Source organism: Clostridium cadaveris, assembly GCF_020911725.1.
GTDB lineage: Bacteria > Bacillota > Clostridia > Clostridiales > Clostridiaceae > Clostridium_X > Clostridium_X cadaveris.
This window is the reverse complement of sequence record NZ_CP076620.1, coordinates 3,390,344-3,448,014: the sequence shown is the minus strand read 5'-3', so window position 1 is coordinate 3,448,014 and position 57,671 is coordinate 3,390,344. Positions and strand designations below refer to the sequence as shown.

Here is a 57,671-nt window from a genome sequence, read left to right as displayed (position 1 = left end):
GAAAAACTTAACATGGATATAGAAGAAGAGATGAACTATAGAGAATATAAGATGATGCAGTATGATAAACTATGTGATATTCTTGAAGAAAATATCAACATGAATATGGTAGAGGAAATATTAGAACAAAATTAATATTTTTCATATAGAAAACATGATATATTAGAATTGGATATAAATAAAAATAAAAGAGGGGATATCTATGATAAAAAATAAAGGGGTATACATAGGTATAGCAGCTGTTTTAGGTGTAGTTTTAATAGGTGGAGGAATTTTCTTCATGACTAAAAAATCCGCTAATAAGCCTGAAGATGCTTTAAATGCGTATGTAGAACTATTAAATTCAAAAGATTATGAAGCCATGTATAACGCGATCAGCAATGATAGCAAAGAGAATATATCAAAAGAAGATTTTATAGCAAGAAATAAAAATATATACGAGGGTATAGAAGCACAAAACATAGAGATAGAAGTTAGCGAAACATCCAAGGATGGAGACGAAGCAAGCATAACCTATACTACAGATATGAACACTGCAGCAGGAGACATAAGCTTTCAAAACAATATTAAGACAGTAAAAGATAAGGAATCAAAAGAATATAAGTTACTATGGAATTCTCAGGCTATATTTCCAGAGCTTGGAGACAGTGATAAGGTTAGAATAACTACTAAGAGAGCTACAAGAGGAAGCATATTAGATAGAAACAAAAATGCCTTGGCTAAAGATGGGATTGCAGCGGACGTAGGAATAGTACCAGGTAAACTTGCAAATAAAGATGAAGCTATAAAAACAATAGCCGAGATATTAGAAATTTCGCCTGATATCATAAATAATAAACTTGGAGCATCTTATGTAAAAGACGATATGTTTGTACCTATAAAAGTAATATCAGCAAATGATGCTAGAGTAAAAAATCTTTTAACCATACCAGGAATAATGGTTAACGACAAACAGAGCAGAATATATCCATTAGGAGCAATAGCAGCGCATCTTACTGGATACGTCCAAAGTATAAATGCTGAAGAATTAGAAGCTCGTAAAGGGCAAAATTATAATCAAAATTCGGTTTTAGGCAAAGCAGGCCTTGAAAAATTATATGAAGAAAAGCTTAGAGGGATAGATGGTGCGGAAATATACATCACTGACAAGCTAGGAAAGAAAAAATCTACAATAGCATCAAGAGAGGTTAAAAATGGTAATGATGTTATAGTTACTATAGATAACTCTCTACAAACTCTTTTGTATAATCAATTAGAAAAAGACAAAGGTACATCTGTAGCAATGAATCCTAATACAGGAGAAGTTTTAGCTCTTGTAAGTGCTCCGGGATATGATCCTAATGATTTTGTTATGGGTATGTCTCAAGAAAAATGGGATTCATTAAATTCAGATACGAACAAACCTTTATACAATAGATTTCAAAGTAATGCTGTACCAGGTTCCGCATTTAAACCTATAACTGCAGCAATAGGATTAGATACTAAAACATTAGATGCAAATGCTACCAAGCCTATATCAGGTCTTAAATGGCAAAAGGACAGCAGCTGGGGAGACTATTTTGTAACAAGAGTTTCTGACTATGGAAGTGAGACTAACTTATTAAATGCCATGGTACATTCGGATAATATATATTTTGCTCAAGCTGCCTTAGACATAGGAAAAGATAAATTTGCAGAGGAATTAAAAAAGCTAGGATTTGATGAGAATTTACCTTTTGAATATGGAGTGTCAACTTCAAAATTTGCGTCAGATGGAGCTATAAAGACAGATGTTCAGCTTGCAGATAGTGGATATGGACAGGGAGAGATTCTTATAAATCCTCTTCACTTAGCATCTATTTATACTATGTTTTTAAATGGTGGTAATGTATTGAATCCATATCTTGAGTATAAGGATTCAATACAGGCAAAGATTTGGAAAGAGAATGCGGTTTCAAAGGATGCTGCTGATACAGTTTTAAATTCACTTATACAGGTTGTTGAAAATCCAAGTGGTACAGGCCATGAAGCATATATAGATGGATTAAAAATAGCAGGAAAAACAGGAACGGCAGAAATAAAAGCAAGCCAAAGCGATACAACAGGAACAGAGCTTGGATGGTTCGTAGCAATGACTACAAATAAGGGAAATAATAATCTCTTAGTAGCAGTAATGGCAGAGGACGTTAAAGATAGAGGTGGAAGTCATTATGTTATACCAATGGTCAAAAAAGCTTTACAGACAGTAAAATAATAAATTATAGGAGCGTAATGAGATTAAAACTTTTTTAAAAATTGATTTTAGTCTTGTTATAGCTTCTTATTTTTTATAATAAATAAATCATGAGGATAAATTTTATTAAAAATGGAAATCATAATGAAATTATATGTAATTTAAGATGAAAATTTTATGGAGGAATAAGAATGGCAAAGAAGACTAGTGCAAATAATGATATGTTAAAGGAAGCAAAGAAAAAATCATCAGCAAAGATATATGCAATGATATTACATTTAGCAAATGAGGAAAGGCAGGATCTAGCTGAATTAGTTATGAAGGTAGATTATTTATTGCAGTATACAAGTGCATGTATAAAAGCTAAGGATTATGATGAAGCACAAGATACTATGACAAAGGTTGAGAAGAGATTACAAACTTTAGAGGATGAAGGTGTAGATATTACTCATCTAAAGTATTTACATGACGGTATTAAGAATAAAATAAAATAAATGTCTAAATGTTTTTATGGAAAAATATTGAAAATAATTAAGTTGTGAGTTAGAATGAAGTCAAATGAAAGTCCATGAAGCGCTTTATTTAATATATATAGACCATTACTTCAATAGGTAAAAGGCTTAAAGTTTAAATTTAATCCTAGGAATGACTATTTTTGAGATAGTAGGTGAGAGGAAAATAAAACTTTATGATGTGGTATAAAAATAATTTTGGATAAAGCATACCCAAATTGGCGTGCTGTAAATAGACCAAAGTTCATATGGAGTTTTATTATAACTATTATGGTTTGTCAGGAAAATATACCTATAGAAAAATGTTGTTTTAAGCAGAGGTATATGAGAGATAGTTTTGATTTTAATGTGAAGCTCTAGGTATTGAGAAAGATCCATAAAATTTTATGGGAAGGTGTATTACCCCATGGTAATGAGAGCAGGCACAAATGAAGCTGGATTCAATGACACGTTAAGGCAGGACCACGGCCTTTAGAGTCTCGGCTGCCTCAGTATTATTATATATAAAGTCATATAATGTTCAGCTAAACTAAGGCTTAAATACTTTTGCAAAATCAACTGCAGCATCGTGAAGTTTGTGCAGTTGTGCAATAAAAGGATAGGGAAGTGAAAGCCTATAGAAAATATTTTATATAAAAAATAAGGGCCTCTAAATTCCTTTAGGGGCTGTTATTTATTTTTTGAAAATCCATAATTATCATTGCATGGCGAAGCAAATATATATCTTGCTCCAAAAGAAACATTAGAAAATATGAATAAATCCTTGAGATATATGCACCCTATTTTAGAAGACTAAATATGGAGGTGTATATTTTATTATGAAAAAAACTACTATAAGAATTTATGCTTTTATTCTTGCAATAACTATAATTGCTGGAATTTTAGCCAGTATAACTAATGTGAAGGTAGCGAAAGCATCGGAAGGTGAAAAAGTTGCATATTTGACCTTTGATGACGGTCCAAGCAAAAATACTGAAAAGGTACTTGATATATTGAAAAGTGAAGGTGTCCACGCTACATTTTTTGTTATTAAACCTATATATGAAGAAGATGTAAGGTTTATGAAGAGAGCTTATGAAGAAGGAAACGCTATAGGGAATCATACATATGAGCATGATTTTCAAAAAGTATATTCTTCAGAAAAGACATTTTGGGATAATTTCAATAAAGATCAAGAACTTATAGAATCAATAACAGGAAGTCCAAGTAAGCTTTTTAGATTTCCTGGTGGCTCAAAAAATAGTGTTGTCAGAAAAAGAAATGGTAAACAGTTTAATATAAAACTTGCTAATGAATTAGAAAAAAAAGGAATACATTATTTTAATTGGGATGTGGATTCTGGAGATGGTATGACAGACCATGCATCAGCTGCATCTATATACAATAATGTTATGAAACAAATAAAAGGAAAAGATAAAGCCATAATTTTAATGCATGATGCTAAAGGAAAGAAAACAACGGTGGAAGCTCTTCCAAGAATAATAAAGTCCTTAAAAGAACAAGGATATACTTTTGATACTTTAGAAAATTATAATAAGTAGATTGCTATTCAAAGTTATTGGGAATGATATAATAGAGTTATAGTTTAAAATAATATTATTAATTTATGATAAGGGGGTATATAATTGTTTTCTATGCCTAAGTTTAATGAACCGGACTTTAACAGATCTGACTTAAAGAATGCACCAAATGTAAAATTTGAAGAAGTAAAGATGAAAGGGATAGCTCCAGATAATTATCATGGGACTTCTATGTATCCAGAGTATTATAAAATAAATGGCTCTTGGGTGCTTATAAAAGAAAGTAGAATGGATTGTGTTCCTGTGATACTTGAAAATGGAGAGGTTGAAGCAAAGGAATTTAGACGATTAGAACCTAAGGATAAGGTAATTGTGGGACGTACAGAAGATGGAAGTGAGGGTATATACCTTTATGCCTCAGGATTTTATGATGAAGAAAGCACAAGTGATGTCTTTGGATTTAGAACAGGAAGATCCAGAGAAACTCCTTACGCAAAAGATTATAAAAAGCTATGTGATTTATTAAAATATGAAAAAGATAATGGCTATATAGTGTGGGTTTTAGGACCAGCAGCAGTATTTGATGATAAATCAAGAGAAGCTATGTCAGAGATAATAGATAGAGGATATGCTCATGCAATATTTGGAGGAAATGCAGTTGGTACTCATGATTTAGAAGGAGCATTGTTTCATACTGCATTAGGGCAGGATATAACCTCAATGGAAAACAAAAAGAATGGACATTATCATCACTTAGATACGATAAATTTAATTAATAGAGCAGGAGGAATAGAGGAGGCTATAAGAGAATATGGAATAGATAACGGTGTTATATATTCATGTGTTAAAAATAATATTCCATATGTGCTTACAGGTTCTATAAGAGATGACGGACCACTTCTTCCTGTAAAATCTAATATGGCAGAAGCGCAAGATGCAATGAGAAAGCATACTAGGAAGGCTACTACAGTTATATGCCTTGCGACTCAGCTTCATACTATAGCTACAGGCAACGTAACGCCTTCTTACACTGTAGTAAATGGAGAAGTAAGACCTGTATTTATATATGCAGTTGATATTTCAGAGTTTGTTTTAAATAAACTTAGAGATAGAGGAACTTTAGAGGTAACAACTATAGTTTCAAATATTCACGATTTTCTATTTAAGGTTAAAACATTATTAGACCAGTAATACAAAGGGGGATTAAAAAATGAGAAATTTTCATTACTCAATACCGACGGAAATATATTTCGGTAAAGGACAGATATCAAAACTTTCAGAGGCAGTAAAAAAATATGGCAGCAAAGTATTGATGGTTTATGGCGGTGGAAGTATAAAAAAAATGGGCTTATATGATAAAGTTATAGCACTTTTAAAAGAAGCCGATATAGAGGTATTTGAATTGGGAGGAGTAGATCCAAATCCAAGAGTTACTTCTGTAGGGGAAGGTGCTAAGCTTTGCAGAGAAAATAATATAGAAGTCATTTTAGCTGTAGGGGGAGGAAGCACAATAGACTGTGCAAAGGCTATAGGAGCAGCCTATTATTATGAGGGAGATCCATGGGATATAGTTGCTAATACTTCAAAGATAACAAAAGTTTTACCTGTAATATCAGTTCTTACATTATCAGCAACTGGTTCTGAGATGGACCCATTTGCAGTTATATCAAATATGGATACAAATGAGAAGCTTGGAATGGCTAACGAAGGAATGAGACCAAAGGCATCTATATTAGATCCAGAATACACATACTCTGTTCCAAAGAACCAGACAGCAGCAGGAACAGCAGATATAATGAGTCACATATTTGAGGAATATTTCAGTGCTGAGAGAAATGCTTATGTTCAAGATAGAATGGCAGAAGCACTTTTAAAAACTTGTATAAAGTATGGAAAGATAGCCGTGGAAGATCCTAATAACTATGATGCAAGAGCAAATCTTATGTGGGCATCAAGCTTGGCTATAAATGGAATATTAGACTGTGGAAAGAATAATGCATGGAGTGTTCATCCTATGGAGCATGAATTAAGTGCATTTTATGATATAACTCATGGGGTAGGCCTTGCAATACTTACTCCTCATTGGATGAGATATGTTTTGAATGATGATACTGTAGATAAGTTTGTAGAGTACGGAGTAAACGTATGGGATATAGATAAGAATCTAGATAGGTATGATATAGCAAATAAAGCTATAGATATGACAAAGAAGTATTTCACAGAGAGTTTAGGAATTCCAGAAACTCTTAAAGAAGTTGGAATAGGAGAAGAAAAGCTTGAACTTATGGCAAAGCAGGCTACTAGATTTGGAGCTATAGGAAGTTTTGAATTATTAGAAACTAAAGATGTTTTAAATATATATAAGTCAGCCCTATAAATTGAATTTAAGGAAGGGATAGAATTGAAAAAGGGAAAATGCATTCTCTTAATTTCTCTTCTCTTTCTACTACTTTTAGGATTGTGCATCAGCCAGAAGGATAAAATTTCTTTCTGGCTGATATCTTTAAAGGAGAAAAGGGAAATAGAGAAGCAAATTAATGCCATGACCTTAGATGAAAAAGTGGGGCAGCTTGTTATAAGTGGATTCCAAGGAGAAACTGTCAGTGAAGAATTGAAAGAACTTATCGAAAAATACCATATAGGTGGAATTATACTATTTAGATCAAATATAAAAGATTCAAATCAACTTGTAGAATTTACTAACTCTATAAAAGAGATAAACAGCATTAATGGAGGTGTACCTATATTTGTATCAGTAGACCAAGAGGGAGGAAGGGTATCACGGCTTCCAAAAGAAATTGATAAATTTCCAAGTGCAGCTAATATAGGAAAATTGGATGATGAAAAACTTAGTTATAAAATTGGAAATTTATTGGGAGAAACTATAAAAAGCTTTGGATTTAATTTGGATTTTGCTCCAGTACTAGATATAGCCAGTAACCCAGAAAATAAAGTGATAGGAGACAGAGCTTTTGGTGATAATCCGGATATAGTATGCAGGATGGGTTTACAATTTATGAATGGGTTAAAAGACAGTAATGTAATTTCAGTAGTAAAACATTTCCCGGGACATGGAGACACAAAAGCAGATTCTCATTATGAGCTTCCATATTTAAATCATGACAGAAAAAGGCTTGATACTATTGAGTTTGTACCATTTAAAAAAGCCGTTGAATACGGAGTAGATGGAATAATGGTAAGTCATATTGTTTTAAAAAATATAGATGATAAAAACCCAGCTACTATGTCTAAAACAGTGGCAACGGACATATTACGTAAAGAATTTAACTATAATGGAGTTATATTTACTGATGACATAAATATGGGAGCTATAGCGAAGAATTATCTTTTGAGAGATGCTGTAATTAAAAGTATAAATGCAGGTGTTGATGTTATAGTGAGTTCTAAAGGTTGTGAAGAGACAAGATTGATAATAGAAATTATAAAGGAGGCTCTTAAAGAAGGAAGTATCTCAGAAGAAAGAATTGATGAAAGCATAGAGAGAATCCTTAAACTGAAAAATAAATATGAGCTTCAGGACAAAACTCTTACAAAAATAAATCCCGATAATATTAATAAAATCATAAATGAAAAGATAAAATAAGAAAATCCATGAGGACTTCAAATCTTCATGGATTTTTCCATAATACTATTTAATTTTGTGATTTTAATATATTAAGAAAGCCATAAGATTAAAAGTACGATGAAAGAAAGGATGAGATATAGCACACCTTCTATTTTAGTTAAAATCAAGGTATGATGTTTGGGGTCGACATAGTTATAAGAATTAAATCTGTAGGAAAAGTCTATAAAGCTTTCAGTGTGAAATATAGCATAATAGGCGGGGATTCCAAGAGCTATGAGCACTAGAGAGCCAAATACTTTTCCCATTATCACAACACTATTCATAAAAGACTCCTCTCTATAATAGTATTTCCTTAATAATATTATACCATAAGATTTGAAGGAGTGTGCTGAAATAGAAACATCAAAGAACTATGAATAGAAGTTAAAAAAACAACTATATTCAGTTATAGAAAGTGCAGTTTTATTTAAAATAAAAAAGCTTTCATTACTTTTGCGCAATGAAAGCTTTTTTTTATCGGCTTCCACCAAACAACTTTGATTTATAATACTTGTCAGCCCCGTATATCGCAGCAAGAGGATTATGACATAATACTCTGTCTTTTACTGCAAAAACTGTTATTGGAGCATCAGAGTGCTTTATAAATAGTGAATCATGACCTACGCACAAACCTAATAATATATTTAAATCTGTGTGAGCTTCATTTAGAAGTATTGCTTGTCCTATTGGATTGCACATTGGTTCGTAAGTTCCTGGTCTAACTTGTTCAGAGTCAGATATGTTTATAAAGGATTTTGGTATGCTTCCATTCTTACAGACTATAGATTCAACTTCAAATCCGTGGTGACGAAGTATAGAGCAGAAAATTTGGGCTTCTTTTATAAGTCCTATGCAGAAAGCAACACCTATTTTTTTATATCCACATTTATGAGCAAAATCTATTATTTCTTCAACTCTTGTCTTTTGACAGTAACCTTCACTTTCTACTAATGCTGAATTATGTGCTATATTAAGGATCTCATCATCATTATAATGATCTTTTATTTTTTCCTGCTCTTCTTCTAATCTGCATGGGCAGTTTAAAGGAGCATTTTCAATATCTCCATTTTTACAGTTATTTTGTTTACAAGAATCACAAGTATACATAAATTTGTCCCCCTTACATTATAAAAAGTATTCTTAAATAAAATTGTATATCAAATACCAAAATAATACCATTGGTTTTCATATATGAAAAATGATAAATAATGTAACAGCAATAACTATAAATTAATATAATAATTATAGTTATAAATCCTTGGAGGAATTTATGAGGGATTATGAAAATAAAAATTTTTTAACAACCAATGAAGGGGCTCCAATAATGAACGATCAAAATTCATTGACTGTTGGAGATAGAGGATCTGTTTTGCTTCAAGATATACAGCTTATAGAAAAATTAGCTCAATTTGATAGAGAGAGGATTCCAGAGAGAGTTGTACATGCAAAAGGTGCAGGAGCTTATGGATATTTTCAAGTTTACAGGCCTATGAAACATTATACTATAGCTAAGTTTTTACAAAATCCAGATGAAAAAACTCCTGTGTTTGTAAGATTTTCTACAGTAATAGGCTCTAAAGGATCAGCAGATACTGCAAGAGACCCTAGAGGATTTGCAGTAAAGTTCTACACAAAAGATGGAAATTATGATTTAGCAGGTAATGATATACCAGTATTTTTTATAAGAGATGCTATAAAGTTTCCTGACTTAATTCACGCACTTAAACCAGCACCAGATACTAATATTATTGACCAGAATAGAGTATGGGATTTCTTCTCCAGTATGCCTGAAACAACTCATATGATAACGTGGGTATACTCAGATAGAGGAACAATAAAAAGCTATAGAAGAATTGAAGGCTTCGGGGTTAACACATACATTTGGTTAAATGATAAGGGCGAAAGAAGATTTGTAAAATATCATTGGAAACCAGCTTTAGGAATTGAAACTATAGATAGAAAAGAAGCAGAATTTTTAGCTGGAGCCGATCCTGATGTTGCAACAAAAGATTTATATGACACCTTGGAGAAAGGTGAGACGGTAGAATATGAACTTTTAGTACAGCTTATGGATACAAAAGAAAATTATAAACTTGATTTTGATCCATTAGATGCGACGAAAGTATGGCCAGAGGAGAAATTCCCATTGATGAAAGTTGGAAAACTTGTCCTAGATAAAGCACCTGAAAATTTTTTTGCTGAAGTGGAACAGGCAGCTTTTTGTCCAGCAAATGTTGTTCCAGGAATAGAATTGTCTGCAGATAAGCTACTTCAAGGAAGAATTTTTTCTTATACTGATACACAAAGATATAGAATAGGTACAAATTTTGTACAGCTTCCAATTAATAGACCTAAGTGTTCAGTGAACAATAATATGCAAGATGGATCTATGAGATACTTTGCAAAGTCAGGAACAGTAAACTATAATCCAAACACTTTAGATGATGGGAATCCAAAAGAAGCCAAAGGAATGATTATACCTTCAGAGTATGTGGCTGGAAAAGTTGAAAGAAAAGTCATACCAGACACTGATGATTTTAAACAAGCTGGAGATAGGTATAACGCTATGACAGAAATGGAAAAAAATCACCTTGTAGATAATATAGCAAGTGATTTATGGCAAGTTAATGAAGAAATTCAAATTAGAGCTATAGGTAATTTTACTAAAGCTTGTCCTGAATTTGGAAAAAGAGTTGCTAAGGCTCTTAAAATTGCGGATTATGAGTAAAATAAAAAGTGTGCTGTAAAATGTAAAGACATTTTACAGCACATTTTTTTATAAATTAATTGAAATGATTATAAAATATGCTTTGCATAAAGTGAGTACTTTAGCACAAAATAAAACTGACCACGAAAGCCATACAACCTTAAGAAACATAATAATATATAAATCAGGAGGAACCAATATGACAAATAAAGAGCTTTCCTATTTAGAAGATTGTTTAGGAGCAGAACAAGAGCTTCAAACAAAATGTTTAGATTATGCGAATAGAGTTCAAGATACTGAAATAAAACAACTTTTAAATGAACTTGCCTCATGTCATCAAAAACATTTTGGAACATTATTTGCAGAATTAAATCAATAGGAGGATTGAAAAATGAACAAGACAATGACAGATAAAGAATTATTAACCGATGTATTAACTTCTGAAAAATCATTAGTATCATTATACAATCATGCCATTCAAGAAGCAGCTACTGAATATGTTCACTCTAACTTTGAACAGGTCTGCAATGAGGCTATAAAAGACCAATATAAGGTGTTTAAGGCTATGGAACAAAAAGGATGGTATCAAGTAGAGCAAGCACAACAACAAGCTATAGAAAAAGCAAAAAATAAATTCACAAATAATATGAAAGCCTAAAAAAATAAAGGAGCCAAAAGGCTCCTTTTATAGTAATTCTAACTTTTTTAAATTAGTTCTATTTTCTTTATTGATTAAAAGCACATCTACAAGATGCTTATTTTTAAATAGTTCTTTAAATAAAGGATATCCAACTATTGTCATAACTAAGAACTCTCCTATGAAGATAGTTACTACATTAAATAAAATAGGCTGATTAGCAACTATGTAAAGTTCTATAGGAACAACTATAGCATTTATAAGAGGCCATAAAGAGGCCACAAATAAGTTTTTGCTTTTATATATCATATATGTTGAAACTAAAGTTGCAAGACTTCCAACTATTACATCAATAAATCCAAAGCTATATAGGTTAGATATAGCACAACCTAGGACAAGCCCTGGAATGTACAAAGGATCTATAAAAGCTAAGAAATTTAAAAGCTCAGATGGCCTTGCTTGGATTCCACCATAAGAAATTTCGGAAAATGCTATAGTTACTACGCAATATAGAGTAGATACCAAAGATATTTTTGCTAGTGCATTTACGGTTAGTTTTTTTGAAGATTTATTCATATTATATAATTCCTCCTAAATATATATTAAGTTAATTAGAATATTTAAAAGTCAAATTGTAAAAATTCTAATATTTTTTATTAAGCCTTATGCAAATTTAACAATCTAATGCGCCTTAAACTTATAAAATACATAAGCTTAAATAGGAGAATTATATGCGTCATGAATAAACAAAGTTATTATATACTTTGCAAAAAATAAAAGATCTGTCACAAAGACAGACCTTTTATAAGAATGAAAAATGCGCAAATAAAAGCTATACCGAAAATGATACAGCATCCTACTTAAAAGGTGCCTTAGTTTTGTTTTGGGACAGGCGGCTTACGAACTGTCCATATTAAATTATCCTTTATGATTATACAGAAGTTAATTTATTAAATCAAGAAAGAAAATAAAAAATATGAAATTTTAAATTAAAACAATAGATATATTTGACAAAACTAAATAAGAGAGTTATTATTTAATTAAGCAATTACTTAATTAGATGGAGAAGAAAACTTATGGAAAATATAGTTCAGGCGTTTAAGGCGCTCAGTGACGAAAATAGATTAAAAATTTTAATAATACTTTCCCGAAGAAGAATATGTGGGAAAGGAATAGCGAGACATCTAGGATTGTCCGAAGCAGCTGTATCTCAACATCTAAAAATTCTAAGAGAGGCAGATTTAATTTATGGTGAAAAGCAGGGATATTATGTTCACTATAAATTAAAGGAAGATAAGATTAAGGAATTGGAACAATTTATAAAATATATAAGAGATAGTGAGATATGTGGAAGCTGCAGTGTAGAAACTTATATTCCAAATGATTGCAATATTGCATGTAAGGCAAATAAAAATAAATGTTGTAAAAGAATTAAGGAGGACTAAGTATGAGAATTTGTATACCAGTTGAAAAATTTAAGGGATTAGAAAGTATTGCGTATGGACATTTTGGTTCAGCACCTTATTTCCTAATTTATGATTCAGAAACTAAAGAAATAAAGGGAATCGCAAATGGAGATTTAGGACATGAACATGGAAAGTGCCAACCTCTTAAGGCTATAGAAGGTGAAAGAGTTGATTTTGCACTAGTAGGTGGTATAGGAAAAGGTGCATTATTAAAGTTAGAAGCAGAAGGAATAAAGGTTTATAGAGCTGAACCTTTATCAGCAGAAGAAAATATAAGATTATTTAGTGAGAACAAATTACAAAGAATAGGAGTACAAAATAGTTGTACTCATGATCATTGTGAAAGTCACTAATTAAAAGCACGTGCTACAAAATGATTTATCAGTTTGTAGCACGTTTTTTATGTTTTATGAATAAATTTAAAGCCCTAAACAAAACATAATTATATAATTTTACTATGAAGGAGGACACACATATGAGAAAAAGAAGAGTGATATCACTTTTCGTTATTATGATGCTATGTTTTGGTATAACAGCATCAGCGAAACCAGAAGAAAACAGAGACAGCATGTTTATGGGAGAAGTAATAGAAGTGAAAAAAGATGGAGACAAAACTTCTCTTTTAGTAGAAGGATATTTAAAGGGCTGCGAAATCTATAAAGAAAAACTTTTGGTGAATGTAACTGGTGAAACTAGAATTAAATTATCTTGTGATGAAGCTGGAATGAAAGAACACAAAGAAGAATGTAAAAAAGAAGAAAATAATCAAAATACCAAAGAAGATAAAAAACAAGATGTAAAAGAAGAAAAAAAGCAAGACAATAAAAATAACAAAGATAATAAGGACAAAGGAAATTCAGCACAAGAGGTAAAAATAGAATTCTCTAAAGGTGATGCTGTTTTTATGGTATTAGATAAAGCTATGACAAAATCAATACCACCTCAAGTAAATGCAAAATTTATAAAAGTTACTAAGGTTAAATAGTATACATATAACTTTTTATGGATGTAAAAAATAGACGGCTACATAGGTGTAACCGTCTATTTTAATTAAACAAATAAATCTACTATTTTAAAGTTTACTGTATCTACTAAACCTCTATTAGTAAGTCTAAGTTCTGGAAGTACAGCTAATGCTATAAGAGCCATAGTCATAAATGGAGATACTAAATCACAACCAAGTTCCTTCCATGCTTCATCCAACTTTTCAACTAATTCGGCAACTTTTTCAGCACATTCTTCACTCATAAGACCTGCTATAGGCAATGGAAGTAATGCAAGAATTTTACCGTCTTTAACTACGACCATTCCGCCACCAACTTCTGCCAATGTATTGCCGGCCAATGCCATATCTGAATCATTTGTTCCAACTATAAGAAGATTATGGGCATCATGAGATACTGTAGAGGCAACGGCACCACTTTTTAGATGAAATCCACGAACGAATCCTTTGCCCATAGTTCCGCTACCACTATGTCTTTCTACAACTACTGCTTTGACAATGTCTTGAGACAAGTCACAACACACTTTACCTTCTTTTATAGGAAGAAGAAGTTTCTTGGCTATTATTCCAACTTTTGCCTCAATGACTTCCATAACTCTAGTGGCTATAATGCTCATTGATGCATCAGGAGAATCTATTTCAAAGTCATCATGGGTAAGGTCTTTTGGTAAATTCATAGTTGACTTAGCAAAGTCAGGATAAGATTTGTTAGGTATATCTATGATTAGATTTCCATTATCACTTAACAATTCACCATTTATAAGGACTTTGTCAACTTTAACCCTTGCTAGATCATCTAATATAACGATATCAGCAAGTTTTCCCGGAGATATAGAACCTAAATCCCTACTTACATTAAAACATTCTGCCACATTTATTGTAGCCATCTGAATAGCATTAATAGGGTTTACACCTTCTTCAATAGCTCTTTTTACGATATGATCCATGTGTCCATATTCTATGAGAGTATTTGCATGTCTATCGTCACTAACTAGGGTAACGAATCTAGTATCAATATTATGTTCTGTTACACATCTAATAGTTTCTTTAACATCATGCCATGCAGAACCTTCTCTAAGCTGAGCATACATTCCTAATCTGATTTTTGCTAAAGCATCTTCTTTTCTAACGGATTCATGACAGCAGCTAACACCAGAAGCTATATAAGCATTAAGTCCTTCAGCAGTTTCAGGCATAGAATAATGGCCTGTTACTGTTTTATTATTTTCTAGAGTTGATTGTATTTTTCTATGAACTTCATCGTCACCAGATAGCACTCCGGGGAAATTCATCATTTCTCCTAAACCAGATATATCATCTAATAGCATAGCGTCTTCCACGTCTTTAGCACTAAGAATTGCTCCAGTATCTTCAAATCCAGGACATGCTGGAACGCATGATGGCATAACAGTATTTACTCTAAGAGGAACATCTCGTCCATCTTCAATCATAAGCTTTATTCCATCCATACCAAGAACGTTTCCTATTTCATGCGGATCCATATATATTGAAGTTGTACCATGAGGAATTACAGTTTTAGCGTATTCTCTTACTGTCATCATGCTGCTTTCTACATGAATATGTCCGTCTATAAAACCTGGACATAAAAATTGTCCAGAAGCATCAATTATCTTTGTATCTTCACCAATACAATGATGAGCATCTCCAACAAGAGCGATTCTTCCCTCAGATATTGCAACATCAATATTTTCTTGAATCTCTGCAGTATTTACATTTATAAGTTTTCCGTTAATTATTACTAAATCTGCTGACTTGCGGCCTTGAGCTACAGCCACTAATTTTTTAGTCACTTCTCTTAATTGCTTTGTGAATTTCATCATTAATCTCCTCTCGGCATAAGTATATTTTTTCTATTATACTACTTAATTCAAAAAAAACAAAACAAATATGCTATAATATTTACAAATAAAATTTTAGATAAGAGGATAAAAGATATGTTTACACCTGTTAAGAACACAAAAGTATATGAATGTGTCGTAAGACAAATTAAATTAATGATAAATAAGGGAGCTTTAAAAAAGGGAGATAAGCTTCCAACAGAAAGAGAAATGGCTGAACAGCTTCAAGTAAGCAGGGCATCTGTTAGAGAGGCACTTAGAGCTTTAGAGGTAATAGGCCTTACTGAAAGCAGGCAGGGAGCTGGGAATTTTATAAAAGAATCTTTTGAAGGGGCACTTTTTGAACCTCTATCTATAATGTTTACTATAGAGAACAGTACAGGTGATGATATTTATGAAATAAGAGAGATATTAGAGCTTGAAACTGTAAAATTAGCGGCGGTTAGAATTAATGAAGAGGAATTAATGACAATGAAAGAGGCCGTTGAAGAGATGATGAATTGTGACGATGAAGATAGAAATATAGAATTGGATAAAAAATTTCACTATACAATAGCAAAGGCATCAAGAAATATGCTTATAATCAACTTTCTTCAAGTTATATCAGAACTTATAGACGAATTTATAAAAGATTCGAGAAGCAAAATTTTAGTAGAGAAAAATAACAGACATCGACTTATGAACATACATTACAGTATATATGAGGCTCTAAATGATAGGAATCCAGATAAAGCATATAAATGTATGAAAGAGCATTTTGTTATTATAAGAGAATATATGAAATGATTGTTAAGTAAAATACAGAAAACTATGGTAAGGAATAAAAAACCATAAATTCTGTATTTTTTTATTAATAAAAATATTTAAGGAATGTCTTTTATAACAATGATATACCGTTATAAAACATGAAAACGTATATATGATAAATTAATAACAATTATTCCATATTAAAGAAAAAGGGAGTAATATATAAATAAAGAATTGGTCTGACAACCTTATGAATATAAAAGTGGGAGTGATTTTATGGATATAGTAGTTTGTATTAAACAAGTACCAGGGACTTCAAAGGTAGAGGTTGATCCTGTTACAGGAGTTCTTAAGAGAGATGGAATAGACACTAAAATGAATCCTTACGATTTATATGCATTAGAAACTGCATTAAAATTGAAAGAAAAAACTAATGGAACAATAAAAGTTGTTTCCATGGGACCACCACAAGCTATGGAAGTTATAAAAGAAGCATTTTCTATGGGAGCTGATGAAGGAACTTTGATATCTGATAGAAAATTTGCGGGAGCAGATGTATTGGCAACTTCATACACCATATCTCAAGGAATAAAAAGTCTTGGAAAATTTGATTTAATAATCTGCGGTAAACAGACTACTGACGGAGACACTGCTCAAGTTGGAGCTGAAGTTGCAGAGTACTTAGATATTCCTCATGTTGCTAATGTAAAAAACATATTAAAAGTTAATGATAGTTTTCTAAATTGCGAGATGGATCTTCCAGAAGCCTTAGAAGTAGTAGATGTAAAGTTCCCATGTTTGATTACAGTGGACAAGGATATTTTTCAACCAAGGCTTCCTTCATATAAAAAGAAATTAGCTACAAAGAATAGAGAAATACGAGTTATATCATTAAAAGATTTTAGTGATAAAGATGAAAAAAAGTATGGTTTAAATGGTTCTCCTACTCAAGTTGAGAGAATATTTCCACCTGAATCTAAATCACATCATGAGATGATACAAGGAAATTCAGATGAAATTACTAAATCAATAGCGTCTAAATTAAAAGAATTGAAATTTATATAAAGAGAGGGTGAAGATAATGGGAAAACTTATTATAAATCAAGATAAAGTACAAGATATAAAAAAACTTATTGATATATGCCCTTTTGGTGCTATGGAAGAAAAAGATGGACATTTAGAAATAAACTCTAACTGCAAAATGTGCAGATTGTGCGTAAAAAATGGAGCGGGTGCAGTTGAATTTATAGAGGAAAAGGTTCAAGCAATAGATAAAAGTAAGTGGCAGGGAATTGCTGTATATGTAGACCATGTTGAAGGAAATATACATCCTGTAACTTTTGAACTTATAGGAAAGGCTAAGGAGTTAGCTAAAAAGATAAACCAAAAAGTATACTGCTTATTTATAGGCTATAACATAAAGGATAAGGCTGAAGAGCTTCTTCATTATGGAGTGGATGAAGTTATGGTATATGACAAAAAAGAGTTAGAAGATTTTAGAATAGAGCCTTATACATTTGTATTTTCTGATTTTATAAACAAAGTTAAACCTTCTTCTATCCTTGTAGGAGCAACTACGGTAGGAAGATCACTAGCTCCAAGAGTTGCGGCTAGATTTAGGACAGGACTTACAGCTGATTGTACTGTACTTGATGTAAAAGAAAATTCAGATTTAGTACAAATAAGGCCAGCTTTCGGGGGAAATATAATGGCACAAATAAATACGCCAAATTCTAGACCTCAGATGGCCACAGTTAGATATAAGGTTATGTCAGCTCCTTCAAGACAAACTGAAACTTCAGGTCATATAAATTTTTGTGATATAGATAGTGAAAATTTGACTTCAGGAATAGAAGTTAAAAATATCATACCTAAGGAAAAAGAACATAGCATCTCTGAAGCTGAAGTAATAGTAGCAGCTGGAAGAGGAGTAAAGAGTGAAAAAGATATGGCCATGATAAGAGAACTTGCACAGGTTCTTAATGCTGAATTAGGGGCAACTAGGCCGCTTATAGAATCTGGATGGATAGATGCTAAAAATCAAATTGGATTAAGCGGAAAAACTGTTAGACCAAAGCTTATTATAGCTTGTGGGATATCAGGTGCGGTTCAGTTTGCAGCAGGTATGAACAATTCAGATTATATATTTGCTATAAATAAAGATCCAAAGGCTTCTATTTTTAAGATAGCTCATTACGGAATAGTAGGAGATATATATGATATAATTCCTAAACTTATAAATGAAATCAAGAGTGAGAAGGAGGCATAGTCATGGAATACAAATCAGTAACTTTAAAAGATATAAATTGTATTAAAGATATAATAAATGATTCTGAAAGAGTCTTTTGTGGAGAATATATAAATGAGGATTATAGCCATGATGAATTAGGTGGAGCTAAGAAAATGCCTGATGTTGTTGTGAAAGTTCTTTCTACTGAAGAGGTTTCAAGAATTATGAAGTATGCCTACGAAAACAATATACCAGTTACACCTAGAGGTTCAGGAACAGGACTTGTAGGAGCAGCGGTTCCTATACATGGAGGAATTGTAATTGATTTGACCAACATGAATCAAATACTAGAATTAGACGAAGAAAATCTTACTTTAACTTTAGAGCCAGGAGTTCTTTTGATGGAAATATCAAAATATGTTGAAGAACATGACTTATTTTACCCACCAGACCCAGGAGAAAAAACTGCAACTATAGGTGGAAATATAAATACAAATGCAGGTGGTATGAGAGCAGTAAAATATGGCGTTACTAGGGATTATGTAAGAGGCATGGAAGTAGTTTTGCCAAATGGAGAAGTAGTAGAATTTGGAGGAAAAGTTGTTAAAAACAGTTCGGGTTATAGCTTAAAAGACTTGATAGTTGGTTCGGAAGGTACTTTGGGAATAATAACAAAAGCTATACTAAAACTGTTGCCACTACCAAAGAAAGCTATAAGCCTTTTAGTTCCTTTTAATGATTTAGGACAAGCAATAGATACAGTACCAAAGATAATAAAATCAAAAGCTATTCCTACTGCAATAGAGTTTATGGAGAGAGAAGCAATAACTTCAGCAGAGGAGTTCTTAGGCAAGAAGTTCCCAGATAATTCATCTAATGCATATTTACTTCTTACATTCGATGGAAACTCTTTAGAGGAAGTTGAAGCTGCTTACGAAAAGGTAGCTGATATATGCTTAGAAGAAGGCGCAATAGATGTATTTATTTCTAATACTGAAGAAAGACAAGAGTCTATATGGACAGCAAGAGGTGCTTTCTTAGAAGCAATAAAAGCATCGACAACAGAAATGGATGAAGTTGATGTAGTTGTTCCAAGAAATAAAGTTGCAGAGTTTGTTAAATTTACTAAAGATGTAGAAAAGAAACATAAAATAAGAATCAGAAGTTTTGGACATGCTGGAGATGGAAATCTTCATGTATATATATTAAGAGATGACTTAGACAAAGATCAATGGGAAAAGAAACTTAATGAAGCCATGGAAGATCTATATGATAAAGCAAGACAACTAATGGGTCAAGTATCAGGAGAGCATGGTATAGGATATGCTAAAAAACTATATTTAAATGAAGCTCTTTCAGCATCAAATTTAGAGATAATGAGAGGTGTGAAAAAAGCTTTTGACCCTAAAAATATATTAAATCCAGATAAGATAATTTAAAAACTTTTTTATGGATGATTATTTATTAAAAAAGTGGGCATATAATAAATAAGAGTTTAAAAGAGAGAGTCTAAATTTAATATAGGGATGTTTTTTAAATTTATGTTGTGCTTTTGATTGCTATATGTTATCATGAGATATACGCTTATGAGCAAAATCTCATAAACGAGATTTAATAGTGATTTAAACATTCCCTTAGGAGTCTAGAATCAATTTTAAATCTAAACCAAATTTTTATAGAAAAAAGGAGAATGTTTAAATGGCAGATAAGACTATAGTTTGTAAAGATTGTTCAAAGGAGTTTGTTTTCACTGAGGGAGAGCAAGCATTCTACAAGGAAAAAGGATTCGAAAACGAACCAGTAAGATGCCCAGAGTGCAGAAAAGCTAGAAAGCAACAAAGCAACAACAGAGGATTCAGAAGATAATATTTGAATTTAAAAGACCTATAAGAGAAATCTTATAGGTCTTGTTTTTTTAAGCAGATAAATTTAATTTCTTTATATAAGTATGGATTGCATGGGCTACACCATTCTCAGTGTTTTTTAAAGTAGTGAAAGAACAAAGATTTTTGATTTCATCTCGTGCATTTCCCATAGCTATGCTGTAATGAGCTACCTTAAGCATACTTAAGTCGTTAAAGCTATCGCCTATAGCCATTGTTTCATCTAAAGATATATTAAGGTGAGATGCAAGACATTTTAATGCATGTCCTTTTGAAGTTATGGATTGAGTAACCTCAAAGTTGTAATCCGTAGAAGCAAAAGTAGCGAATTCAGGTTTGCTGTTGCAGTAGTCCATAGCTTTTTGACGTTTATCTTGGTCAAAAGTTACAACTTGAAGATTTAAAGGCTTGTCCTCTATGGAAAAAATGTCTTCAGCTGATGAAAGCACAAGCTTATTTGCCTGAGATTGTAATGCACCGACGATATTAAGATGAATGTCATCTCTATAATTGTATTTATCTTTTGCATTATAGAAATCATCTTTTAAAATATCAAAAGCTGTATTTAGATACATATTGTTAAAGTCAGTTTCTATTTCATAAAAATAATCATTCTTTTCAAGCCAATTTACGGCATCTTTAAGAGCAACTGCATCTAATTCAAAGGTTTCTAGAAAATCTCCATCCTTTGAACATACTGATGCTCCATTATTAGAGATTATATGAGTTTTTATTCCAGCCTCATCTGTAAGTGCCTTTGCGTCAGCATAGTATCTTCCAGTGCATATGGATACTTCTATTCCAAGGCTTTGAGCAAACTTTATTGCTTCGGCATTTTCACGGGATATTTTATGATTTGAGTTCAGTAATGTTCCATCTAAATCTATTGCTATAAGTTTCATATATTTCCTCCTAAATTTTAAATTAATCTGTTACTATCAAATTCACGTTATTTTCATTCAAAATCTTCATGAAATCTTCACTAGGCATTTTGTCAGTTATCATTATGTCTATATCTTTTAAATCACAAATCTTTATAAATGATGTTTTGTTAAGCTTTGAATGGTCTATAAGAAGTATTACTTCATCAGAATTTTTGATTACTTCCCTTAATATAGCTGCAGCATCTTCATAGACTCCTGTTAATCCCTTTGAACTGAGAGATAATCCACCTATAAATGCTTTATTAAAATGATAATTGGAAAGCATTGATAGAGTGGATGGACCGTATAAGTATCTATGATAAGTATTAAGGGTACCTCCTAATATGGTTATGTTCATATTAGAATTCTTAGATAAAATATCTCCTAGATTTATAGAATTAGTCACTACGGTCAAATTATCTGAGCTTATAAGCTCGGCTAGATTTTGAACAGTAGTAGAGGTATCCATAAATATGGCTTCACCTTGTTTTATAAAAGATAGTGATTTTTTAGCTATTTTATATTTTTCTTCAGATTCTATATTAAGTCTTTCTCTATATGGCTTTATATCATAATGTTCAGAACTGGAAAGTATAGCCCCTCCATGAGTTCTGACTATACAGCCGCTTTTTTCTAAAAGAACTAAATCACGTCTTGCAGTATCTCGTGATACGTCATAAAATTTGCAAATTTGTTCTATGCTTATACGTTTATTTTCAGAAAGGAAAGTTAAAATAGAATCCATTCTCTCCTGTTGAAACACATTATTACCTCCTATCGAAATAAGTATTTCACTTAAATTATAAAAGAATTTACGAAAAAACTCAAGTTTTTGTAAGTAATTTTAATTAAATATAAGTAATTGACATAAAACATTTTATTTTATGAGAAGAAATGAGAAAAGTGATAAATGAAAATAATGAAATTTCTTTAAAAGATTATGGATATATCTGCATTTATTTCTATTCAAGTTAATAGAAATAATATAAGAGTAGAGTGGGAGGGAGATACCATATGGTATATGAAGAACAATTAATTACTTGTCCAACAAGTATAAAGTTAATAGGAGATCAGCTTGCATATAATGGAGGCATAACAATATTTTTAACAATGAAAGATAAATTTACTATGAGTATCATGGAGAGAAATGATGACAAGATAAAGCTCATATTTCCAAAATGCATTGTAGAGATGAATATAAAAGATAGCGAGAAAGAAGAGCTGGAAACAACAGAAGAATTCGAAAATTATGAGGCAAGATGTTTAACGAAGTTGATACTAAAAGAATTAAAGAAAAATAATTTAACTACGTCTAAAGGATTTGAAGCAAAATATAATTTTGATTTAGCTTCATATAAAAAAAATAGTACAAGCATAGCTTTTGAGCTTTTAACTCTAAAAGGGATTAATAATATAAATAGTTATGAATTAAGCAGTTATGATATGGAAAACATAAATGAAAATATACAAATATTAGATGGAAAAGGATATAGGGGAACCAGTGAAAGTTTCATGATGAATATGTGCAAAGAAAATCATGGGCATGTACTTTACTGCCAAAGCTTAAAACACGAGTGCATTCCTGTAAATTATGATGGATATTCTATTATCGCTTCTTATAACGATTGCCTTAGTAAAAGAAACTTTGAAGATGAAAAGATACGCCAATGCAATGATGCTCTTCAGAAGTTTCAAAAGGTAGTAAATATATCTTCCTTATGCAATCTATCCATAGCGGAGTTTGAAAAATTCAAAGGGGTATTAGATAAAGACACATTAAAAGTTGCTTCTTATGTAGTATATGAAAACTACAGGGTAAGGAATAGCATTCCAAAGTTAAAAGATGGAAATATGAAGGAAATTGGAATTTTAATGAAAAAAACTCATGAGGAATTAAAAAATCTTTATGGAATAGTCAACGAAGAGCATGATTTTATATTTAAAGAAGCTTTGAAAATAGATGGTTGTATAGGAAGCAAGATGAGTGAAAGTTCCTTGGGATTGTGTAATCTAAGTATTGTAAAAGATGAAGTTATAGATGATTTTAAAGAAAAAGTAGGAGACGAATATAAAATCAAATATAATGAAGGATTAAACTTTTATGTTCAGTCGCTTAAGAATAAATAATATATTAATTTCAAACAATAAAATTAATTAAATTAAAAGGGGCTATACATATGGTGAATTTTAAAGAAATACAAAAGAATTATATTTATAAAAATCTTTTTGACGGACATTGGGTAGAAAGTAATAGTGGTGACAATATAGAGATAAAGTCACCTATAGACGAGAATACATTAGGTTATGTTCAGGCTATGACTAAAGAAGAAGCAAACAAATCTATAGAAAATGCTTGTGAAGCACAGAGATATTGGAAACAGGTGCCTATAAACAAAAGGGCAGATATACTTCACAGAGCAGCAAGCATATTGGAGGAAAATGCAGAGGAAATAGCTGAAATTTTAACTATGGAAATAGCAAAAGATAAAAAGAGTTCATTAGCTGAGATAACACGCACAGCTGACTATATCAGATTTTCTGCTGATGCAGGGAAACAACTAGAAGGTGAAACTATTCCTGGTGATAGTTTTCCTGGAACTGAAAAAAACAAAATATCTGTAGTAACTAGAGAGCCATTAGGTGTAGTTCTCGCTATATCACCATTTAATTATCCAATTAATTTGTCAGCATCTAAAATTGCTCCTGCACTTATTGCAGGAAATTCTGTTGTATTAAAACCACCTACTCAGGGGTCTATATCAGCACTATATTTAGCGGAAGTATTTAATAAAGCTGGACTTCCTAGAGGAGTTTTGAACACAATAACAGGAAAGGGTAAAGATATAGGAGACTATGTTGTAACCCACCCTAAGATAGACTTTATAAATTTTACAGGAAGTACAGAGGTTGGACAGCATATTTCTAAGATAACAACAATGAAACCCCTATTGCTTGAGCTTGGAGGTAAAGACGCAGCTATAGTTTTAGAAGATGCAGATTTAGATGAATCAGCAAAGAATATAGTAAACGGAGCATATTCATATTCTGGACAGAGATGCACAGCTGTTAAAAGAATTCTAGTTATGGAAAAAGTAGCAGATGAACTTTCAACGAAGATTAAAAATCTAGTGGAAAAATTATCTGTTGGAGATCCAAGAGAAAATAGTGTCATAGGACCGCTTATAAATGATAAGGCTGCTGATTTTGTTATGAATTTAATAGAAGATGCAGAAGGAAAAGGAGCTAAACTTTTAGTAGGAGGAAAGAGAGAAGGAAGGCTTATTTATCCAACATTATTTGATTATGTGAATCTCGATATGAAAATTGCCTGGGAAGAACCATTTGGGCCAGTACTTCCTATAATACGAATAAAATCAATAGATGAAGCTATAAAGATAGCAAATGAATCAAAATACGGACTTCAAAGCTCTATATTTACAAAAAATATAGAAGCTGCATTTTACATAGCTGATAAGCTGGAAGTAGGTACGGTGCAGATAAACAACAAAACTGAAAGAGGCCCAGACCATTTTCCGTTTTCAGGAGTAAAGTCATCGGGTATGGGAACACAGGGAATAAAATACTCTATAGAAGCTATGTCACGGCTTAAAGCTATAGTTTTAAATTTAAAAAAAGAAATATAGACATAAATAAAGGTTTAAGAATAAAAAATTCTTAAACCTTTTTTACTAAAAAAATGTGAGCCGTCTCTATAGGTTGAGGGGAGATGACAACTCACAATAATAAATACCATTAGTTTATAAACCTATTATACTGTATAATAGATTGTAAGAAATTGCTTATAGATTTCAAATTTATTATATAAAGGTTACAAAAATTTCTAGTTAGTTACGGCTATTTAACCATTGAAGTTATGGTTTATGATTAAATATAATATAAATATAGATTAAAGGTTGAAGAGAGGATAGGTATGAAAAAATTAATCCTTATTATTATGATAGTAATGTTAATGTGGACAGCTACTGGGTGCAGCAGTTTATATGAAGTTCCTGTAAATCTCATGAAGACACCAAAGCTCAATGATAATTACATAAAAAATCAAAAATATCTTACAGATAGTGAACTTAGGGTTCTTATTCAAAGTTTTATGCCAGAAGGCTATAAGCTGTTGGAAGATAATAAGAGTATGGAAAAGCAAAGTATTTATGATGTGGATGTAGATGGAGATAAGAAAAATGAGTATGTAGTATTAGTTAGAAATTCAAATAAAACTAATGTAGGATTTTTCATAGTAAAAAATAAGTATGGAAAATGGGCAAAAGTATTTGAATGGATGGATGAAGGTATTGGAATTAAGACTGTAAAGGCGATAAGAGGACTAAATGACAAGGATGTAAGGCTTCTTGTAGGGAATATGATTAACTCAAAGGGTCCATCTGAATACTATCTTTTTAATTTTGAAGAAAATTGGGATGGCTACTATGTGGATTTAGGAACATGGAGTGATTTATCAATAGTACAGAGTACAGATGAAAGCATAAATTTTGTAGTTGAAAATAGAGATGAATCAAGAATTTTGGAGATGTATTCTGTAAGTTATGATGGGGATAAGTTTAAATATAATAGCAGTGCTGATACCTATCAAAATAAAATCAATGAATATAAGTCTATACTTGAGGAATATGATGGAAATGAAAGCGCATGGTATTATTATATATATGCTAAGTTTATGGCTGGGCGTTATGAAGAGGCACTTAAAAATATGAATGCATATCTAGAACGTGATAAGAGTAGGGATTCTGTCAAGGTAAATGAGATGAAATTCCAATTATTAAAGGCTATGATTTTATCAAAACTTGATAGAGCTGATGAAGCTAAAGAAATTATTGATAGATATGAAGAAAGCTTTAAAGCTACAGACGTTTTGATAGATAATAATGTAAGTGCCTATGAGTTTTACTATACAGCAGGAGTAGTAAACAAAGCATTAAAAAATACAAAAATGGCAAATTATAATTTTAATAGAGCTTTAGATAGACTTGAAAAAACTTATGATAAGAAGCTTGCAGGATATCAAGAGATTGTAAGTGAAGTTATGGAAAGCTTAATAAATGATGCAAAGAAGTAGTTTAGGAGGATGGGGATAATGGATAAGATACTAGTTGTTGAAGATGAAGAAAATATAAGAAGCTTTATAGAGATAAACCTTACAGTGAATAAGTTTTATGTAAAAGAAGCATCTTGTGGAGCAGAAGCCTTTAAGGCGCTTGAGAGTGAGACTTTTGACATAGTAGTTTTAGATATAATGCTTCCTGATATAAGCGGATTTAAGATTTGCGAGAGAATTAGAGAGGAATATCCTAAAATAGCTGTCATAATGCTTACAGCGAAAAACCAAGATATAGATAAGATAATGGGACTTGAAAGTGGAGCAGATGACTATATGGTAAAACCATTTAATCCAACGGAGTTAGTATGGAGAATTAAAGCGTTGCTTAGAAGAATAAAAGGTGTTGAGAAAGAAGATAGTTATATCTTAAAGATAGATGAATTATCTCTAGATAAAAGAGCAAAGAAATTCTTTAAAAAGGATAGAGAAATAAAGCTTACATTAAAAGAAATGAATATAATGGAATTGTTTATGACTAATGTTGGAAAGGCATTTTCGAGAGACGAACTCTTAGATAAAATTTGGGGAGAAAACTTTTACGGCGATGTAAAAACTGTAGATGTTCATATAAGAAGACTTAGGGAAAAGGTAGAAGATAATCCATCAAAGCCTGAATATATAGAAACTTTATGGGGATTTGGGTATAGGATGAGAGAACTATGATTAAAAGTATAAAAAATAGAATTCTAACTTACTACTTGATAGCTATATCTATAACTGTAGGGATTCTAGGTATATTTTCTTGGTACAGTTTAAGAGAATATTATTATAGAAGTATATCTCACAATATGAGTGAACAATTAGACGTAGCAAACACATTTTTCAATAAATACCTAAAAACAATGCCCTTAAGAAAAGCATCTGAAGAAGTAGCAGATACATTATTTGTAAATGCTAATATTCAGATACAGGTCATAGATGAGAATAAAAGCTTAGTATTGGATACTTTAGGAATAAGCGACATAGACTTCAGAAATGATTTGTATATAGACAGAGTACTTAAAAATAACGAAAATATAATTATAAATGGAAAGCTTTTAAGCTATAGTGATGATAACGTAATGATAATAATGAAGCCTATAACAAGCAAAGGGACAGATGGTGTGATTAGATTTATAACATCACTAGATGAGGTAGATAAAGCCCTAAGACGTATAGGGCGAATTATCATATTTATAGCTATTGGAGTAATTATAATAATATGCATGATAAGTGCTCAGATATCAAAGAGTATAATAGGTCCTCTTTTAAAATTAAACGATACTGCTAAAAGAATGGCTAAGGGAGAATATACAGTAAAAGCAGAAAAGGTTTATGATGATGAAATAGGGAATCTTTCTGATACTTTAAATGGAATGTGCGATGAAATTTTAAAGAGTGAAAAGTTAAAGAATGATTTTATATCTTCTATATCTCATGAGCTAAAAACACCTCTGACATCAATAAAGGGATGGGGAACAACTTTAAAGATAAAAGAGCTTCAGTCAGAACAGATGATGGAAAAGGGACTTAATATAATCATAAGCGAAAGTGATAGACTTACTGGGCTTGTAAATGAGCTTTTAGATTTCTCTAGATATGAAACTGGCAATATAAGTCTGAAGCTAGAGAAATTTAACATGGATACACTTCTGCAGGATATATGCATACAGATGAAACCTAGAACTGAGAGAACTGGTGTTGAATTGATTTATGAAAATGGAAACTTAGGAGAAATCACTGCCGATAAAAATAGATTAAAGCAGGTTTTTATAAATCTTGTAGATAATTCTATAAAGTTTTCTAAAAATGGAAGAGTAAAAATATACTCTAGAAAGATGGGAAGCTTTTTACAGATTTTTATAGAAGATAATGGCTGCGGTATAAAAGAAGCGGATTTAGCAAAAGTAAAACAAAAATTCTTCAAAAGTTCTATGGATACATCAGGGAACGGTATAGGATTAGCATTATGTGATGAAATTCTAAAACTTCATGGTGGAAGACTGAAGCTAGAAAGTGAATATGGCAAGGGAACCAAGGCTACAGTAGAGTTAAAAGCTTAAAGTTAAATTTGTTAAAGTATTTGGATAAAAAAACTTTAAGGTTGACACAGAAAGAAATATCAACTAAAATTATTTTTAGTAATTAAATATATGCTTTAAATTGGTACAGAGAGACCAGAAAGAGGTATGAGATGAGATTATATGCTTTTTGTTATACACAAAAACAACATATGGGGCAGCAAAATTTAGTTGGAATACTAAATTTAATTGTTATTAAATTTAATAGGAATATGTACAGGATAGTGAGAGAATTATCATAAAAGGTAATGCTCTTATTATCCTTTTTTTACGCAATAATATAGAAATAGAGGGGAGAAATAAGAAATGTTAGCGAGGCTTATATTAGAAAATGGAAAGATTTTTGAAGGAAAGGCTTTTGGATATATTAGTGATACGGTTGGAGAGGTAGTATTTAATACAGGAATGACAGGTTATCAAGAAGTGCTTACAGACCCATCTTATTATGGACAAATAGTTACTATGACTTATCCGCTTATCGGAAACTATGGAATAAACTTGGAGGACTTAGAATCTTCTACACCAAAGGTTAAGGGATTTATAGTTAGAGAGGTAAGTAATGAACCTAATAACTGGAGATGTGAACTTACATTAGATGCATATCTAAAAGACAATAAGATTATGGGAATTGAAGGAATAGATACAAGAGCATTAACAAAGCTTTTAAGAAATCACGGGACTATGAGAGGAATCATTACTACTAAAGAACTTGGATTAGAAGAAGCTCAAAATATGATAAAGAGTTTTTCAAACAAAGAGGCAGTAAAAAATGTAACTCCAAAAGAAAGCTATGTTATTGAGGGTAAAGGACACCATGTAGCAGTTATGGACTTTGGAATAAAGGCTAATATACTTAGATGCTTCAAAGAAAGAGGATGCAAACTTACAGTGTTTCCAGCACATGCAACAAGTGAAGAAATATTAAGTGTAAATCCAGACTTAGTATTCTTATCTAACGGTCCTGGGGATCCTGAAGACTTGGACGGAGCAATAGAAACTATAAAGAACCTTGTAGGAAAGAAGCCAATAGCAGGAATATGTCTAGGACATCAGCTTTTAGCACTAAGCCTTGGAGGCAAGACTGGAAGATTAAAGTTTGGACATAGAGGATCAAATCATCCAGTTAAAGATTTAGAAGAAAATAAGATTTTTATAACATCCCAAAATCACGGATATGTAGTTGCAGAAATGCCAGAGGGAATGAAAGTAACTCACATGAATGTAAATGATGAAACTGTGGAGGGAATGAGACATGAAACTATGCCTATATTTAGCATTCAGTTCCATCCAGAAGCATGTCCAGGACCAAAGGAAAATCAATACTTATTCGATAAATTTTTAGGTTTAATATAGTGGAGGAGAGAGTAGTATGCCATTAAATAAAGATATTAAAAAAGTTTTAGTTATAGGATCAGGACCAATAATCATAGGTCAGGCAGCAGAATTCGATTATTCAGGAACTCAGGCTTGTGAAGCGCTAAGAGAAGAAGGAATAGAAGTAGTGCTAGTTAATTCTAACCCGGCTACAATAATGACAGATAAAGAAATAGCAGATAAGGTCTATATAGAGCCACTTACAGTAGAATTTCTTGAAAAGATAATTGAAAAAGAAAGACCAGACAGCGTTCTTGCAGGAATGGGTGGACAGACAGCATTAAACTTAGCTGTAGAACTTTCTGAAAAGGGGATACTTGAAAAACATGGAGTAAAGGTAATAGGAACTTCCATAACATCTATAAAAAAGGGTGAAGACAGAGAGCTTTTCAAAGATCTTATGGATGAAATAAATGAGCCAATAATAGAGAGCGACATAGTTACAACTATGGAGCATGGAATAGAATACGCAAATCAAATAGGATATCCAGTTATAGTAAGACCAGCTTACACACTAGGGGGAACAGGCGGCGGAATAGCAGCAAATGAAACAGAGTTAAAGGTGATATTAGAGTCTGGACTTAAACTAAGCCCAGTTGGACAGGTACTTCTTGAAAAGAGTGTAAAAGGATGGAAAGAAGTAGAGTATGAAGTTATGAGAGATGGAGATGGAAACTGTATCACAATATGTAATATGGAAAACATCGACCCTGTTGGAGTACATACAGGAGACAGTATAGTTGTGGCACCAAGCCAAACCTTATCAGATAAAGAATATCAAATGCTAAGAACAGCATCAATAAATATAATAAATGCAGTAGGAATAGAGGGAGGATGTAATGTACAGTTTGCACTTCACCCAACAAGTTTTAAATATGCAGTAATTGAAATCAATCCAAGAGTAAGTAGATCATCAGCTCTTGCATCAAAAGCAACGGGGTATCCAATAGCAAAGCTTGCTGCAAAGATAGCTTTAGGATATACACTAGATGAGATAAAGAATGCAGTTACAGGAAAGACTTATGCATGCTTTGAGCCAACATTAGACTACGTAGTAGTAAAGATTCCAAAATGGCCTTTCGATAAATTTAAGAAGGCAGATAGAATACTAGGAACAAAGATGATGGCAACTGGAGAGATAATGGCTATAGGTTCAAACTTTGAGGCGGCTCTTCTAAAGGGAGTACGTTCTCTAGAAATTGGACAATACTCACTAGAGCATAAAGCGTCAAAAACCTACTCAATGGATCATCTTAAAAAGAGAGTTATAACTCCAGATGATGAGAGATTATTTGCACTAGCCGAAATACTAAGAAGAGGATATTCTATAGAAAAAGTGTGTGAAATCACAGGAATGGATAAATTCTTTGTGAATAAGATCAAATACATCGTAGATCAAGAAGAAAAACTAAAAAACAGCTCAATAGATGATTTAAATAAAGAGTGGTTATTTGAGCTTAAGAGAAAGGGATTCTCTGATAAGGCTATAGCTGATTTCTTAAAAGCTACACCAGAGGAAATATTAGAGCTTAGAAACATATGGAAGATAAAAGTAGGCTACAATATGGTTGACACTTGTGGCGGGGAGTTTGAGGCACTATCACCATACTACTACTCAGCTTATGGAGTAGAAGACGAAGTTATAGTAAGTGACAAAAAGAAAGTTATAGTTATAGGTTCTGGGCCTATAAGAATAGGTCAGGGTATAGAGTTTGACTATGCTTCAGTTCACTGCATAAAAGCTCTAGAGAAGATGGGAATCGAAACAATAATTATAAACAACAACCCTGAGACAGTAAGTACAGATTTTGATATATCGGATAAGTTATACTTCGAGCCGCTTACAGAAGAAGATACATTAAATATAATAGAAAAAGAAAAACCATTAGGAGTTATATTGCAGTTTGGTGGACAGACAGCTATAAAGCTTGCAAAATTCTTCGAAGAGAAGAAAGTTCCAGTTCTAGGAACACTTCCAAGCCATATAGATGAAGCAGAAGACAGAGAGAAGTTTGATGAGATATTAGAAAAACTTGATATAAAGAGACCAAAAGGAAAAGCTGTGTGGTCTATTGAAGAAGGAATGAAGGAAGCAGAAGCTTTAGGATATCCAGTTCTTGTGAGACCTTCTTATGTACTTGGTGGACAGGGAATGGAGATCACTTACGAGGAGAAGGAGCTTAAGGCTTATCTAGAAGGAGCCTTTGTAAGAGATAGCAAAAATCCAGTATTAATAGATAGATATCTCCTAGGAAGAGAAATAGAAGTAGATGCTATATGTGATGGAGAGGATATATTAATACCAGGAATAATGGAGCACTTAGATAGAGCTGGAATACATTCAGGAGATAGTGTAACTATATATCCAAGTCAAAATATAAATAATGATATAAAAGCAGCAGTTTTAGATTACTCAAGAAAGCTTGCACTAGAATTAAAAGTAATGGGTATGATAAATATTCAGTTTATCGAATTTAAAGGAGAACTTTACGTAATAGAAGTTAACCCAAGAGCAAGTAGAACAGTTCCATATATAAGCAAAGTGTCAGGAGTACCTATAGTTGATATAGCAACAAAAGTTATGCTTGGAGAAAAGATAAAAGATATCGGATATGGAGTAGATATATATAAGGAGCCTGAGGTTATATCAGTTAAAGTTCCAGTATTTTCAACTCATAAACTAGGAAAAGTTGAAGTAAGTTTAGGGCCAGAAATGAAATCAACAGGAGAGGTTTTAGGACTCGGACACACAGTTGAAGAAGCACTTTATAAAGGATTCGTAGCAGCGGGAACTTACATGATGGAATCATCAAAGAGGATATTGGCAACAATTAACAATAAGGACAAGAAGGAGTTCTTGCCAATCGCAGAGAATTTAAGTAAATTGGGATACACTTTTGTAGCAACATCTGGAACAGCTACTCTTTTAAGAGAAGCTGGAATAGAAGTGACAGAAGTTAGAAAAATAAATGAAGACAAACCAAATATACTAGACCTAATAGAGAATGGAGAAATTGACATAGTAGTTAATACTCCAACAAAGGGAAATGACTCATCTAGAGATGGCTTCAAAATAAGAAGAACAGCTATAGAACGTTCAATCCCAGTTATTACATCAATAGATACTTTAATCGCTATAACTAGAATAGAAGGAAAAGATATAAAGATAAAGGATCTAGATGCAATAAGCTTATAATTTAATGACATAAGAGAAAAGACAGACTTTAAAATTGGGTGACAAAGGAAAAATATATCATCTAGTATTAAGGTCGGTCTTTTTGTTTCTAAAAATATTATTGGGGGGATATTTAGATGAATTTTTATCAAGAAGACTTTCAGAATTTAAATGTATTAGAGAGGAATAGAATGGAACCTAGAGCCTACTTTTATGACTATAAAAGTTATGAAGATGCGCTTACTTTTAATAAGACAAAAAGCATAGGCTACAAGAACTTAAATGGTAAATGGAAATTTTCATTCAGCAAAAATCCGTATAGGGGACCAAAAGACTTTGAAAAAGAAGAATTTAATGATGAAACTTGGGATAGCATCAAAGTACCTGGCTATTGGCAGCTTCAAGGATATGGACATCCTCATTATACAGATGATATGTATATATTTCCAGTAAATCCACCTAAGGTTCCAACTACAGAGAATGAGACTGGATTTTATAGAAGAACTATGTATATAGATGGAGAATGGTTAAAGGACCAAGTGATTCTAAGATTTGAGGGAGTAGATAGCGCTTATCATTTATGGGTAAATGGAGAGGCTGTAGGATATAGTGAGGGCAGCAGACTGCCTTCGGAGTTTGACATAACAACGTATGTTAAAGAAGGAAAGAACGTAATAGCTCTTAAGGTTTACAGATGGTGTAGTGGAAGTTATTTAGAAGATCAAGATATGTGGTGGCTAAGTGGAATATTTAGAGATGTATCTATTTTAAGAAGACCAAAAACTCAAATAAGAGACTATTTTGCTAAGGGAATTCTAGATGAAACTTATGAAAATGGTATATTGGATTTAGAAATTGAAGTTCAGTTTGATGATGAGAGTGAAGATTCTTTGAATATAGAAATAAAACTTTTAGATGAGAATAACAAAGTAATTGAAGAAAGAAAAACACCTGTAGAGGAGAAGCTGTATCAAGCCTTGATTATACCTAAAGTAAAGAAATGGAGTGCAGAAACTCCAAATCTATATAAACTACTTATAGCACTAAAAAATGGTAATAAAATAATAGATGTGATTCCTCAAAGGATAGGATTTAGAAAAGTAGAGATGAAGGATGGACTTCTTCTTTTAAATGGGAAAGATATATTATTCAAGGGAGTAAACCTTCATGATCACCATGAAACTTTAGGTAGAATATATCCTAAGGAGCTTATGATAAAGGATATAAAACTTATGAAACAAAATAATATAAATGCTGTAAGGTGTTCGCATTATCCTAAAAGTCCTGAATTCTACGATTTGTGTGACCAGTATGGGCTTTATGTGATGGACGAAACAGATTTAGAAACTCATGGATTTCAATATATAGGCAATATAAGTACTATAAGTGATGATAAAGAGTGGAAAAAAGCTTATGTAGATAGAGCATGCAGAATGGTAGAGAGAGACAAAAATTATACTAGCATAGTAATGTGGTCCTTAGGAAATGAATCTGGATTTGGATGCAATTTTAGGGCTATGGCAGAGTACTGTCATGAAAAAGATGATTCAAGACCTGTCCATTATGAGGAAGACAGAAATGCAGAAGTAGCAGATATTATAAGTACCATGTATAGCTCAGTTGAAAAAATGATAGAACACGCTGAGAAGGATTTAGGAAAGCCTCATATACTATGTGAATATGCTCATGCTATGGGAAATGGCCCAGGGGGACTTAGAGAGTATCAAGATTTATTCTATAAATATAAAAGACTTCAAGGAGGATTTGTATGGGAATGGCTTGAGCATGGTATAAAACAAACTAATGAAAATGGAGAAAGCTACTATGCATACGGGGGAGACTTTGGAGATTATCCTAACAATTCTAATTTTGTAGTAGATGGACTAGTTCATGCAGATAGGAGACCGACCCCAGGACTTATAGAATATAAGAAGGTTATAGAACCATTAACCATATCTATGGAGGATCTAGCTAAGGGTATATTCGTATTAAAGAATTTATATGACTTTATAGATTTAAGACATCTAGAGGTATCCTATTCGATTTTATGCGATGAAAGGGTAATATATCATAATGTCAAGTCATTGCCTGTTATAAAGCCATATGATAAGGGAATAATGGTACTAGAATATGATAAGCCAGAAATACTAGAAGAAAACAGCACATATTATTTGAATACAGAGTTTATTCTAAAGAACAGCACTACATGGGCTGATAAAGGACACTGTGTAGCTAAGGAGCAATTTCAGCTTCCTTGGAAAAACGAAGTTGATATTGTACCTTCAAAAGGACATATGACAGTTATTGAGGAAGATAACTTTATCTATATAGAAGGAGAAGAGTTTAAGGTTGAATTTGATTTAATAAAAGGTGAATTGTGTAAATGGTCATATAATGAAGTAGATATTTTAGAACAAGGACCTAAATTTAATCTTTGGAGAGCTACCATTGATAATGATATGTATGCGGTTAAAAAGTGGAAAGCAGCTCATTTAAACCTATGTAGAGAATACGTAGAGAGTAGCGCATGGACTGAAGAGGAAAATTGTATTACAGTAAATATAAATACCTATTTCGCACCTCCAGCTTATTTTTATGGATATAAATTAAGCTATGAATATAAGGTTTATGGTGATGGCCATATAAAAATAAATTTAAAGGGTATTCCAAAAGGTGAATTTCCTGAAATGCTTCCAAGAATAGGAGTTAAGCTGAATGTAAATAAGGAGCTATCTAACGTTACTTGGCATGGAAGAGGACCTGGAGAATGCTATTGTGACAGCAAAGAAGCAAATTTCTATGGAGTGTACAAAGAGAATGTAGAAAATCTTTATACAGATTATGTATATCCTCAAAGTAACGGCAACAGAACTGATGTAAAGTGGGTTGCTTTAAATGAAGATTCGGGTATTGGGTTTATGGTTAAAGGAAATAAACTTGAGTTTTCAGCTTCATACTATGCAGAGGAAGATTTAGATAAGGCTATTCATACCTATGAATTAAAGAAGAGAGACTTTATTACTTTAAACCTAGATTATGAACAAAATGGATTAGGAAGCAATAGTTGTGGACAGGCTCAGCTTGCTCAATACAGGGTAGAAGCTAAAGAGTTCGTTTTTAGCATTGTTCTTAAAGCCTTTGATAACAATGTAGAGAGCGCTGTAGAGGCAAACAAAAACATATTAAATCCTTAAATTAAATGCTCACTCCGTAAGAAGTTGAACTATTTTGGGGATTAGTTTAAAATGGAAAGTAATGAAAAAGGGGGAAACAGGAGTGAGCACGTATATATACTATTTTACTGCCACGGGAAATTCCTTATATATAGCAAAGATGCTTGGGAATATAATACCTGACAGCAAAATTATTTCTATACTTCAGTCTAACAAAAAAGAAGAAACGAGTTTAGAGGCAGATAAGATAGGATTTGTATTTCCTTTATACTATGGCGGTATTCCTAGAGTTTTAGAACAATTCATAAAGAACTTGGAAATAAAGGGGCATCCAGAAATATTTGCAGTTGCTACCAGAGGAAGCAGCACTGGAATGGTCAAAAGTCAGATTAATAAGCTTATGCTTCCTAAGAAAGTTCAATTAAATTATTTGACCTACATAAATATGCCATCAAATTATGTAAGACTTTATGATATGAAGGAAAAACAAGAAAATAAAAGCATAATACTAAATGCTAAAGATGAGGCTATAAAAGCAGCACATGAAATCGAAAGAGGAATAAACAAAGTTGAAAATGATTCCATGATAGCTAACTTAATATATAAACCTATGTATAAATTTTGGAAGAAGTCTTTAAGGAGAAAAGATAATAAATTCACTATTAATGATGACTGTAATCGATGTGGAACCTGCGTAAAGATATGCCCTGTAAATAATATAATTTTAGATGATGGAAATCCAAAATGGCTTCATAATTGTGAGGACTGTATGGCTTGTATTCATATATGTCCTAAAAAAGCTATAAACATAGGAAGAAGAACACAACAAAGAAGACGATACAGGAATCCATTTATAGATGTTAAAGAGATAATAGATCAAAAGATTACAAAAGAAAATGTAATTGACTAAGTTAATTGGAAATAAGAGAAGGCTCATTTAAAGAGCTTTCTTTTTTTATTTTCATAAAAAAATACAATAGTATTGACAAACGAACACATGTTCTATAAAATAAATATTGTGATGATGCATAATATTTTTACTTCAGAATATATATTATTAAAATGATATTCAAAGGAGAGGGAAACATGAAGAAGAAAAGTGGGTTATTTGTAAAGATAAATTATAAGAATGAACTAAATAGTATGGGCCAGAAAGTAGAACTTAAGCATCAGAGGGGAACGGGAGAATTAAATAAATACTTATTCTGTGCAGGAACATATAATAAAGAAGGTGGCACTATGATATTTAGAGCTAAGGACATAGAAGAAGCAAAATATATCGTAGACAATAATCCATTTGTGAATATGGCTAGATACAGCTATGAGATATTAAGCAGAAATAGCATTGTTTTAAGTTAAGAATGAATAGTTTTAGATATATTTTAAAATTATTTTTAGTTGAACGGGATAGAATTATTCTTTATATAAAAAGTTCCATGAAGTGTGTATACTTCATGGAGCTTAATTGCGTTTAGATATCTAAAAGATTTTTTTGATATTCTGCGTACATGGATCTAAGAAGAGACATCTTCTCATCTAATTCTATTTGAAGATTAGATACGGTGTCATAATCCTTTTCAGCTATTGCAGTCTTTATTCTAGTGAATAAGCTCTTGCTTGTATAGCTGTCTTTCATTAGATAATATCTAAGGTCATTTATTATCATCCAATTTTTAACATCCAAATCTAGTGCTTTGTCATATTGATGAAGCATTTTATAAGAACGAATTTCATCCATATAATTTGAAAGGATTCTGTTCTTAATCTCAGTAGCCCATTTGCTAGTTGAGCTTAGCTTAAAGCTATTTATTACAGCTTCTGTAAAAACATCATTTGCGGTTAATACAGAAAGCTTATCTTTGAAATTTACAAAGGCATTAAAGTTTTCATGAACTGTAGCAGGTGCTTTCCCAAAGAACCTTGTTCTTTCTTCTTCAGTATAATCATCAAATACGTCTTCTTCAGATCTGTAAGCTCTATCTTTTTCTAGATAATTTGAAGTTTCACCTGGGTTCTTAGAAAGCTCAGCTAAAAGCTCTTCATCAGAAAGCTTAGATTCTAAAGCATATCTTATTCCGTCACACATAGCCATATAAGTTACAGCCATAGCTAAATAAGTGTTTGTGTATGGGTTAGGGCTTCTAAGTTCGAATCTAGTAGCAAGAGGGTTGCTATTATCTCTTACAACTCCAACAAGTACTGTTCTGTTTCTTGAAGGAACTTCTACACTTCTTCCTAAGGAGGTGACAATACAGATAGGTGCTTCAAATCCAGGCTTTAATCTTCTTAAAGAGTCGTTAGTAGAAGATATAAAAGGATTCATTATTTCATAGTTCTTAAGAACTCCCATAATAGCACCATAGCCTATTCCACTTAAGAATTGATTTTCTTTTCCTGTAAACAAGTTGATCCTTCTTCCATCTTTCAACTTTAATGCAACACCTATATGAATGTGTTTTCCGTTACCAGCAACGCCATCGATAGGCTTAGCATTTAGGGTAACTTCTAATCCATTTCTTCTGAATGTTTCTTGAACTAAATCTCTTACCCAAAGCTCATTATCAGCAGCTTGTATGGCAGTAGAGTATTTCCAGTCTATTTCTAGCTGTTCCATTATATGATTTAAACTTCCTGTTTCGGTAAGCTTAGCTTTTACTCCTCCAACTTCTTTATGACCCATTTCAGGCTCTAAACCGTAATTATCCATGGTAGTTAAAGTTTGTTCCATAGCAGTTCTTACACAGCCTGTAGTCTTTTTCCAATATTGTTCTTGAAGAGTTTGAGATGTTGAAAGTTCTTCAGTTTCAGCTTTATCGTTTGGAGTCTTAACCCAGAATTCAAGTTCTGTTGCAGAGGTTGCTATTATTTCATCAATATCATCAAATGTGATACCAAATGAGGTTAAGCTTTCAGGATGTTTTGCTAATAATTCAAGAAGAGATGATTTGAAATAATCAATAGAGTTTTTTAATATCTTACGAGAGTCAACAAATTTGTTGCAGTGTTTTAAGAAACAAGGAATTCTAATAGTTCCTACTGGCTTTCCAGTGATTTCATCGATGTTTTCATAATTGTAGTCAATGAACCAATTACAATCTAAATCAGATATCATATCTACTTTTGCATTGTTTAAAGAGGCTATTCCAGGAAGGGCAACTGAGGAACCATCTGTTTGAGCAGCATGTCCATATAAAAAGTTGTCAATATCCTCTAAAAATATTTTTACAGGGATTCTTTCGTCGGTGTCATTTCCTGATAAATCTACTCCTACTAGAGAAACAAATTTAATTTCGGGATGGTTTTCGATTATATTACTTAGACTTTTAGGGCAATGAGATTCTTTCGGTATAAAATACAGTAATTCATTTTTCATACTTATCAATCCTACATATGATAACGTAAGATTTTGGTCACATCCTTTCACTAATAATTCTTGTAAATAAAAATCAGGAATACACGAAATACGTACTTAAATTAAAATAAAATATAAAAACATTCTAGTATAAAGCGTATGATGTGTCAATATAAAAAAAAATAATTCATAAAATAATGAAAAATTATAAAATATAATATGTATGAAAAGGTATAGAATTGATAATTAGTGAAAATTATTATGATAAAGTTTAAAATATAAAATATAGACAATTGTGAATTTAATAGTATTTTTTAGAATTTTAGTTATAATAATTATTGATAGCTCAATTGAAGAGTGGTTATAATTATAGAGAAGATTGTGAAAGGAGAGATATATTATGATAAATCCTGTAGTTACTATAAAAATGAAAGATGGAGGTATAATAAGAGTTGAATTATACCCTGAAGTAGCGCCAAATACAGTTAGCAACTTTATATCTTTAGTTAATAAAGGATTCTATAATGGATTGATATTCCATAGGGTTATACCTGGTTTTATGATACAAGGTGGATGTCCAGAAGGAACTGGAATAGGTGGTCCTGGATATGCGATAAAGGGAGAATTTGCAGCTAATGGTTTTAAGAATGACCTTAAACATGAAAGAGGAGTAATTTCAATGGCAAGGGCTATGAACAAAGATTCAGCAGGCAGCCAATTTTTCATAATGGTAGCAGATGCCCCACATTTAGATTCCCAATATGCATCTTTTGGTAAAGTTATAGAAGGAATGCATGTTGTAGACAAAATAATTTCTGTAAAGACTGACCGTATGGATAAGCCATATGAAGATCAAGTTATGGAGAGTGTAGTAGTAGATACATTTGATACAGAGTATGATGAACCACAAAAATTATAATAGAAGGTAGGTACAGCTATGAATAGTAAAAGGCTTCTTTTAGTGTATGGATTAACAAAAGAAGAAAAAGATTTTTTATCTATTTCAAGAATAGAATATATAGATATAAAGCCTGATATGGCATCTTGTAAAATAGCTGATATAATAAATGGGAAAGCTCATATGGGAACTGTGACTAAGCTTCCCGATGAAAAAGTTATACTTATGGATGGTTATAACCAAAATGAGATAATGAATATGGTTAAGTTGATAAGAGCAGGTATTGGAAAAACACCTATACTTGCAGCGGTAACAGAAAACTCAAGCAAATGGTCTTTTAATTATTTACTAAACCATTTAGTAGAAGAAAGAGAATGGTATAGGAATAATTCTAAAAAATAGTATTTTATTTAGAGAGGACGAATAAAGGTGAGCAGAGTAGGAGATAAAATAAAAAGGGCTAGAGAAGATAATAAAATGACTCAAAAACAGCTTGCCAAGAAACTTGGAGTATCTGAAAGTTTCATAAATGAAGTTGAACTTGGAAGAAAGATCATAAATGAAAAGATGATTACAAAGGTATCCAAGATTTTAAATAAAAATATAAATGACATAGGCATGTCTGTAGAAGAGGAAGCTGGAAGTACTAAGGAATCCCCAGCTATGTATAATAAGAATTTTAAAACAGCACCAAAGGAAGAAGTTAAAGATATATGGAATAAAGCTTTTGGAGATGTTATGAGAAACGTGCCAGTATATGATTATACATTAAAGAATCTTAAGGGATATAGAGAAATGGCAGTACATTCGAATAAGATAGAGGGCTTTAATCAGGATAAAGTATTCTTTTTAGAGATTGCTGATGAAGATATGGCTGGATATAGAATTCAAAAAGGAGATATAGCTTTTTGTGCATCTATAAAAGAAATAGAGAACAACAGTATATGTTTTGTAGAGTATAAAGGTATGAGAGCTGTAAGAGCTATAAAAAAATTAGATAATACAAAAGTACTTCTTTTAAACAATTCTAGAGGAGACGTTAGAACAGAAACTTTAAATATAAAAGACATAATACCTCTAGGAAAATTATTAAAACTTGAAATAATACTTAAAGGCTAAAATCAATTTTTAGCAAAATAAAAAACTTTAGGAGAAATTCTAAAGTTTTTTATTTTACTAAAAAGAAATATTTTAAGTAAGTAAAAAACTCTTTCACCAATTAAATAGAATAATCATAATTATATATTGTATAGAAAAAAATGGGAGTGAGTAACATATTAAGTGATGGATCAGTAAACTTAATTTTAAAATTACCTCCTTCTTTAAGAGAAAGATTATATAAACTCTCTATTGAAGATGTCCTTTTGCCAGGAAAGGTAGAATTTGTAGTACTATTTGGAGAAGATGAAGCTATTGTAAGAGAATCTACGGAAAGTTTCGGGGGGAGTTTTGAGAATTTAGGTTTCGGATATGGAATTGTATATCTTCCTATTTCACAAATAGATAGTATTTTGAAGATAAGAGGGATAGATTATGTAGAACTTCCGAAAGTTCTTTATACTTCTTATGCTGTAAGTAATAGAGTTTCTTGTGTAAACGAAGCATGGAATGCATATAATTTAAGTGGAGAAGGAGTTCTTGTAGGATTTATAGATTCAGGTATAGATTACACGCATCCAGCTTTTAAAGATGATGATGGAAAAACCAGAATAGAATATATATATGACTTATCTCAAGGGGGAAAGATATGGAATAAAAATCAGATTCAACAGGCTATTGATTCAACAGATCCATTCAGCATAGTTGATGAAGTTGATGACAATGGACATGGTACGCATGTAGCAAGTATTGCCTGTGGAGGAGGGAAAATAAGTCAAGTATATTATGGACCTGCATATAAGAGTTCCATTGCCATGGTTAAAATAACTCCTAAAGGAAGTTTAAACATGGGGACAAGTACACTAATAATGAGAGGAATTAAATTCCTTATAGATAAATCTAAAGAATTAAACAAACCCTTAGTTATAAACTTAAGCCTTAGCACTAATAGTGGAGCTCATAATGGAAAAAGTTTATTTGAGAAGTATATATCAACAGTAAGTGCATTAGAACCAATAGTTTTTGTAGCTGCTTCAGGAAATGATGGAGACACATCTCAGCATGTAGGGGGAATTCTCAAGAAAACACAGGACATAGCCTTGACTATTGCTAGAGATGAGTCAAATATAACTATACCTTTGTACAAGGGATTACTAAGCAATATAAGTATTGAAATAATAAATCCAGCTTCGCAAAGCAGTGGTGTAATAGATATTAGAGAAGAATTTTTTGATAGACAGGTTGGTAGGGATAGAGTATTAATATATTACACAGGACCTAAGCCATTTGATATAGATGGAGAAATTATAATAAGCTTACTTTCTCCAGAAAATCAATTTTTATTAAGTGGTGTATGGACTATTAGAATTAAATTATTAAATGAGACAACCAGCATATACAATATGTGGATGGCTGTAACTTCAAGTTTGAATAAAGAAACAAAATTTTTAAATCCAGATATATACAATACATTAGGGATACCTGCGACTGTTGAAAATGTTATATCTGTTGGAAGTTATAACCCATTTACGGGAAATATATCATCATTTTCTGGAAGAGGGTCTATCAATAATCCTGTGTTAAAACCAGATATAGTAGCTCCAGGAGAAAACATAGAAGCAGCAATTCCTAGAAATAGATACGGGACAAAAAGTGGGACGTCTATGGCAACACCAGAGGTATCAGGAATATGTGCATTGCTTTTAGAGTGGGGAATCGTTAAAGGGAATGACGTCATACTTTATGGAGAAAGGCTGAAATATTATCTAGTTAAGGGAGCAAAAAGAGAAAGAACTGATGTAGTATATCCTGATACTGTATGGGGCTATGGGGAAGTGTGTTTAAATAATGCTTTAAATCTGCTTAGGCTTAATAGAATAAATTAATAGAATCAATGAGATCTATTAGTACAATTATTGATTGGCAAGAAAATAAAATAAAGAAAGTGTAATAAAATGGTAACGAATTAGTTCTTTTATCATATTATATAATGAAGCATTTTAAAAGGAGATTATTTATGGCAACTGGATATTTAAAGGTTCAGGTTTTTGAAAATGACAGCTATATACCTATTGATAAAGCTAAAGTCACAATAACACCTGTTGGTGCAGAACAAAGAGCATCAGATACTATTCAGACAAATTCATCTGGTGTCACAGATGTGGTAGAGTTAGAAGCGCCACCAATAGAATTTTCACAAAGACCATCAGATAAAGTTCCATATAGTTTTTCAGATGTTATGGTAGAAGCAGAAGGGTATGCCCCTCAATTGATAAAAGGGGTACAGATATATCCTGAGATTACAGCATTACAGCAAATATATTTAAGAGGAGATAAGGGCTTAACAAGGCAAAATGAAACTATAATCATAATACAGCCTAACGTTTTAGTAGGAAATTATCCAGCTAAAATCCCAGAGGAACCAATAAAACCTATGCCAAAATCTACAGGGCAAGTAGTTTTACCTAATGTTGTAGTTCCAGAATTTATAATTGTACATGATGGAGGTCCAAATTCATCAGGGCCTAATTATACAGTGCCATTTCCAGAATATATAAAAAATGTAGCTAGTAGTGAAATATATTCTACATGGTCTGAAAATACTATAAGAGCTAATGTATATGCAATAGTTTCATTTACATTAAATAGAATATATACAGAATGGTATCCAAGCAGAGGAAAGACTTTTGACATTACAAATTCAACTGCATATGATCATGCTTTTAGTTATGGAAGAAATATATACGAGAATATAAGTAGAATAGTAGATGAGCTATTTGCGACTTATGTAAAAAGAAGTGGAGTTAGACAACCCCTATTAACACAATATTGCGATGGGGTACAAGTACAGTGTCCAGGATGGATGACTCAATGGGGAAGCAAGTATTTAGGGGATCAAGGAAAGACACCTTACGATATCCTAACTACTTATTATGGAGATGACATAAACTTAGTTACTGCAGAAGAAGTTGAAGGCATACCACGATCTTATCCAGGATATACACTAGAAATAGGATCAAGAGGCCAACCAGTTATTACAGTTCAGACTTATTTAAATAGAATTGCCCAAAATTATCCTTTAATACCTAAGGTAAGAGTAGATGGAATATATGGACCTAATACAAAAGAATCAGTAAAAGTATTCCAAGGGATATTTGGATTACCACAGACAGGTAATGTAGACTATTCAACTTGGTATAAATTATCGCAAATATATGTAGGAGTTACAAAAATAGCAGAACTTAGAGGCGGAATAGAGGAAATATCTCCAGTTCAGGAGAAAGATTTTTATCCACCATTAGGATTAGGATACCATTCCTTAGGAGAAGTGCCTAAAATAAAATATTGGGATGACTTGTAAAAAGTCACAAAGTGAGGACTTCCTAATTGATTGGAAGTCCAATCTATTTTTAATATATATTAACAATACCTTATGAGTAATGTATAATTGCTTTATTGTGTATTGTGAGAGGGTGAAATTAATAGTGACTAAAGGTAAAGATTTTTTTAATTGGATAGGTATAGGCCGTAACCTCTATGGAGATGAAGTGATAAATGAATCTATAAAAGCGTACAAATATGAAGATATTATAATTCAAATAGAAAACCAGAATAAAAAAATCATGTGTGATATAGTACATAATATTTCGGATCTTACAGATAAAAGTGAAGATGAAATCTGGAAGGAGTTTGGGAAAGAATTTCTTGATAATCTTCAGGAACGATATCCGGGATACTTCACATGCGACAACATATATATGTTTTTAAAATCTCTAAATGATATTTTAAAATATATATGGAAGAAAATGAAATACATATATATAGGAGAACTTGATATTGTTGAAATAAGTAAGAAGCAAGCAAGGGTAACCTTTACCTCTAATATAGGATATGTAGATTTATTTTATGGTATATTGGAAGGCTGCGAGGGTTATTTTAATGAGAGATTATATATTAAAGAAATAGAGAAAACATATGAAGTATTGATTTTAGATATTGAGTTTCCATATGACATATATAATGAATATAGATATGCAATAAACAGTACATTATATTTTGGTTGTATAAATCTTATAGAAGGAAAGATATCTTTAATAGTTTTTTTTCTAAGCTTATTAATCAACGGATGTCTATCAAACTTTAAAGTTGCAGCGATATCATCAATTTTAATTTCGATTTTGACTTTTACAATCTTAAATATTCTACTAAGACCAAAAAGATTTTTAAAAAAAGAGATTTGTAAATTGAATGAGAAAAAATATTATGATAATGTATCTATAAAAACTCATGACCAATTTGAGGAGCTTAATAATATATTAAGGGAATTTAAGCTTAAAGAAAGGAATAGCATTATTGAGTATAAAGGAATAAGTGATGATATGCATCGATTTATAAATAATATGAACAGTGGTTATGAATCAATTAAAAATACTGCCAATGGGATTTCAAATATAATAACCTTAATAGCTAAAAGAGTAGATGAAAATGTAATAAGAACAGAAGTTGCAACAAAAACGCTAAATAAAAATGTAGCTGTGCTTAAGTCTATGATAGATTTAGAGAATATAAATAAAAGTGAGATGGAAAAGTATGTAGAAAAAAGCTTTAAAAGTTATGAAAGCATAGAGTGCTTTAATAAAAATATGGAGAGTGCCCTTAAAAAATTTAGGGAAGTAAATAATAAGGGAGTAGAGATTAAAGATAGAATAAAAAATATAACACAAATTGCAAATATGGTAGATAATATTGCAGAGCAGGTAAATTTACTATCTCTTAATGCATCGATAAAAGCAGCTAGGTCGGGAGAAGATGGGAAAGATTTTATAGTTATATTGGATTCCTTAAGGAGGTTAGCGGAACAGAGTCGTATAGCAGCAAGAGATATAAACAGTAATTTATATAAATTTACAAGTGATGTAAGCATGCTTATAGTAAGCGTAAATCAGCAATATAAATTTTGGGAAGATGAAGTTAAAAGACTTTATGAAATTAAAAATATGAATTATGAAAGTACACTTTGTATGCAGAATATCTCAGAAACTATAATAAGAAATATAAATGATTTAGACAGAGAATACAAACACATAGAGAAGATAGGAGGCATAGTAAATGAAATGGCATTTGTAGCAAAGATCAATTATGTATCTGCAAAAGAAGTTAAAAATAGTATTAATGTCTATAATGAGAGAATAGAAGATTTGAAAAATTTTATAGAAGGTTTCAAGGAAACCAGCAAGGTATTTAGTGAGTGTACAGATGCTTACAAGATATAGAGAAATAGAAGCGTGTTGCAAAATGTTTAATAATTATGCAACACGCTATTTTTATGACTTAGACTTCTTATTTAAACGTATATAAAAAAGTATAAGCTGCGATAGGAAGATGAGACTTAAAGCTCCAAAGAAAGGGTATAGTATAGATATCAAACGTCCAAATCCTATTTGAGATATAGGAATGGTCACTAAGAATACCAAAAATATACCTTTCTTAAATGGAATTTTAAATCTCTCGTCTAAAGTTTTACTTATGCTGTAGATATCAGAAACTTGAGTTGAAAACATCTCACACCATATTACCATTAAAAGCATTATTTGAAGAGGTTTACCAAATCTGTTTGCTATATAGAGAAGAGGTATCGCATAATCATAGATGTAAGGTTTATTAAGCATAAGCATTATGTTTAAGAAAATACACAATATTGTTAATATGCTTGCTCCAATTACAACTCCAGTAGTCAAAACTTTTGTGTTTTTTATTTCTCTGCTTAATGGGACAAGAACTCCTGTACAACTTAGAAGATTAAAACCTGTATAAAGTAGAGTTGATGTAAACCAATTATCTTTTTCACAAGATATAGCAGCAAGGTGAGATATAGTTATTATATCTTTGTAGAAAAAAATATAAAGAGAAAATATAGTAATTATTATAGTGATTAAGCAAGGAACTATAAAGGTATTTATTTTGACTAATCCTTGAGTATCTTTTAGCAGAGTTGAAAGAGTGAAAATACCCATTAAAATCATACCTACCCATTTAGGAACTCCTAAAAATTGATTTAAAAGAGCACCACTGGCTGCCAAAATTATAGAAGCACTGCTTAAAAGAAACAATGAAGTTATAAGTCCTGTAAGCTTTCCTAGAAAATTAGGGCTTACAAAAGTCATAAATTCATTGTAGGATTGAAGATTGTACTTTACGCTTATTTTACACACTAGAGAACCTATAAGTATGTAAAGCACCCCACACAAAAGAATCCCAAAGAAACTTGGAAACCCATAGGCAGCAAAAAAGTTTGTTATTTCTTTTCCTGATGCTAGTCCAGCACCTACTATAGTACCTACAAATACAGCTGCTAATTGAAAGATTAAACCTATCATATTTTTCATTTAATGTATCCTCCTTTCTTAGTGATGTGAAGAAGAAATTTTTCCATAAAAATTATTTTATCTATATAAATATATAAATGAGGAATAATAAAAATGATTAAATATAGAAAAGGAGTGAAGTTTTATGGGGAAAAAGTTTTATAAATCTTTTTTGATTGCTATTTTAGGAATTTTTTTAGTTACAATGTTTTCATCATGTTTATCTAAAAATAAAGAGACTAAGGAAAATAATATAGATGTATTCAATAATAAAGAAGTCATAAACTTTATAGACTCTTACATGGAGCATTTATTTAAAGAAGAATATGATGAGGCAAAAGCTATGCATCTAGATTTAGAGGAAAATTTTGAAAAACCTGATAATACTTTAAGAATGATGGGATGGAAAACGGAAGAGATAAGCAATGCTGTTAATGGTGCTATGGTAAAAATAATGGTATGTAAAAATTCTAAGGAAAATGTGGTGTCAATATTAGAACAGCATGATATAAATGTCCAAAAAACTGATGACGGATATAAGATAAAGGATGTAAAAATATCTAAGGAAGAAGAAAGCTTTAAGGAAGGTGAAAATCTTAGAATAAGACAGAAAAATAATGTTAAGACTAATTTGCTTATAGATAAGGCAGGACTTCCACAATATGCTTATCCTAAAGATGATAAAGAAAAAATCAAGGAAACTCAAGTTTCTCCTGAAACTCAATTTGCTTTAAGCTCATTTAATTATTCTGGAGGGAAGATAGCAGTTTCTAGTGAAGATAAGGACGCTTTTATTTCCATAGTTAAACTTGAGGATGATTTAAAGGTACAAGGAAAAGTAGAGGATATGGAGAAAAAGGGTAAAGGAAATGGAGGAGATAGCTTTAATAACAATGTAAGGGAGATTCCTATAGGAAAAGAGATACTTCCACTTGACATTATAAAAGATGCAAAAGTAGAACTTTTGATTTTTTCTAAAGATGAAAAATTTTTAATGATTCAATATAAAGATGATAGTGGAGCCACAAAAATTAGATGTTATAATTCTGATTCTGGAGACATAATAGTGGAGAATTTATCATCAGAATTTCCGTCTGAAAAATATGATATATTCTTCGAAAGATTTGATGAAAGTAATTTATATTTAAGTGCAAGAGAAAAGGAATACAATGATGTGGAAAATAAAGTTGCACCTGTATCGGTAAAGATTAATTTAAAAGACTTTAAGATTGAAAAATAATAATGTATACTTATAATTGAAAAATTAAATTTATTTAAATAGTGAGGATAGCAGCATGAAAAAAATATGGGGAGACAAAAGATACCATAGTTTAAATTATTTCTTGAGAGAGAAATTTGGCGAAAAGGTATTTAAAATTTCACTTGATGCTGGATTTTCATGCCCTAATAGAGATGGGACTATAAGTCGAGGAGGATGCATCTTTTGTAGTGAAAGAGGATCTGGAGACTTTGCTGGAAACAGGAATTTTTCTATCACACATCAATTTAATGATATAAAAGACATGATGATGAAAAAGTGGAAAAGTGGAAAATATATAGCGTACTTTCAGGCGTATACTAATACATATGCACCTATTGATGTACTTAGAGAAAAATATTCAGAAGCTATTGAACAGGAAGGGGTTGTAGCTTTAGCAATAGCTACTAGACCAGATTGTTTAAGCAAAGAAGTTTTAGACCTTTTAGAGGAATTTAACCAAAAGGTATATGTATGGGTAGAGCTTGGACTTCAAACTTCAAAAGAATCTACTGCAAAACTTATAAATCGAGGATATGAATTACCAGTATTTGAAAAGGCAGTTAAAGATTTAAGAGAGAGAGGCATAGATGTAGTCGTACACACTATATTTGGCCTGCCACAAGAGAAAAGAGATGATATGATAGAAACTATCAGATATTTATCATCTAAAGATATACAAGGAATAAAGATACACCTTCTACATCTAATGAAAGATACATTAATGGTACGACTGTATGAAAACGGTCAAATGAATTTTATGAGCCAAGAAGATTACATAGAGCTTATAAGCAAAGCTATTTCATTATTACCGCCAGAGGTAGTAGTGCATAGAATCACAGGAGATGCACCAAGAGATTTGCTTATAGAGCCACAGTGGAGTCTTAAGAAATGGGAAGTTTTAAATGCTATAGATAAATATTTGGAAGATAATGATATTTATCAAGGCAAAGAATATATTAAGGAATAGTATTACAATGATTTAAAGCTTAGATTTTAAAATCTAAGCACAAAGATAGCAAGGACAAGCTTTACTGAATTTATCTAATGGCTGGTTATTATGATACTTCACATCTTTTTATGTGGGGGATAACAATTGACATGCTTCTAGATAATGATTTCTAATTTTCAGATGGAGTTAAAATTCCATCTGAAGCGAAGAATTCAGTTACAATAGTTGAAAAGAGATTTGATTTGAGGGAATAACATAAGAATAATTGTTGGAGGGTAGCTAGATGTACTATTTTAAAAACTTTTTAGAAGAGCTTGCTGACAATACTAAGATTGATTTTAATCTTTGGAATGAAGGGAAAGCATTAGTATTCTGTAGATTGAAATCAAGTAGTGTTGAAAAAAGCTTGACAGAAGTGTCATTAGGCAATAATAGGGGGATATTAGAAGTTGAAAAGTCTATGGAGGCATGTTTACCAATTATAAAATGCTATATAGAAGATAAATATAAAGACATATTTTACTTAAGGGAGCAGTTCTTTGGAGATGTACTTCAAGGAAATAAGGTTCCGTTAGATAAGTTCAGAAAAAATCTGCCAATGGTAGAAACGGGATGTACATTATTTATCATATCTATAGAAGGAAGCAAGTATGAGACATTAACTGCATTAAAAAATGCCTATGAGGGAAGCAATATAATTTCGATGATATATGAAGAAGAAATTATAATTATAGGAGTTTTTGAAAATAGAGAGCGTGAAGGCAAAAAAATAGTTAGCTTTTTGAGCGATAAGCTTAATTGTAGATGTTATGTAAGCTATGGGGAAGTTGCTTACAGTATAGAAGATATAAAAATAGCATATGAAGAAGGAAAAGAAGCTATGGATCTTGGCAAAAGAATCGGTGGTAAAGACAATGTATATAATTATTCTGATATGTTTTTTGAAAGAGCAATTTGCAATATAAGCAATAAAGTTAAGGCACAATTTTATAATGAATTTAAAGATAAATTCAATAATTTTGACGATGAAATGTTAAATACAATTGAGGAATTTATAAGCTGTGACCTTAATATAAGTGAAGCAGCAAAGAATCTTTATATTCATAGAAATACTCTAATATATAGATTAGATAAAATAGCTAAAGATACTGGCTATGATATAAGAAATTTTAGACAAGCAGCTACATTCACAATTGCTTTTCTAATTTGGAAAGAATTAAAATAATAGTGGCATCAAGGGAGATGAAGTACGAAATGAAGGTTGATGTAGTAATATCAGCAGATCATATCAAAAAGGGAGAATTACAAGGCAAGGTTGCAGTCGTTATAGACATGCTTAGAGCAACATCCGTAATGGTTACAGCCCTAGATAATGGTGCGAAGAAAGTAGTACCATTCCTAACAGTAGAAGAAGCTTTTGATTATTCAAAACAACATGATGGGGAAGTAATACTAGGAGGAGAAAGAAAGGCATTAAAAATAGAAGGATTTGACTTTTCAAATTCTCCACTAGAGTATAAGAGAGAATTTGTTGAAGGCAAAACTCTCGCTATAACTACCAGTAATGGAACTAGAGCTATAAAAGGCTGCGATGGTGCAAGCCACATATTTATTGCTGCTATGCTTAATGCAAAGGCTATATGCAAAAAATTGAAGAGTCTAAATGAAGATGTGGTTATAGTAAATTCAGGAACTATGGGCCAATTTTCTATGGATGATTTTATATGTGCAGGTTATTTAATAGATACTTTAATAAATGATAATCCTAAAATAGAACTTTCAGATATAGCTATTACAGCAAAATATATATATGAAAACAATAAAGACATAGATTCTTTCATAAAGAATGCGCGTCACTACAACATCTTAAAATCCTTAGGACTTGATGGAGATTTACATTATTGTATGAAAAAAGATATCATAGATAATACTCCTGAATATATTGATGGAGAGATAACTATATAGTTAATAGTTATTTAGTGAAGAATGAAGAGTTGGAAATAATTAATACAAAGTATAATATTATAAAGTCAAATAAAATCCAGTAACTTAGTTGCGAGAATGTGCATCGATTTGTGTAAATTAGATATTAAATCTTTTATATAACTGGAAATTTTCATTTCCAGTTATATTTTTAAGCTTTTCAACTAATACTAAAAATAAGAATTCTTTATATTTCTATCTTGCACTAAAATTTGTGAAATATACTTAATTTTTATAAATAATACAAGCTATACTGCTAATGCTTCGTTAATTCTGTCTTTAAACATTATCTCAAATTTTAAAAGTGTTACACCCCAGTTTGGCAGTGGTGAAGTCCACTTCCTCATTATCTGATCAGTGGCCAAATACAATGATTTATGTAGTGAATCATCAGTAGGAAATACTGTGCGTGTTTTAGTGAACTTTCTTATTTGCCTGTTAAAACCTTCTAGTGTATTGGTTGTATAAATCATTTTTCTAATTTCTTTAGTGTAGGAGAAGTATGTAGATAACTTATCCCAGTTTTCATACCAGGAGTCTACAACTGAGCCATACTTATCATCCCATTTGCTCTTCAGTTCATCCAAGTTAGATAATGCAAGCTCTTCTGTATCAGCCTTATAAACTAGTTTCAAATCATTCATGAACTCTTTTCTATGCTTGTATGACACATACTTTATAGAATTTCTAATCTGATGAATTATGCAGTTTTGAATACAAACATTAGGAAATACTGCTCTTATTGCATCTGGAAGTCCTCTAAGGCCATCCATGCAGGCTATCAATATATCCTTAACTCCTCGATTGCTCAAATCATTGCAGACGCTTAACCAGAACTTTGCACCTTCTGCTTCGCCTATCCATATGCCTAATATATCTTTATAGCCTTCCATATCAATGCCCATACAAATATAGGCGGCCTTAGACACAATTCTGTGTTCATCTCTAACTTTAAAGTGTACTGCATCCATGTATACTATTGGATATACTGGGTCTAACATTCTGTTTTGCCACTCAGCTGCTCCAACCATAATTTTGTCTGTTATCTTTGATATCATTGATGGTGAAACCTCTATTCCATATAAGTCTTCAAGTTCTGATTCTATATCTCTTGTTGACATTCCACGAGCATATAAGCTTATAATTTTGTTATCTAACTCATTGCAGTCAGTTGTATATTTTCTTATTGATCTTGGTTCGAATTCTGCTTTCCTGTCCCTTGGAATATCCATAGGTAGTTCCCCGTAGCTGCTTTTCACTAGCTTTTTAGAATGACCATTTCTGTAATTCTTATCTTCGTCTTCATCTGTTCGCTCATACTTCTCACGTCCTAAATGTTCATCCATTTCTGCCTCTAATAACTGCTGCATGACATCCTTTAGAAGTCTTTGCATCAATCCATTCTTGCCAACTACATCTTCCATAGTCTTACACTTTTTAACTTCTTCATGATAATCAATATCTGGTACTTTCATTTGGAATCCTCCTCAATCTTTTTAATGTATATTATTCCAAATCTACCATCAAAACATACAAAAAAGGAATGTAGTAGATTTGATTTACACAAATCTATCTACATTCCCTTAGTTGCTGGATTTTTGTTTGCTTTTATGATTTTGTTGCTTTTATTGATGCAGATATGATGTATTCTCCTACTTTTAAATTAAGAGCCCATTTTTCTACATATTCTTTTGAAAACTATTTTATTTAACCATTTTAATTCATTATTTTTTTAAAAATATAGGTAACAAAAAATCCCCTGTCATCTTGATTTTCTACATACTTAATTAGCTCAAAAGACTTCAATATATCTTCGAAATCCGTTGGCTGTATTAAATCATCTTTTCTAATTTTGGAATCAACTTTATGTTTATGTCCAAAACCACAAACAAATAAAATACCTTCATCAGTTAAATGGTCTTTAATATTTTTAAGCTGTTCTCTGTTTAATCTATAGTGGTTAATTAGAATGTTATCAAAAATTCCAATATTATTTAAAGAGTCAGGCATACTTAAATCAAGCTGCACTGTATTTACTAGATAACTATTTCTTTCAGCAAACATTTTTAGTCTTTCAAGAGCCTTATTGCTAAAATCTACCCCTGTAACAGTAAAACCTTTTTTAAGTAAAAACAAAGTATTTCTTCCATCACCACAAGCTATATCTAGAACAGATCCTTTTTTCAAACAGTCCTCATTTTCCACTAATGATTTTTCAGGACTTAATGGAGTATCACTTCTTGTATCAAATTTTTCATCCCAATATTTTTTATTACCCATGTATTTCATTAAAAGCCCCCTTTAATATTTTGATATTACATACAAATTATAACATAGAAAACTTAGAATCAATTAGATGAAATAGGTGCAAGATTATAAGTTTTGATTACTTCATCTATTAAAGAAAGATAAGCTACCATATTTTTTTTTATCTTGTTCGTTAAAATCAGAAGTTCTAGATTTATCTTTAAGATACAGTTGTTCCAGATATATAGTATGGGCTTGTGACCACATAGAATGATATTTTTTCATTTTATCTATTCTTGATATATTAAAGATGCCGTTTAAGTTTTCGCTATCTTTAATGATTTTCTCCATTTTATTACGGTTAATTTGATCAAGAATATCTTCGGACTTTATAACTTCTATGTTGGGATATGAGTCAACCATTTTTTTATAATTAAAGAATAACATAAAGACAAAGTTGTGTGAAATATTAACCTAAACTTTGTGCTATATCAACTATTCACTCTTCACTACGTAACTCTTAACTAAAAAAAGATGCCTAAAAGCATCTTTTTTTCTAAACTACCTGGAATATATAAAATTTTAGATAATAAGATTCATCTGAATTCCAAAGTATTGGATGGTCTGCACTTTGGGTTCTGAATTCAACCTGTCTTATAGATCTTCTAGCATCCATAGCAGCTTCCATGATAGTAGCTTTTAATAAATATTCTCTCATGAAGTGTGAGCAGGAGCATGTTACAAAATAACCGTAAGGCTTTACCATCTTAAGCCCTCTTAAATTAATTTCTTTATATCCTCTTTTAGCACCATTTACAGTGTTTCTAGACTTGGTGAAAGCTGGAGGGTCAAGTATAACTACATCGAACTGTCTTCCTTCCTTAGCCCACTGTGGAAGTACGTCAAAAGCATTGTGACATTCAAATTTTACAGTGTCTTGAAGATTATTAAGCTCTGCATTTCTTGTAGCACAATCTACAGCATGCTGAGATACGTCAACTCCAAGTACTGACTTTGCACCTGCTATACCAGCATTTAATGCAAAAGAACCTGTGTGAGTGAAGCAGTCTAAAACTGTAGCATCCTTGCATATTCTATGGATTGCAGCCCTGTTTTCCTTTTGGTCTAAGAAGAAACCAGTCTTTTGTCCGTTCTCTAAATCAACTAAATATTTAACTCCATTTTCTTCTATTTCAATGTCAGTTGGGAATGGATTAGTGAGGAAACCTTTTTTCTGAGAAAGACCTTCAAGCTCTCTAGAAGCTATGTCACTTCTTTCGTAAACGCCCTTTCCTCCGAAATCATTCATAAGGATATCTACGATTATATCTCTGTATTTATCCATTCCTAGAGAAGATATTTGAATAACGTAGTAGTCCTCGTATTTATCTATAGTAAGTCCAGGAAGAAAGTCAGCTTCTCCAAATACAAAACGGCAGCTTGAAGTATCTATAACTTTTTTTCTATAATTCCAAGCAGCTTCCATACGTCTTTTAAAGAAGTCTCTGTCTATTTCCTCATTTATATCCCTAGTCATCATTCTTATAGTTATCTTTGAAGCATCATTTATGTAACCTTTGCCTATGAAGTTTCCTTTAAAATTATAAACTTCAACTATATCTCCATTGGTGTATTCTCCATCGTACTCGTTAATCTCATCTGTATATATCCATGGGCATCCATTTTCAGCTTTACGACCTTTACCCTTATGCAAGTAGAATTTTGATGACAATAAGCTCATCTCCTTTGTGAATTTAATATATTAGATTATATCATAATTTCTCCTGGTATCATAAAAATATCGGCAAAGTTATTTTATCTTTGTATAAAGTGAAATCTTATCCTATAATTAATAAAGATACCTACTTTACGAGGAGGATTTTTATGAACTTAATAACATTGGAGAACATAAGCAAAAATTATAGTGAAAAGAAACTTTTAGATAATATATCTTTAGGAATAAATGAGGGAGACAAGATTGGTGTAATTGGAATCAATGGCACAGGTAAATCAACTTTCCTTAAAATTATCGCAGGCGTTGAGCATGAAGACAGTGGTAGCATAATAAAGGGCAATAAAGTTAGAATAGAGTACCTTCCTCAAAATCCAGATTACGATTTTGAAGCTACAGTTTTAGAACAGGTATTCAAAGGTAATTCAAAAGAGATGAAGCTTTTAAGAGAATATGAGGACGTTTTAGAACGTGTTAATGAAGGCGAAGATTTATCAGATAGATTAATTAGTATTCAAAGTAAAATAGACACTATGGCTCTTTGGGATCTAGAGAGCGAAGCAAAAACAATACTTACTAAGCTTGGAATAAGTGATTTTAAAGCTAAGATTGGAGACTTGTCTGGAGGACAGAGGAAGAGAATATCACTTGCTAGTGCACTTATCACTCCTAGTGAACTTCTAGTATTAGATGAACCTACAAACCATATGGATAGCGAAACTATAACATGGCTAGAAGGTTACCTTAATAGTAGAAAAGGTGCATTTATAATGATAACCCATGATAGATATTTCTTAGATAGAGTTACAAATAGAATTCTTGAAATATATGATGGCTCACTTTACAGCTATGAGGGAAATTACAGTTTGTTTGTTGAGAAGAAGGCAGAGAGAGAAGCTGAGGAGATTGCAACTCAAAAGAAAAAGGAAAGCCTTTTTAGGAAAGAGCTTGCATGGATTAAGAGAGGAGCTAAAGCTAGAAGCACAAAGCAGAAGGCTAGAATAGACAGATTTGAAGATCTTAAGGATAGCATGGGATATAAGTCTCAGGAAAATGTGGAGCTTTCGGTACAAGGGTCAAGACTTGGAAACAAGGTAATAGAGATGGAGAATGTAGAGAAATCTTTCGAAGGAAAGAAATACATAGATGATTTCAGCTATATACTTTTGAGAGATGATAGAATAGGAATTGTAGGACCTAATGGTATAGGAAAATCAACGCTTATGAACATAATAAGCGGAGAGATTAAGGCAGACAGTGGTACTATTGATGTTGGTGATACAGTAAAGATAGGTTATTTCTCGCAAGAAACTTATCACATGGATGAAGACATGAGGGTTATAGATTATGTAAAAGAAATTGCTGAGTATCTTCCTCTAGCAAATGGAGATAGGATAACAGCATCTCAGATGCTTGAAAAGTTTCTATTTACAGGTTCCATGCAGTATACCTATATAGGAAAACTTTCAGGAGGAGAGAGAAGAAGACTTTATTTATTAAGAGTGCTTATGGGTGCTCCCAATGTACTTCTTTTAGATGAACCTACAAA

General features: G+C 31.7%; 51 protein-coding genes and 1 pseudogene (2 of these 52 running past the window's edge). 39 read left to right on the top strand and 13 right to left on the bottom strand.

The window, feature by feature from the left end; translation table 11 throughout:
• From KQH81_RS16640 to nagZ, 7 genes are all read left to right on the top strand, one after another.
• Nucleotides 1-135, top strand: the final stretch of a protein-coding gene (locus KQH81_RS16640) for a cobyric acid synthase (RefSeq protein WP_230028514.1). It extends 1,332 nt beyond the left edge of the window; only the last 135 of its 1,467 coding nucleotides appear in the window; the start codon falls outside the window, past its left edge; its stop codon occupies nt 133-135.
• A 67-nt stretch (nt 136-202) separates the two neighbouring features.
• Nucleotides 203-2,233: a penicillin-binding transpeptidase domain-containing protein gene (locus KQH81_RS16635; RefSeq protein WP_074846468.1), complete on the top strand. Its 2,031-nt coding sequence runs from the start codon at nt 203-205 to the stop codon at nt 2,231-2,233.
• A 170-nt stretch (nt 2,234-2,403) separates the two neighbouring features.
• Nucleotides 2,404-2,706, top strand: a complete 303-nt coding sequence (locus KQH81_RS16630) for a hypothetical protein (RefSeq protein WP_074846465.1) — start codon at nt 2,404-2,406, stop codon at nt 2,704-2,706.
• An 836-nt stretch (nt 2,707-3,542) separates the two neighbouring features.
• Nucleotides 3,543-4,265, top strand: a complete 723-nt coding sequence (locus KQH81_RS16625; RefSeq protein WP_051196215.1) for a polysaccharide deacetylase family protein — start codon at nt 3,543-3,545, stop codon at nt 4,263-4,265.
• A gap of 93 nt (nt 4,266-4,358) precedes the next feature.
• Nucleotides 4,359-5,435, top strand: coding sequence for a putative NPN-dependent ornithine cyclodeaminase (locus tag KQH81_RS16620; RefSeq protein ID WP_035770624.1), 1,077 nt, complete (start codon nt 4,359-4,361; stop codon nt 5,433-5,435).
• A gap of 19 nt (nt 5,436-5,454) precedes the next feature.
• Complete coding sequence (locus KQH81_RS16615) at nt 5,455-6,621, top strand: iron-containing alcohol dehydrogenase (RefSeq protein ID WP_230028512.1); 1,167 nt, start codon at nt 5,455-5,457, stop codon at nt 6,619-6,621.
• A 24-nt stretch (nt 6,622-6,645) separates the two neighbouring features.
• Nucleotides 6,646-7,848 carry a beta-N-acetylhexosaminidase gene (gene nagZ / locus KQH81_RS16610; protein WP_074846459.1) on the top strand — a complete coding sequence of 401 codons (1,203 nt, stop codon included), beginning with the start codon at nt 6,646-6,648 and terminating at the stop codon, nt 7,846-7,848.
• A gap of 71 nt (nt 7,849-7,919) precedes the next feature.
• On the opposite strand, the gene KQH81_RS16605 is transcribed toward nagZ, so the two are convergent.
• Together KQH81_RS16605 and KQH81_RS16600 are read right to left on the bottom strand one after the other, a co-directional pair.
• The gene (locus KQH81_RS16605) at nt 7,920-8,153 is read right to left on the bottom strand and encodes a hypothetical protein (RefSeq protein WP_143081360.1); all 234 of its coding nucleotides are present in this window, start codon (nt 8,151-8,153) and stop codon (nt 7,920-7,922) included.
• Nucleotides 8,154-8,343: 190 nt separating this feature from the next.
• Nucleotides 8,344-8,976, bottom strand: a complete 633-nt coding sequence (locus KQH81_RS16600) for a DUF1847 domain-containing protein (RefSeq protein WP_074845500.1) — start codon at nt 8,974-8,976, stop codon at nt 8,344-8,346.
• A 163-nt stretch (nt 8,977-9,139) separates the two neighbouring features.
• Between KQH81_RS16600 and KQH81_RS16595 the strand changes: the two genes are divergently transcribed.
• The 3 genes from KQH81_RS16595 to KQH81_RS16585 all read left to right on the top strand — a co-directional run bounded on the left by KQH81_RS16595 (nt 9,140) and on the right by KQH81_RS16585 (nt 11,234).
• Nucleotides 9,140-10,597, top strand: coding sequence for a catalase (locus KQH81_RS16595; protein WP_027638416.1), 1,458 nt, complete (start codon nt 9,140-9,142; stop codon nt 10,595-10,597).
• Between the two features lie 91 nt (nt 10,598-10,688).
• Nucleotides 10,689-10,955 carry a hypothetical protein gene (locus KQH81_RS16590; RefSeq protein ID WP_230028510.1) on the top strand — a complete coding sequence of 89 codons (267 nt, stop codon included), beginning with the start codon at nt 10,689-10,691 and terminating at the stop codon, nt 10,953-10,955.
• Between the two features lie 12 nt (nt 10,956-10,967).
• Nucleotides 10,968-11,234 carry a spore coat protein gene (locus tag KQH81_RS16585; RefSeq protein WP_083405187.1) on the top strand — a complete coding sequence of 89 codons (267 nt, stop codon included), beginning with the start codon at nt 10,968-10,970 and terminating at the stop codon, nt 11,232-11,234.
• 27 nt (nt 11,235-11,261) lie between these two features.
• Here KQH81_RS16585 and KQH81_RS16580 read toward each other — a convergent pair whose 3' ends face one another.
• The gene (locus tag KQH81_RS16580) at nt 11,262-11,789 is read right to left on the bottom strand and encodes a QueT transporter family protein (protein WP_230028509.1); all 528 of its coding nucleotides are present in this window, start codon (nt 11,787-11,789) and stop codon (nt 11,262-11,264) included.
• Between the two features lie 500 nt (nt 11,790-12,289).
• Here KQH81_RS16580 and KQH81_RS16575 point away from each other — a divergent pair, with 500 nt between their 5' ends.
• From KQH81_RS16575 to KQH81_RS16565, 3 genes are all read left to right on the top strand, one after another.
• Nucleotides 12,290-12,658 (top strand): ArsR/SmtB family transcription factor, encoded by a 369-nt coding sequence (locus KQH81_RS16575; RefSeq protein WP_027638419.1) that lies wholly within the window; start codon nt 12,290-12,292, stop codon nt 12,656-12,658.
• Nucleotides 12,659-12,660: 2 nt separating this feature from the next.
• Nucleotides 12,661-13,032: a NifB/NifX family molybdenum-iron cluster-binding protein gene (locus KQH81_RS16570; RefSeq protein WP_027638420.1), complete on the top strand. Its 372-nt coding sequence runs from the start codon at nt 12,661-12,663 to the stop codon at nt 13,030-13,032.
• 122 nt (nt 13,033-13,154) lie between these two features.
• A complete protein-coding gene (locus tag KQH81_RS16565; protein WP_027638421.1) occupies nt 13,155-13,664 on the top strand; it encodes a hypothetical protein in 510 nt (169 codons plus the stop codon).
• Nucleotides 13,665-13,729: 65 nt separating this feature from the next.
• On the opposite strand, the gene ade is transcribed toward KQH81_RS16565, so the two are convergent.
• The gene (gene ade, locus KQH81_RS16560; protein WP_326839246.1) at nt 13,730-15,523 is read right to left on the bottom strand and encodes an adenine deaminase; all 1,794 of its coding nucleotides are present in this window, start codon (nt 15,521-15,523) and stop codon (nt 13,730-13,732) included.
• A gap of 114 nt (nt 15,524-15,637) precedes the next feature.
• On the opposite strand from ade, the gene KQH81_RS16555 reads away from it, so the two are divergent.
• The 5 genes from KQH81_RS16555 to KQH81_RS16535 all read left to right on the top strand — a co-directional run bounded on the left by KQH81_RS16555 (nt 15,638) and on the right by KQH81_RS16535 (nt 20,384).
• Nucleotides 15,638-16,327, top strand: a complete 690-nt coding sequence (locus KQH81_RS16555; protein WP_027638423.1) for a FadR/GntR family transcriptional regulator — start codon at nt 15,638-15,640, stop codon at nt 16,325-16,327.
• 237 nt (nt 16,328-16,564) lie between these two features.
• Complete coding sequence (locus KQH81_RS16550) at nt 16,565-17,353, top strand: electron transfer flavoprotein subunit beta/FixA family protein (protein ID WP_027638424.1); 789 nt, start codon at nt 16,565-16,567, stop codon at nt 17,351-17,353.
• A 16-nt stretch (nt 17,354-17,369) separates the two neighbouring features.
• Nucleotides 17,370-18,557, top strand: coding sequence for an electron transfer flavoprotein subunit alpha (locus tag KQH81_RS16545; protein WP_074845490.1), 1,188 nt, complete (start codon nt 17,370-17,372; stop codon nt 18,555-18,557).
• 2 nt (nt 18,558-18,559) lie between these two features.
• The gene (locus KQH81_RS16540) at nt 18,560-19,957 is read left to right on the top strand and encodes an FAD-binding oxidoreductase (RefSeq protein WP_230028506.1); all 1,398 of its coding nucleotides are present in this window, start codon (nt 18,560-18,562) and stop codon (nt 19,955-19,957) included.
• Nucleotides 19,958-20,216: 259 nt separating this feature from the next.
• The gene (locus KQH81_RS16535) at nt 20,217-20,384 is read left to right on the top strand and encodes a zinc-ribbon domain-containing protein (protein WP_027638427.1); all 168 of its coding nucleotides are present in this window, start codon (nt 20,217-20,219) and stop codon (nt 20,382-20,384) included.
• 49 nt (nt 20,385-20,433) lie between these two features.
• Here the strand turns inward: KQH81_RS16535 and KQH81_RS16530 are convergent, their stop codons facing one another.
• Together KQH81_RS16530 and KQH81_RS16525 are read right to left on the bottom strand one after the other, a co-directional pair.
• Entirely contained in the window at nt 20,434-21,303 is an 870-nt protein-coding gene (locus KQH81_RS16530) for a Cof-type HAD-IIB family hydrolase (RefSeq protein WP_074845485.1), read from the bottom strand.
• 22 nt (nt 21,304-21,325) lie between these two features.
• A complete protein-coding gene (locus tag KQH81_RS16525) occupies nt 21,326-22,087 on the bottom strand; it encodes a DeoR/GlpR family DNA-binding transcription regulator (protein WP_074845482.1) in 762 nt (253 codons plus the stop codon).
• Nucleotides 22,088-22,338: 251 nt separating this feature from the next.
• Here KQH81_RS16525 and KQH81_RS16520 point away from each other — a divergent pair, with 251 nt between their 5' ends.
• The 10 genes from KQH81_RS16520 to KQH81_RS16475 all read left to right on the top strand — a co-directional run bounded on the left by KQH81_RS16520 (nt 22,339) and on the right by KQH81_RS16475 (nt 37,596).
• Nucleotides 22,339-23,451, top strand: a complete 1,113-nt coding sequence (locus tag KQH81_RS16520; RefSeq protein WP_027638429.1) for a galactokinase — start codon at nt 22,339-22,341, stop codon at nt 23,449-23,451.
• Between the two features lie 50 nt (nt 23,452-23,501).
• Complete coding sequence (locus tag KQH81_RS16515) at nt 23,502-24,968, top strand: NADP-dependent glyceraldehyde-3-phosphate dehydrogenase (RefSeq protein WP_168971989.1); 1,467 nt, start codon at nt 23,502-23,504, stop codon at nt 24,966-24,968.
• A gap of 287 nt (nt 24,969-25,255) precedes the next feature.
• Nucleotides 25,256-26,413, top strand: coding sequence for a tetratricopeptide repeat protein (locus tag KQH81_RS16510; RefSeq protein ID WP_027638431.1), 1,158 nt, complete (start codon nt 25,256-25,258; stop codon nt 26,411-26,413).
• Between the two features lie 18 nt (nt 26,414-26,431).
• Nucleotides 26,432-27,118, top strand: coding sequence for a response regulator transcription factor (locus KQH81_RS16505; protein ID WP_027638432.1), 687 nt, complete (start codon nt 26,432-26,434; stop codon nt 27,116-27,118).
• Nucleotides 27,115-28,497, top strand: coding sequence for a HAMP domain-containing sensor histidine kinase (locus tag KQH81_RS16500; RefSeq protein WP_027638433.1), 1,383 nt, complete (start codon nt 27,115-27,117; stop codon nt 28,495-28,497). Before KQH81_RS16505 ends, KQH81_RS16500 begins: the two co-directional genes overlap by 4 nt.
• A 324-nt stretch (nt 28,498-28,821) precedes the next feature.
• Nucleotides 28,822-29,868, top strand: coding sequence for a carbamoyl phosphate synthase small subunit (locus KQH81_RS16495; RefSeq protein WP_027638434.1), 1,047 nt, complete (start codon nt 28,822-28,824; stop codon nt 29,866-29,868).
• Between the two features lie 16 nt (nt 29,869-29,884).
• Complete coding sequence (gene carB, locus KQH81_RS16490; protein ID WP_027638435.1) at nt 29,885-33,085, top strand: carbamoyl-phosphate synthase large subunit; 3,201 nt, start codon at nt 29,885-29,887, stop codon at nt 33,083-33,085.
• Between the two features lie 116 nt (nt 33,086-33,201).
• The gene (locus KQH81_RS16485; RefSeq protein ID WP_027638436.1) at nt 33,202-36,258 is read left to right on the top strand and encodes a glycoside hydrolase family 2 TIM barrel-domain containing protein; all 3,057 of its coding nucleotides are present in this window, start codon (nt 33,202-33,204) and stop codon (nt 36,256-36,258) included.
• Between the two features lie 82 nt (nt 36,259-36,340).
• Nucleotides 36,341-37,147: an EFR1 family ferrodoxin gene (locus KQH81_RS16480; RefSeq protein WP_051196217.1), complete on the top strand. Its 807-nt coding sequence runs from the start codon at nt 36,341-36,343 to the stop codon at nt 37,145-37,147.
• A 176-nt stretch (nt 37,148-37,323) separates the two neighbouring features.
• Nucleotides 37,324-37,596: a YciI family protein gene (locus tag KQH81_RS16475; RefSeq protein ID WP_027638437.1), complete on the top strand. Its 273-nt coding sequence runs from the start codon at nt 37,324-37,326 to the stop codon at nt 37,594-37,596.
• A gap of 112 nt (nt 37,597-37,708) precedes the next feature.
• Here the strand turns inward: KQH81_RS16475 and KQH81_RS16470 are convergent, their stop codons facing one another.
• Nucleotides 37,709-39,610: a type I glutamate--ammonia ligase gene (locus KQH81_RS16470; RefSeq protein WP_027638438.1), complete on the bottom strand. Its 1,902-nt coding sequence runs from the start codon at nt 39,608-39,610 to the stop codon at nt 37,709-37,711.
• Between the two features lie 379 nt (nt 39,611-39,989).
• On the opposite strand from KQH81_RS16470, the gene KQH81_RS16465 reads away from it, so the two are divergent.
• The 6 genes from KQH81_RS16465 to KQH81_RS16440 all read left to right on the top strand — a co-directional run bounded on the left by KQH81_RS16465 (nt 39,990) and on the right by KQH81_RS16440 (nt 46,858).
• The gene (locus KQH81_RS16465; RefSeq protein WP_035770588.1) at nt 39,990-40,508 is read left to right on the top strand and encodes a peptidylprolyl isomerase; all 519 of its coding nucleotides are present in this window, start codon (nt 39,990-39,992) and stop codon (nt 40,506-40,508) included.
• 18 nt (nt 40,509-40,526) lie between these two features.
• Nucleotides 40,527-40,889, top strand: coding sequence for a DUF3783 domain-containing protein (locus KQH81_RS16460; protein ID WP_027638440.1), 363 nt, complete (start codon nt 40,527-40,529; stop codon nt 40,887-40,889).
• Nucleotides 40,890-40,916: 27 nt separating this feature from the next.
• Nucleotides 40,917-41,606 carry a helix-turn-helix domain-containing protein gene (locus KQH81_RS16455; RefSeq protein WP_027638441.1) on the top strand — a complete coding sequence of 230 codons (690 nt, stop codon included), beginning with the start codon at nt 40,917-40,919 and terminating at the stop codon, nt 41,604-41,606.
• 146 nt (nt 41,607-41,752) lie between these two features.
• On the top strand, nt 41,753-43,471 hold the full coding sequence (locus KQH81_RS16450) for a S8 family peptidase (protein ID WP_074845465.1): 1,719 nt from the start codon (nt 41,753-41,755) through the stop codon (nt 43,469-43,471).
• A gap of 131 nt (nt 43,472-43,602) precedes the next feature.
• The gene (locus tag KQH81_RS16445) at nt 43,603-44,946 is read left to right on the top strand and encodes a peptidoglycan-binding domain-containing protein (RefSeq protein WP_027638442.1); all 1,344 of its coding nucleotides are present in this window, start codon (nt 43,603-43,605) and stop codon (nt 44,944-44,946) included.
• Between the two features lie 124 nt (nt 44,947-45,070).
• Complete coding sequence (locus KQH81_RS16440) at nt 45,071-46,858, top strand: heme NO-binding domain-containing protein (protein WP_027638443.1); 1,788 nt, start codon at nt 45,071-45,073, stop codon at nt 46,856-46,858.
• 51 nt (nt 46,859-46,909) lie between these two features.
• Here the strand turns inward: KQH81_RS16440 and KQH81_RS16435 are convergent, their stop codons facing one another.
• Nucleotides 46,910-47,971, bottom strand: coding sequence for a YkvI family membrane protein (locus KQH81_RS16435; RefSeq protein WP_230028505.1), 1,062 nt, complete (start codon nt 47,969-47,971; stop codon nt 46,910-46,912).
• Nucleotides 47,972-48,095: 124 nt separating this feature from the next.
• On the opposite strand from KQH81_RS16435, the gene KQH81_RS16430 reads away from it, so the two are divergent.
• The 4 genes from KQH81_RS16430 to KQH81_RS16415 all read left to right on the top strand — a co-directional run bounded on the left by KQH81_RS16430 (nt 48,096) and on the right by KQH81_RS16415 (nt 52,125).
• Entirely contained in the window at nt 48,096-49,190 is a 1,095-nt protein-coding gene (locus tag KQH81_RS16430) for a hypothetical protein (RefSeq protein ID WP_027638445.1), read from the top strand.
• 55 nt (nt 49,191-49,245) lie between these two features.
• Nucleotides 49,246-50,178 carry a TIGR01212 family radical SAM protein gene (locus KQH81_RS16425; RefSeq protein WP_027638446.1) on the top strand — a complete coding sequence of 311 codons (933 nt, stop codon included), beginning with the start codon at nt 49,246-49,248 and terminating at the stop codon, nt 50,176-50,178.
• A 265-nt stretch (nt 50,179-50,443) separates the two neighbouring features.
• The gene (locus tag KQH81_RS16420; protein WP_027638447.1) at nt 50,444-51,385 is read left to right on the top strand and encodes a PucR family transcriptional regulator; all 942 of its coding nucleotides are present in this window, start codon (nt 50,444-50,446) and stop codon (nt 51,383-51,385) included.
• Between the two features lie 29 nt (nt 51,386-51,414).
• Entirely contained in the window at nt 51,415-52,125 is a 711-nt protein-coding gene (locus tag KQH81_RS16415; RefSeq protein WP_027638448.1) for a 2-phosphosulfolactate phosphatase family protein, read from the top strand.
• Nucleotides 52,126-52,391: 266 nt separating this feature from the next.
• Here the strand turns inward: KQH81_RS16415 and KQH81_RS16410 are convergent, their stop codons facing one another.
• The 5 genes and pseudogenes from KQH81_RS16410 to KQH81_RS16390 all read right to left on the bottom strand — a co-directional run bounded on the left by KQH81_RS16410 (nt 52,392) and on the right by KQH81_RS16390 (nt 56,122).
• Nucleotides 52,392-53,618 carry an IS256 family transposase gene (locus KQH81_RS16410; protein ID WP_230028504.1) on the bottom strand — a complete coding sequence of 409 codons (1,227 nt, stop codon included), beginning with the start codon at nt 53,616-53,618 and terminating at the stop codon, nt 52,392-52,394.
• A 133-nt stretch (nt 53,619-53,751) separates the two neighbouring features.
• Nucleotides 53,752-53,838 (bottom strand): annotated as a pseudogene (arsM, locus tag KQH81_RS16405) (arsenite methyltransferase); the annotation flags it as partial.
• A gap of 21 nt (nt 53,839-53,859) precedes the next feature.
• On the bottom strand, nt 53,860-54,432 hold the full coding sequence (locus KQH81_RS16400; protein ID WP_027638449.1) for a class I SAM-dependent methyltransferase: 573 nt from the start codon (nt 54,430-54,432) through the stop codon (nt 53,860-53,862).
• 102 nt (nt 54,433-54,534) lie between these two features.
• Complete coding sequence (locus tag KQH81_RS16395; RefSeq protein ID WP_027638450.1) at nt 54,535-54,837, bottom strand: hypothetical protein; 303 nt, start codon at nt 54,835-54,837, stop codon at nt 54,535-54,537.
• A 109-nt stretch (nt 54,838-54,946) separates the two neighbouring features.
• Complete coding sequence (locus tag KQH81_RS16390) at nt 54,947-56,122, bottom strand: class I SAM-dependent rRNA methyltransferase (protein WP_027638451.1); 1,176 nt, start codon at nt 56,120-56,122, stop codon at nt 54,947-54,949.
• Between the two features lie 152 nt (nt 56,123-56,274).
• Here KQH81_RS16390 and KQH81_RS16385 point away from each other — a divergent pair, with 152 nt between their 5' ends.
• Nucleotides 56,275-57,671, top strand: the 5' portion of a protein-coding gene (locus KQH81_RS16385) for an ABC-F family ATP-binding cassette domain-containing protein (protein ID WP_230028503.1). 514 nt of this gene lie beyond the right edge of the window; 1,397 of the gene's 1,911 nt are visible here — the first part of the coding sequence; its start codon is at nt 56,275-56,277; its stop codon lies beyond the right edge, outside the window.

What these genes read in the sequence shown, in the direction of transcription:
- KQH81_RS16465 (WP_035770588.1), top strand. Translation starts at nt 39,990, where the DNA reads ATGATAAATCCTGTAGTTACTATAAAAATGAAAGATGGAGGTATAATA.
- KQH81_RS16570 (WP_027638420.1), top strand. Translation starts at nt 12,661, where the DNA reads ATGAGAATTTGTATACCAGTTGAAAAATTTAAGGGATTAGAAAGTATT.
- KQH81_RS16415 (WP_027638448.1), top strand. Translation starts at nt 51,415, where the DNA reads ATGAAGGTTGATGTAGTAATATCAGCAGATCATATCAAAAAGGGAGAA.
- KQH81_RS16635 (WP_074846468.1), top strand. Translation starts at nt 203, where the DNA reads ATGATAAAAAATAAAGGGGTATACATAGGTATAGCAGCTGTTTTAGGT.
- KQH81_RS16460 (WP_027638440.1), top strand. Translation starts at nt 40,527, where the DNA reads ATGAATAGTAAAAGGCTTCTTTTAGTGTATGGATTAACAAAAGAAGAA.
- KQH81_RS16615 (WP_230028512.1), top strand. Translation starts at nt 5,455, where the DNA reads ATGAGAAATTTTCATTACTCAATACCGACGGAAATATATTTCGGTAAA.
- KQH81_RS16505 (WP_027638432.1), top strand. Translation starts at nt 26,432, where the DNA reads ATGGATAAGATACTAGTTGTTGAAGATGAAGAAAATATAAGAAGCTTT.
- KQH81_RS16400 (WP_027638449.1), bottom strand. Translation starts at nt 54,432, where the DNA reads ATGAAATACATGGGTAATAAAAAATATTGGGATGAAAAATTTGATACA.
- KQH81_RS16510 (WP_027638431.1), top strand. Translation starts at nt 25,256, where the DNA reads ATGAAAAAATTAATCCTTATTATTATGATAGTAATGTTAATGTGGACA.
- KQH81_RS16630 (WP_074846465.1), top strand. Translation starts at nt 2,404, where the DNA reads ATGGCAAAGAAGACTAGTGCAAATAATGATATGTTAAAGGAAGCAAAG.
- KQH81_RS16475 (WP_027638437.1), top strand. Translation starts at nt 37,324, where the DNA reads ATGAAGAAGAAAAGTGGGTTATTTGTAAAGATAAATTATAAGAATGAA.
- KQH81_RS16585 (WP_083405187.1), top strand. Translation starts at nt 10,968, where the DNA reads ATGAACAAGACAATGACAGATAAAGAATTATTAACCGATGTATTAACT.
- KQH81_RS16620 (WP_035770624.1), top strand. Translation starts at nt 4,359, where the DNA reads ATGCCTAAGTTTAATGAACCGGACTTTAACAGATCTGACTTAAAGAAT.
- KQH81_RS16515 (WP_168971989.1), top strand. Translation starts at nt 23,502, where the DNA reads ATGGTGAATTTTAAAGAAATACAAAAGAATTATATTTATAAAAATCTT.
- KQH81_RS16580 (WP_230028509.1), bottom strand. Translation starts at nt 11,789, where the DNA reads ATGAATAAATCTTCAAAAAAACTAACCGTAAATGCACTAGCAAAAATA.
- KQH81_RS16575 (WP_027638419.1), top strand. Translation starts at nt 12,290, where the DNA reads ATGGAAAATATAGTTCAGGCGTTTAAGGCGCTCAGTGACGAAAATAGA.
- KQH81_RS16445 (WP_027638442.1), top strand. Translation starts at nt 43,603, where the DNA reads ATGGCAACTGGATATTTAAAGGTTCAGGTTTTTGAAAATGACAGCTAT.
- KQH81_RS16565 (WP_027638421.1), top strand. Translation starts at nt 13,155, where the DNA reads ATGAGAAAAAGAAGAGTGATATCACTTTTCGTTATTATGATGCTATGT.
- KQH81_RS16500 (WP_027638433.1), top strand. Translation starts at nt 27,115, where the DNA reads ATGATTAAAAGTATAAAAAATAGAATTCTAACTTACTACTTGATAGCT.
- KQH81_RS16535 (WP_027638427.1), top strand. Translation starts at nt 20,217, where the DNA reads ATGGCAGATAAGACTATAGTTTGTAAAGATTGTTCAAAGGAGTTTGTT.
- KQH81_RS16425 (WP_027638446.1), top strand. Translation starts at nt 49,246, where the DNA reads ATGAAAAAAATATGGGGAGACAAAAGATACCATAGTTTAAATTATTTC.
- KQH81_RS16540 (WP_230028506.1), top strand. Translation starts at nt 18,560, where the DNA reads ATGGAATACAAATCAGTAACTTTAAAAGATATAAATTGTATTAAAGAT.
- KQH81_RS16435 (WP_230028505.1), bottom strand. Translation starts at nt 47,971, where the DNA reads ATGAAAAATATGATAGGTTTAATCTTTCAATTAGCAGCTGTATTTGTA.
- KQH81_RS16625 (WP_051196215.1), top strand. Translation starts at nt 3,543, where the DNA reads ATGAAAAAAACTACTATAAGAATTTATGCTTTTATTCTTGCAATAACT.
- KQH81_RS16530 (WP_074845485.1), bottom strand. Translation starts at nt 21,303, where the DNA reads ATGAAACTTATAGCAATAGATTTAGATGGAACATTACTGAACTCAAAT.
- KQH81_RS16495 (WP_027638434.1), top strand. Translation starts at nt 28,822, where the DNA reads ATGTTAGCGAGGCTTATATTAGAAAATGGAAAGATTTTTGAAGGAAAG.
- KQH81_RS16485 (WP_027638436.1), top strand. Translation starts at nt 33,202, where the DNA reads ATGAATTTTTATCAAGAAGACTTTCAGAATTTAAATGTATTAGAGAGG.
- KQH81_RS16420 (WP_027638447.1), top strand. Translation starts at nt 50,444, where the DNA reads ATGTACTATTTTAAAAACTTTTTAGAAGAGCTTGCTGACAATACTAAG.
- KQH81_RS16550 (WP_027638424.1), top strand. Translation starts at nt 16,565, where the DNA reads ATGGATATAGTAGTTTGTATTAAACAAGTACCAGGGACTTCAAAGGTA.
- KQH81_RS16600 (WP_074845500.1), bottom strand. Translation starts at nt 8,976, where the DNA reads ATGTATACTTGTGATTCTTGTAAACAAAATAACTGTAAAAATGGAGAT.
- KQH81_RS16605 (WP_143081360.1), bottom strand. Translation starts at nt 8,153, where the DNA reads ATGAATAGTGTTGTGATAATGGGAAAAGTATTTGGCTCTCTAGTGCTC.
- KQH81_RS16545 (WP_074845490.1), top strand. Translation starts at nt 17,370, where the DNA reads ATGGGAAAACTTATTATAAATCAAGATAAAGTACAAGATATAAAAAAA.
- ade (WP_326839246.1), bottom strand. Translation starts at nt 15,523, where the DNA reads ATGATGAAATTCACAAAGCAATTAAGAGAAGTGACTAAAAAATTAGTG.
- KQH81_RS16430 (WP_027638445.1), top strand. Translation starts at nt 48,096, where the DNA reads ATGGGGAAAAAGTTTTATAAATCTTTTTTGATTGCTATTTTAGGAATT.
- KQH81_RS16395 (WP_027638450.1), bottom strand. Translation starts at nt 54,837, where the DNA reads ATGTTATTCTTTAATTATAAAAAAATGGTTGACTCATATCCCAACATA.
- KQH81_RS16555 (WP_027638423.1), top strand. Translation starts at nt 15,638, where the DNA reads ATGTTTACACCTGTTAAGAACACAAAAGTATATGAATGTGTCGTAAGA.
- KQH81_RS16595 (WP_027638416.1), top strand. Translation starts at nt 9,140, where the DNA reads ATGAGGGATTATGAAAATAAAAATTTTTTAACAACCAATGAAGGGGCT.
- KQH81_RS16520 (WP_027638429.1), top strand. Translation starts at nt 22,339, where the DNA reads ATGGTATATGAAGAACAATTAATTACTTGTCCAACAAGTATAAAGTTA.
- carB (WP_027638435.1), top strand. Translation starts at nt 29,885, where the DNA reads ATGCCATTAAATAAAGATATTAAAAAAGTTTTAGTTATAGGATCAGGA.
- KQH81_RS16410 (WP_230028504.1), bottom strand. Translation starts at nt 53,618, where the DNA reads ATGAAAGTACCAGATATTGATTATCATGAAGAAGTTAAAAAGTGTAAG.
- KQH81_RS16470 (WP_027638438.1), bottom strand. Translation starts at nt 39,610, where the DNA reads ATGAAAAATGAATTACTGTATTTTATACCGAAAGAATCTCATTGCCCT.